We start from the raw sequence: 54,895 nt of genomic DNA on the forward strand, positions 1-54,895 counted from the left end.
GGTCGAGGGACTGTGCCTCCTCCTCGACCAGTTTCAGGCCGACCTCCACGCGGCCCTCGACCGACCGGAGTGCCCTGGTGAACGCCGGGCGGGCGCTCCGGAGGACGTTGCTGACGGCGGGGTCGCTCTCGAACACCATCCCGAAGCGCATCGGGACGACGGCGTGTCCGTCCCCGACCGTCATGACCGCCCGCAACACCTCGTCGTGGCGGCGGGAGTTCTCGTCGGAATCGTCCGGCTCGAGCGTGTCGATCTCGCTCACGACCGCCGCGAGCGGGCCCTGCTGTAGCAGCTCCACGGGGCCGCCGCCGTCGACGGCGTCGACGCCGTCCAGCGTCTCGGTGAGTGTGGCTTCGTCGTCACCGAACTCGCCGGCATCGACGACGCCGTAGGTGTAGCGTTTGCTCATCGTCGGTGACCCCACGTTCGCTGGAGACGTCCCTAACGCCAGTGCTGGCGCCCGCAAGTGACTCAAGTACCCGAGGGCGTGGCCACGGGGCCATAGCCGGCGCGACCGCCGCGCCTGCAAGCACTATCGCCATCTATGCCGTGGGCGAAGCCAAGAGTACAATGGCACGACCAGACTCTTCCAGTCTCGCCGAGGTACTCGACCGCATCCTTGACAAGGGCATCGTCGTCGACGTCTGGGCCCGCATCTCGGTCGTCGGTATCGAGATACTGACAGTCGAGGCCAGGGTCGTCGCGGCCTCGGTCGACACGTTCCTCCACTACGCCGAGAGCATCTCCAAGGTCGAACAGGCGACACAGTCCGGTGACCTCGAGGACATGCAGGACATCGACATCGAGAAGCCGACCCGCCCGAACGAGTACGAGAACGCACCCACCCCGAACTGAGGTCTCCAGATGCCACAACTGGACGACCCAGAGCGCTGTCGGGCCTACACGCGAGACGACGAACGGTGCGAACGAACAGCCGGCGACGGTGATTACTGTTACCAGCACGACTCGGACGACCCGACGGTCGGGACGGACGGGCCGACTGGCGAGCAGCGACCCGACGCGTCGACCGCCGGAGAGGGCCCACTCGGGGGCGCCGATTCGGTGGTCGACGTCAGGCGGGCCGTCGTCGCCACCGCGGAGGGACTCGTCGGCAACGAGTGCGACAGCGTCATCGAGGTGATGAACACCGGCGACGGCTGGCTGGCGACCATCGAGGTCGTCGAACGCCACGCCGTCCCGGACACGCAGGATATCCTCGGGCGGTACGAGATCACGCTCGACGACACGAGGAGCGTGACGGGGTACGAGCGCATCGGGCGCTACCGTCGGAGCGACACCGACCCCTTCGAGTGACCGAGAACCCCTGACCCGCCTCGGGCCGGCGACCGTCAGTCGTCGGCCTCCGCGTCTTCTTCCGTCTCCGAGTCGCTGACCGACCGGCCCCCGGCCGCCCCGTCCTCGGTGGCGGACGCGACCGGGAGCGTCATCCGGACGTGCGCCCCGTCGTCGTTCCAGATGTCGAGTTCGCCGCCGGACCTGGCGACGAGCCAGTGCACGAACCAGAGGCCGAGGCCGTTCGAGTGCTCCAGTGGCGTCTCCTCCATCGACTCCAGCACCGCGACCTCGGCCTCGGGGATGCCCGGGCCGTCGTCGCTGACCGTGACGGCGACGTGGGCGTCGTCGACCTGTTCGATCGCGACCCGGACCGTCGGCGACCCGGACTCCGAGTGGGTGACCGCGTTGTCCAGCACCTGGTCGAGTGCGAGTCGGAACCGGACGTGGGTCGACACCGGCGGGACCGCCTCGCCGTCGACGACGACCGTCGCGGACGGGTGCTGTTCCCGGGCGGCCGCGGCGGCCTTCTCGACCAGTTCGTCGACCTCGACCGTGACCCGCCCGGACCGCTCGAAGGCCTGCTCGATGTCGCGCGCCTGCTTGCTCACCTCGTCGAGGTGGTCGATGGCGTGACGGATGGTCTCGACGTCGTCCGGGCGGACCTCGTCACGCTCCTCGATGAGGTCGAGCACGCCCCCGATGATGGTGAGGTTCGTCCGCAGGTCGTGGCGCAGCACGCGGTTCAGGACGCTCACGCGCTCTGCCTGGTTCTGGAGGGCGCGCTGGCGCTCCTTCTGGGCCGTGATGTCCGTGAACGAGATGACGACCTCCGACCCCGCCGAGATGTCGACCGGGGCGGCGTTGACCAGCAGCCACTGGCGCTCGCCCGACGGCCGCGTCACGATGCGGACCTCGTTGAACACCGGCTCGCCGGTCCGCCTGACCGAGGGGAACAGGAGGTCCTCCTGTGCGATGGGTTCGCCGTCCTCGTCGGTCACCAGCCACGACTGCGTCTCGTACGCCTCCGTGATGCTGCCGTCCGGGTCGATGCCGAGCATCTCGCGGCTCCGGCGGTTCTCCCGTATCACGTACCCGTCCGGGCCGACGACGATGATGCCGACCGGACTCGTCGCCAGGATGCGGTCGAGGCGGTTGCGCTCGGCCTCGAGGTCGTCCTGTGCGAGGCGGCGCTGGAGGACGACCCCGAGGTGCGTCGAGATGGACCGGAGCAGTTTGAGGAACCGTTCGTCGCGGTCGGTCCGCCTGTCCGTCATGAACACGAGGACGGCGACCGGGCGCTCGTCCTCGCCGAGGATGGGGATGCCGACCGCGGACGCCAGCTCGCCGGCCGCGGCCAGTCTCGACCGCAGGAAGGGTCGCTCCCCCTCGGTGGAGAGGTCGACCAGCCATTCCGGCTCGCGAGCGGTCCAGACCCGCCCGGGGAGTCCCTCACCGCGTTCGAACTCGACGGTCTCGCTTCGCTCCCCGAACGCGGTGGCCGCCTCGGTCGCCCCGTACCACGAATCGGCCAGCGAGAGGGTGTCGTCGGTCGCGACCCACGCCTCCCCGTACACCATGTCCGTCGTCTCGACGACGCGCTCTATCGTCTGCTCGAGGGCGTTCTCGAAGGTGGTGGCCTGCGCCGCCGCCTGAATCGTCTCCAGCAGGAGTTCGCGCTCGCGGGTCGCGAGCACCTGCTCGGTGATATCGATGCCCTCCGCGACGATAGAGAGGACCGTCCCGTCGTCGTCGACGACCGGCCGGAGCGAGCAATCGAGGTAGATGAGTTCGTCGTCGCTGCCCCGGTTGGTCGCCTTGAAGCGAACGAACTCGCCGGCCGCGGCACGCTCGACCGCCCGCGTGACCCGCTCCTGTTCCGGCTCGGAGTGCTGCCACCACGGCAGCGTCGAGAACCGTCTCCCGGTGACCTCGCGCCGGGCCACGTCCACGAACTCGAGGGCCCGTTCGTTCACGTCGATGAGTTCGCCTTCCGGGGAGAGCAGGCCCATGAACGCCACGGGGTCGTCGAACACCGCCTCGAACCGACGGTGGTTCCGCCGCAACTGCTCCAGCCGGCGTTCCCGCCCACGGACGTCCCGGCCGATGCCGCAGATACCCGCGAACTCGCCCTCGACGACCAGTGGGGCGCCCGTGAACTCGTAGGGGACCTCGCGGCCGTCGGCGCGTTCCAGGGTCGCTCTGATGGTCACGGTCCGTCCGTCACGGACCCGGTCGAGCCCGTCCTCGATGCGAACCGCGTCGCTCTCGGTCACGAGGTCCGTGACGTGTCTCCCGGCGAGTTCGGCGTCGTCGTAGCCGGTCACCCGGTTCGCCTGCTCGTTCCAGTAGGACAGGGTCCCGTCCTCCTCGAGCACGTAGAACAGGTCCGAGACGGCGTCGAGGGCCGTGCGGGTGAACGTCTGCTCCTCCCGGAGTCTGGCCTCGTACCGGCGTGCCCGCGCCAGCAGGCGGAGCCGGTTCACCAGCAGCGCCAGCGGCCCGTCGGCCGGGAAGAACTCGACGGTGCTGTCGTCCTCGACGCGCTCGACGACCTCGCCGGTCAGCCCCTCGACGACGACCAGCAGGTTCGGGCCCGTATGGGAGCGGGCGAACGCCGTCAGTTCGTCGGGGGCCCGCTCGAAGTCGGCCCAGTCGACGACGAGGCAGTCGAACTCCGTGCCCCCTGCGAGTTCGTCGAGAGCCTCGTCGAGCGATGCCGCCCGCGTCAGCCGCACGTCCCACTCGTGGTCGGCGGCAGCGAGTGCCTCGCCCAGCCCGGAATCAGTGACCGTCAGTACGGACGCAGGAACAGCGTCGGGGTCGCCGGGGGAACGGGGTATCATGGGGCGACGGTCTGTTGGCCCCGACTTCCCCCTCGACCTACTTACCCGTTTCCGTCAGATATCAGCCAGCGGATGTGCCTTGGCGTCGTCGAGGCGTTCGAACTGCTCCTCGGTGAGGTCGATGCGGGCCGCGCCGAGGTTCTCCTCCAGCTGGTCGACCGTCCGGGCGCCGATGAGCGGGACCGACACCTGGTCGTGGTGCATGAGCCACGAGAGCGCGACCTGCGCGGGCGAGGCGTCGACCTCGTCGGCGACGGCCCGGACCTCGTCGAGCACCTGGAAGTTCTCCTCCGTGAGGTAGCCCTCGCGGAAACGGTCCTCGGCGGCGACCTTGGAGTCCTCGGGGTTCTGGTCGTCGCGGGTGTACTTCCCGGTCAGGAAGCCCTGCCCGAGCGGGCTCCACGGACAGATGCCGAGGTCGTAGTCCGCGCACATGTCGAGGTAGTTCGCCTCTATCTCGCGGTCGACGAGGTTGTACCGCGGCTGGGTCACGGTGAACGGCTCGTAGCCGCGGCGCTCGGCCAGCTCGTTCGCCTTCGCGACCTTCCAGGCGTTCGGGTACATCGTCGACGCGCCGAGGTAGTTGACCTTGCCCGCGTCGACGAACTCGTTCAGGGTTCGCATGAACTCCTCGGCGGGCGTGTCGTCGTCCCACCGGTGGATGTACAGCAGGTCGATGTAGTCGGTGCCGAGCCGGTCGAGCATGAGGTCGATCTGGCGTCGGAGGTGCTTTCGCGAGAGGCCGCGACCGTTCGGGTCCTCCTCGCGTGTCGGCCAGAATATCTTCGAGGCGATGACGTAGTCCTCGCGGTCGTGGTCGGCGAGCCAGTTGCCGATCCACGTCTCGGACTTGCCGCCGCCGTAGACGTCGGCGGTGTCGATGAACCGCCCGCCGTGTTCGGCGTAGGCGTCCAGCAGGTCGTAGGCGCGGTCCTCGCCGATCTCGATGCCCTCTTCGGTCTCGCGGCCGAACCGCCAGGTCCCGAACGCGAGTTCGCTCACCATCGTCCCGGTGCGACCGAGGGGAACGTAGTCGAGTTCCATGTCCGGTCGTTCCGCGCCCGAGTATTTAAAGACAGAACTCTCGGCAGGGGATTCCGTTTCGTCGGGTGGCTGCCCGGTAAGTGTCTGGGAGCTGGAATCACAAGGAAGATAACACCGCGTCCAGTACGGTCGACCGACCGCGACGGTCCCCGACCCCCTCCCCGAACGCACCACCATGCTAGCCCTCCACATCTCCCACTCGACCAGCCTGTAGCATCATGTCGGACAGAACCAGCCTCTCCGTCGACACCCCCGACTCGTTCCGCGGCGCCGTACTCCTGCTCCTCGTCGGCCTCGCCGTGACCGGCTTCGGCGCGTACGACTACGTCCAGCAGGGGCAGGCCCTCGAGAACGCCGTCACCGTCGAGGCCGAGGTAACCGAGGTCGACGTCGAGACGAGCAGCGGCGGCAAGAGCGCCGGCGTCGACTACGTCCCCGCCGCGACGTTCACCTACACCTACGAGGGAACGAACTACACGAGCGACGAGGTCTTCCCCTCCGAGTCGACCCCGAACTACGACACGGAATCGGCAGCACGGGACGTCCTCGACGGGTACGAGACCGGCGACACGGTCACCGCCTACGTCCCGCCGGGCGACCCCGGTGACGCCTTCCTGAAGGACCAGAAGTCGAACAGCCCGCTCCTGTTCACCGGCATCGGCCTGTTCTTCGTCCTCATCGGCGGCTGGTCGACCGTGCAGAACTACGGCCCCTGACGGGGCAACGCGCTCGACCCGTCAGTGCGTGACGCCGCGGACCATCGTCAGCACGTTCTCCGCCTCCTGTTGCAACTGGGCGGGGTAGCCCCCGAAGAGGACGACGATGTCCTTCTCGTGGGGGACCGTCCCGAGGTCGAGGGTGACGTCGAACTGGGTGCTGGCGAGTTCGGCGACGCCGGCGAAGGTCGCGAGTTCGTGGGCGCCGCCGAGCACGTCGACCTGCTGTGTCCCGAGCTGTTCCTCGACGCGGAGCGACCCGTAGGTGTCCTGTGCGCGCTTGGCCAGCTCCTCCTTCTTCACCTCCGCGATGGGGTTGAGCGTCCGCCCCAGCACCTCGAACTTCGGCGTCGAGAGCGTCGCGAACACCGCACCCGGCTGCTCGCCCACGCCCGGGATGTCGACCATCCGCTGGTAGGTGCTGATGTAGTTCGTCAGGGTGACCGTCTTCTCGGTGTCCCGGATCTCGAACGTCTGCGAGATGGTGTTCGCCGTCGTCTCGAGGTGCCGGTAACTCGTCTCGTCGAGGGCCGCCTGTCCGACCTCGGCCGCCGAGGCCTCGAAGGACTGGTCGCCGCCGAGGAGTGTGTCCAGACAGCCACTCGTCGCCGCCAGCCCACCCGTGGTCGCGGCGAGAAAGCCGCGTCGTGAGAATCGCATGGCTACTATCAGCCAGACGAGTACAAAGCGTTTCTGACCGCGAGCCTGCTCAGACCGTCGCCGTCTCGTCGCCCGCGATGGCCCGCGAGAGTAGCGGGCGCATCATGCTGACGAGGGGCGCGTCGTCGCTGTCGGTCCAGACCGCCCGGTGGGTCCGGACGCCCGGCAGGTCGGTCGGCGCGTCCGAACTCACGAGCAGCGCGTGCCCGTCGACCATCAGCACGCTGCTCATCGCGCCGGGGCGGATGGGGTGGGACTCCCACCACGTCCACGTCTCGACCACGCGCGCCTCCGGTGCCGACGATGCGACCGCGTCACGGATCGCCTCCGCGGGCGAGCCGACCGTCACCGAGACGCCGCGGTCGGCGGCCGCCGCGAGTTCGTCGCGGAGCGCGTCGGTGAGCAGGTCCTCGACGGCCACCGCGAGCATGACCTCCGAGTCGGCGTCGGCCACGAGCCGCGCCATGCGCTCGCCGACCTCGGCGTCGCCCTCCGTCACCCATATCTCGCCGCCCTTCTCCTCGCGGGCGTCGGTCCCGAGCTGGGGGAGGATCTCGCCGAGCCGGTCCAGTTTCTCGTCGACCTGTCGCTCGATGGTGTCGACCGCCTCGTCCGGGCCGGTGCCGCGGTAGCGCCGGGGCTTGGACTGCTGGGCGTCGGCGAGGCCGCGCTCTTGCAGCGAGTCCATGCAGTCGTAGACGCGGGCCTGCGGGACCCCGGCCACCTCGCTCACCTCCTTGGCTGTGCCCTGCCCGATGCGACAGAGGGCGGTGAAACACTTCGCCTCGTACTCGGTGAGTTCGAAGGCCTTGAGCAGGTCGACGGCTTCGGTCGCGAGTTCCTCGGGTGTATCGGTCTGGCTGGTGGTCATGGCTCGGTGGGTTGGATAGCCGGGGCTTGGGAAGGGACTTCTATAATCGTTTCTCCGCGGGGACTCGCGGCGTACTCGGGTGTGAACGACGCGTCGCGTCGCTCGTCGGGGTACGGAAACGTGCAGGGGGAGACGCGTGACGGGTGCATGGAAGTGGGGTTGGGGTGGATGACAGGGGGTCGGGGGCGTGACACGCGTCTCGGGGGCTTCGGGATGGGTGGTCGTCCGGGAGCCGCGTCCTCAGGCGGTCGCCTGGGACGGGCTCTCCTCGTTGGCGCGCAGCAGCTCCTTGTAGCGGTTGCGGATGGTCACCTCGCTGACCTCCGCGGCCTCGCCGACCTCCTTCTGGGTCAGTTTCTCGTTGGCCAGCAGGGAGGCGGCGTAGATGGCCGCGGCGGCGAGGCCGACCGGCGACTTGCCGCTGTGGACGCTCTGGCGCTTGCCGGACTCGATGAGCTCGTGGGCGAGGGTCTTGACCTCGTGGGAGACCTCGAGTTCGGAGCAGAACCGGGGCAGGTACTCCGCCGGGTCCGCGGGCTCGACCGCGAGGCCGAGTTCGCGCCCGATGTAGCGGTACGCCCGGGCGAACTCCCGGCGGTCGACGCGGCTCACGGGGGCGAACTCGTCGAGGCTCCGCGGGACGTTGCTCTGCCGGGCGGCCGCGTACAGTGACGCGGTCGCCATCGCCTCGATGGACCGGCCGGGGAGCAGGTCCTCCTCGAGGGCGCGGCGGTAGATGACCGAGGCGGTCTCCTGGACGTTGTCGGGCAGGTCCAGCGCGCTGGCCATCCGGGTGATCTCGCCGAGGGCCTGCTTGAGGTTGCGGTCGCGGGCACTGGTGGCGCGGAAGCGCTCGTCCCAGGTGCGCAGGCGCTGCATCTTCTGGCGCTTGCGCGCGGAGAGCTGGCTCCCGTAGGCGTCCTTGTTCTGCCAGTCGATGACCGAGGAGAGCCCCTTGTCGTGGAGCAGTCCGGTCGTCGGCGCGCCGACGCGGGACTTCTTGTCCTTCTCGGCCTTGTCGAACGCGCGCCACTCCGGGCCGCGGTCGACGTTGTCCTCGGCGAGGACGAGGCCGCACTCGTTACAGACAGTCTCGCCGTGTTCCTCGTCGGTGATGCTGTCGGCACCACATTCGGGACAGGTCGCCTCCTCGCGTTCGTCGGCGGTGGACTCGTCCGTCTCTGTTCGGGTGCCGCCCGACTGGTAGGTGGTCGGGCGACCGTCGGCCGTCTTGACCGTCTGGTTTGCTCCGTTCATTGTGATCCTCCGAGCGGGGGTCGCTCGGCCTTTCGCATCTACACCTATGGCGTTGACTATCTTAATAGTTTCCCCTACTGTACTACGATAGTAGAAAACAGTGTATCGCTAGCCAGCGGCGCTCTGGACGCCGAAATCGCCCCTCGACGACTCGAGGAGCTGTAGGATTCTTCGAGTACCACCAGCCCAGTCGCGGACCGGACTTCGATGGTGTCGCCCGCGTTGTTCCAGATGGCGCGGTCGCTGCCCCAGTACAGCGTCGAGTCGGTGTCGGTGCCCTGCCCGCTCCGGAGCGTCAGCTCCTCGCCGGGCGCCAGCGTCACGCCCTCGGGAACCACGTACCGGTGGTCGGCCGCGTCCGAGACGGTGAACCCGGAGAGGTCGACGGTCGAATCGCCGACGTTCTGGAAGACGACGTACTCGCCGTTCGGGTTCTCGTTGTCGTTCCCCGGCGCGTCGGCCTGGATGGCGACGACCGCGAGCTCGACCGAGGTGCTCGCTCCACTGCCGCCGCCGAAGCCCCAGACCCCGACGCCCTGTTCGCTGGCCTCGGTCTGCAGCTCGTAGAAGTGCTCTTTCTTCGAGAAGGACGAGTCGTACACACGCGCGAGGCCACGGCGCAGCAGCTCCTCGTTGAGCATCGTCTCCTCGCCGTCCGGTCCGTCGTAGTAGACGTACGCGAGCAGGCGGCCGTAGTAGCCCCGCACGTCGGACTCGGGGTCGACGACGACCCGGACCGTCTCGCCCGCGAGGCGGTCCTTCACGAAGGTACTCGCGTTCTCGCCCCAGTTACGGAGCCAGTCACGGCCCGCGAGGCTGTCGGGGATGCCCGGGTACTCCTCGGGCTCGACGCCCTTGTGGACTTCCGGCGTGTCGACGCCGAGCAACCGGACCGTGTCCTCGGTCCCGTTCTGGTACCGGATCTCCAGGGTGTCGCCGTCGACGACCCGCGTCACGGTCGCGGTGGTGCCCTCCTGCTCGCCCGGGGGTGCGTCGCGGGCCGGCTCACCCGGCCAGGAGCCGAGACAGCCGGCGCTCACGAGCACCAGCGCGAGCACGACTGCGAGGCGGGCCTGTCGCATCTACAAATAGAGACGGGTCCAGGGCCTTTCCGCCTTGACCGGAACAGGTTAGGTATGCCCGAATATGAAAGGTCGACCGCGAGGGCGACGCCGGTCAGTCGTCGTCGGCGCCCATCCGGGCCGCGACCACGGCGTCGCGCTGGTCCTCGGTCGTCACCTCGCGCTCGCCGAAGAGCTTCACGACCACGTCGTAGGCGAACACGAGGGTCCCGACGATGAGGAGCGTGTCCCCGGGCAGGCGCGCCCAGAACAGCAACTGGACCAGCTCGCCGTTGTAGAACGCCAGGCTCCGGGCCGCGTCGTAGTTCGCGGTGAAGGCGGCCTCCAGCTGGAGGAAGCCGACGGGCAGCACCGAGACGAACACCATCAGCGCGAGCCCGACGTTCCACGTCCAGAAGGCGACCCTGAGCCGGCTTGCGTCCCAGTCCTTCGTCGCGATTCGGAGCATGTAGGTCGCCATCCCGAGCGCGAGGAAGCCGAACGCGCCGAACATGGCGGCGTGGGCGTGCCCGACCGTCAGGTAGGTCCCGTGTTCGTAGTAGTTCACGAGCGGGAGGTTGATGAAGAACCCGAGGACGCCGGCGCCCACGAAGTTCCACACCCCGCTGGCGATGATGAACATGAACGGGAGTCGGTACGGGAAGTCCTCGCCGCTGGCCGAGAGCGCCTGGTACTCGTTGAGCGCCTCGTAGAGGATGAACACCAGCGGGATGAGTTCGAGCGTCGAGAAGACGCTCCCGATGGGCACCCAGACGTCGGGCATCCCGATCCACCAGTAGTGGTGCGAGACGCCGATGACGCCGGTGCCCATCACGAGCAGGGCCTCCAGCATGACCGCCTTCTCGGCAGACTGTTTCTTCAGCAGGTTCATCGAGACGAGGGTGAGGCCGACGATGGCGACGATGAAGAACTCGAAGGCACCCTCGACCCACATGTGGACGACCCACCACCGCCAGAACTCCGTGACGGCGATGTTGGTCTGCGGGGTGAACATGAAGCCGGCGACGAACAGCAGGCCGATGGAGCCGCCGGCGTACAGTATCATGTGCGCGAGGCCGTACTTCGGCTCGCGGTCGAGCAGCGGCCGGAACCCGCGGGCGACGAGGACCGCCCACGCGCCGAAGCCGAGCAGCAGGCCGAACTGCCAGACCTTCCCGACCTCCAGGTACTCCAGGCCCTCGTTCCCGAGGAGCCACCAGAGGTCGCCCTGGAAGAACTCGTTCGCGCCGAGGTAGATACCCGTCAGGCCGCCGACGACCACGACCACGAGCGCGCCGAGCAGGCCGTAGACGTATCTGGACTGGTTCTTCGGCTCGTACCCCGTCAGCAGGGGCGCGAGGAACAGCCCGGCACCGAGCCACAGCGTCGCGATCCACAGCACGCCGAGGTCGATGTGCCAGGTCTTCGCCAGCGCGAACGGCAGCAACTCGATGACGGGGATGCCGAAGACCGACTCGATGCCGAAGAACGCGTGGCGCTCGACGTAGTAGTGCGCCAGCAGACCGCCGAGGAGGACCTGCCCGACGAACAGTAACGCGGCGACAGGGACGAACTTCAGCGCCGCCGACTGGCTGGGCAGCAGGTCGGCCTCGTCGGGGGCTGGCACGTCGATGCCCGCGGTCGAGGGCTCGGGCAGGTCGACCGACTTGTACAGCCAGACGCCGGCACCCGCCCCCGCGACGAGCAACACCATCGCGATGACGCTCCAGGTCATGGCGGCCGCGCCGGGGTCGTTCCCCGCGGCGGGCTGGTACGGCCAGTCGTTCGTGTAGGAGTGGTCGCTGGCCGGCCGGTCGGTGTGACTCATCCAGGCCGTCCACATCGCGAAGTCGGCGAACCGGCGCGCCTCCTCCTCGGAGGCGACCATGCCCTCGGGCACGCCGCGCTCGGCGCTGCCCTCGTGATATCGCTCGACGTAGACCTCACGCACCTGCTGGTGCGCGTACACCTCCGCGGCGGAGTAGTGGATGGTCTCGTCGACCGAGCCATCGTCGAGGTCGGTCTTCACCACGTCGCCGATGGCCGCCTGCTCGGCCGACGAGAGGTCGGCGTACGCCTCGCCGTGGCGCTCGCGGGCGTAGTACTCCCGCATGTACTGCACCTTCAGGTCCAGCGCGTCGGCGGTGTAGTCCACGCCGTAGTACGCGCCGTTCCCGAGGATCGACCCGTGATTCATCATCCCGTCCGACTGGAACACCGTCTTCCCGGTGCGGACCTGTTCGTCCGTCACGACCTGCTCGCCGTCCGGACCGACGACCTCCTTCGGGATGGGCGGCGCCTTCTCGGTGGAGTACCACGCGCCCACGCCCATCACGGCGAGGTTCACCACGAAGACGATGACCAGCAACTTCGCGAGCGTCTGTCGTCGTACCTTCATCTCGGTCGATGGTTCGACCGGGGCCCATAATGCGGTGCAGGCCAGGTATCGTGGCCTGAGAAGGAGACCGAACGTGTTCGCCCGCCGGTCGACGTCCGTCTCCTGCTCAGTCCCCTGACGTGCGCTGGGACTCCGGCAGCTCCTCGACGAACTCCTTGATGATGGTCTCCTCGGCGCGATGCAGGGTCTCGCTACAGGTCGACTTCGCGAGGTCCATCGCCTCCGCGAGGTCGGTCAGGGTACACTCCCGCGGCGTGTCGTAGTACCCGCGCTCGACCGCCTCGACGATGAGGGTCCGCTGGCGCGGCGTGAGCGCCGGGTCCGGTTCGACCTCCTGGCGCAACTCCTCGACCTCGTAGGGGATGCCGAACTCCTCCAGTTTGTCGGCCAGCTCGGAGAGGTGTGACTGCGGGGCGTTGATCTCCCACTTCGCCTGCCCGTCCTGGATGTCGAACGGCATCTCCAGCGGGATGCCGGAGCTCTTGATGGGCTGGAGCAGGAGCGGGGTCGTCGTCTCGAACTGTATCACGGCCGTCTCGCCGTGGTGCTGGAGGAGGTCCAGGTCGATGACCATGTCCGCGGTCCGGATGTCGCCGACGAGGTCCGGGAGCTGGCTGCTGGTGACCTCCGCGAGAGCGACCCCGTGGTCGCCCTTCGGGAGCGCGGCGAGGATGCGAAGACGGGCGTCTGGATACGCCCGGGACACCCGGCCGACCCACACGTGTTCCGGTACGGTGATGGTGAGAGTTGCGCGTGCCATCGTTCTCACCCGAACGTATTCGGGCCGGGCAGGAAACAGTGGCGACGAACATGTTCGGCTCCACGACGAAACCGGGACGAACACGTTCGGGAGAACCGTTTCGGGGTCCCGCGGGCACCGTCTATCCATGGCAGGAACGACGATCGACGTCCGCGAGTACGCCCCGAAGGACCGCCACGAGAAGATCTTCGACGCCTTCGACGACCTGGATTCGGGCGAGGCACTGACACTGGTCAACGACCACGACCCGCAGCCTCTGTACTACCAGTTGCAGGCCGAGCGCGACGACTTCGACGCCGACGGCTACGAACTCGACCAGGTGGCAGAGGACGAGTTCATCGCGACGCTACCGAAGCAGTAGACCAGCTGCCAACCCGGCGCAGCCCCCGACGTTTCTTCTGGCCGACCCCGACGACGGAGCGCCCAGTGGTCGCTGTCGGGGCGGCGTGGTCGGCGCGGTTCGAAGTGGGATGACGTGGGGTGTGAGAAGCGGGCAGTCGCGCGCGGTGAGGATGTGGGTGAGGAGTGGTGAGGAGAACCGATGGGTCCCATCGCCTCCTCGGCACGGAATCGTGGTCGTGGTGGTGTCGTGCGCCTGTCTCAGATATCACCCCCGCCAGATGAGCGTCACGATGCGCCCCGCGACCTCCTCGGTCTCGTACTGGAACCCCTGCTCGTTGAGCTTGGGGTAGAGGTGCTTGGGCGCCCGGTCGTTGAACTGGACGAGCACCCGGCCGTCGAGGTCGGCGAGACGTTCCATCGTCTTCGTGAGCGGCTGTGGCGGCGGCAGGTCCGCGACGTCCAACCGATCGATCTCCGCGTCGGTCGGCGCCTTGCTTCGCTCGATGAACTCGGGCAACGTCGGTGGGTCTGTCTTCGCCGCCATACCTGTCGATACCGGGCGTTCCCACAGGTCGTTTGCCCCGAAGATGTTCGCAGTCACTGCCGGGCGAACATGTTCGCGATGAGGGTTTCGGACCGGGGGGACCGAGTTCCGTGTATGTCCCAGCATTCGCACGACGGTGTGGATCCGGTGACCGACCGGATGCACGACAGCTCGTGGTCGGCGAACCTCGAGAAACCGGTCCACGCCGAGGACCGCGACCGCCTGGTGTCCCACGCGGTCGAGGCGGTCGAACACACGGCCGCCGGGGCCCACGTGAACCTCGTCACTCACGGCGACCACGGCCACCCGAAGACCTACCTCTACGAGGTACTGGCCGACCACTTCGGCGACGAGGTCCGGTTCGAGTACGTCGAACAGTGCGGCTGTGGCGGGCACGTGACCCGCGTCCACGTCGAGTGACCATGCACCCGGGCGCAATCGACACCGACGAGCGACCGTTCGTGCTCGTGTGGGAGGTCACGCAGGCGTGCGAACTCGCCTGCGAGCACTGCCGCGCCGACGCGAAGCCGCAGCGACACCCTGACGAGTTGACCACCGCCGAGGGGAAGACGCTCCTCGACGACGCGAGTCGGTTCGGCGACGGCCAGCTGGTCGTCCTCTCCGGCGGCGACCCACTGGCCCGCGACGACCTCGTCGACCTCGTGCGGTACGGGAGCGAGCAGGGACTCCGGATGACCCTGACCCCCAGCGGGACCTCCTCGCTCACGCCCGAGAAGATACAGGCTCTCGCCGACGCCGGCCTGAAGCGCATGGCACTGAGCATCGACGGTGGCTCTGCCGCGGCCCACGACGCCTTCCGCGGCGAGCAGGGGAGCTTCGCGGAGACGGTCGAGGCGGCGAGAGCCGCCCGCGAGGCGGGCCTCCCCCTCCAGGTGAACACGACGGTCTGTGCCGACACGGTCGACGAACTGCCGGCCATCCGGGACCTCGTGGCCGACCTCGGGGCGGTCCTCTGGTCCGTCTTCTTCCTCGTCCCGGTCGGCCGCGGCGCGCTCCTGGACCCGGTTTCGCCCGACCGTGCGGAGGCCGTGATGCGCTGGCTCCACGAGGTGAGCGAGACGGCCGACTTCGGCGTCAAGACCACCGAGGCGCCGCACTACCGGCGCGTCGCCATCCAGCAGTCCGCGGGCGAGGACGACGGGACCGCCCGCCCCAGCGCCGACGCCATCGGTCGCCGGGCGGGTATCAAGGCCGGTGACGGCTTCGCCTTCGTCAGCCACGTCGGCGAGGTCTACCCCTCGGGCTTCCTCCCGCAGAGCGCCGGCAACGTCCGCGAGGACGACCTCGTGGACGTCTACCGGAACGCGGACCTCTTCCGCCGACTGCGCGACCCCGACGAACTCGGCGGCAAGTGCGGGGCCTGCCCCTTCCGCGGCGTCTGTGGCGGGAGCCGGTCCCGGGCCGCCGCGGTCACCGGCGACCCCCTCGCGGCCGACCCGCTCTGTTCCTACGTCCCGGAGGAGTACGACGGACCACTGCCGGACCGGCACCCGGACGCGGAGGCCGCACACCCTGCCGACTGACGCGGCTGCCGGTCGGCGCTCGCCACACCGCCACGAGGCGAACATGTTCGCCCCGACTGATTCCTGTCTGGCGTGTGTACCTCCATCCGAGATGAACTTCCCCTCGCCCTTCTCCACCGACGACGCGGCCGAGGAGCCGTTCGACCCGCCGGAGTCGTTCGTCCCCGAGAACCTGCCCGAACCGGGACCGTTCCTGCGAGAGCACCACGTCCTGACCGGTGAGGACCACGTCGCGTTCCACACCCTGACCCGCGAGAGCTTCGAGGAACGGGGCGTGTACGACGTGACCTTCGGCTACAACCTCACCAGGCTCAACCGCGACACCCGCCACCCCGACGCCGGGTTCCGGTACGCCGAGGACGCCGACGAGCCGGGCGTCCTCCGCGCCGAGTTCACCCCGACGACCGAGTTCTGCCCGCAGGGGAAGACCCTCGTGACGGCGGCCTTCCGCGCCTGGAACGGCCTCCCGGACCGTCACGACTACGACCTCGTCCGGGTCCGCATCGCGCCCTCACACCAGGCGAGTACGGCCACGAACGAGGTGCTCGCGGGACTCGAAGACGCCTACCGCGAGACCGGCGAGATACCCGACCCGGACGAACTCGACGCCGCGGTCGACGGGCTCGATTCCGGCGCCGGCGGCCCCGGCCCGACGGCCCCGTACTGACGCCCATGACGGCCGCGACCGTCTCCCGCTGGGCTCGCCGGTTCGTCTTCGCCGGCGCGGTGTTCCTGCTCGCCTGGGCGCTCGCCGCGCTCGCCGGCGTCCCGAGACGCGTCGAGGTCGCGCTCCTCCTGTTCGGCTTCGTCTTCCACACCGTCTTCGGCAAGGGCTACTCGCTCGTCCCGGCCTACTTCGACCGCGAACTCGCCCTGTCACGGGCACCGATGGTCCAGTTCCCCCTGACCGTGCTCGGAACGGTCCTGCTCGCGGTCGCTGGCGAGACGGGGACGCCCGCGTGGACTGGACAGGCCGGCGCAGTCCTCTGGTTCCTCGGCGTCCTCGTCTTCGTGGGAGCGCTCCTCTGGACGATCCGCGGCGACCTCTCGGGCGCGGCGACCGGGACCGGCGACGTGAACGCCCACCGGCGCGCCCTCGACCGGGTCGCCAACGCGTTCGTCCCGGTCGCGCTCGCGTACCTCCTGCTCGGCTCCTACGGGCTCCTCGCGGGTCAGACCGGGCTCCCGGTCCTGTTCGACGGGTCTCCCGCCCGAGCGACCCACCTGCTCGCCGCCGGCACCGGCGCGATGTTCGTGTTCGCGGTCGGGTTCCGGCTGCTACCGCGTTTCTTCGTCGCGAAGCCACCCACCGCCGCGCCCCTGCTGGTCCTCCCGCCGGCGGTCGGTGGCCCGGCGCTCATCGCGACCTACCTCCCGGCCGGGCCGTGGTTCCAGCTCGGCGCACTCCTCGAATCGACCGCCATCGTCGCCTTCGCCATCGTCCTCGTCGTCCTCTACCGGCAGTCGGAGCGCCGACGCGTCGGGTTCCTCGGCGTCCTCGCGGGGGCCGCCTGTGGCTGCCTCGGCGTGGGCCTCGGGCTGCAGTTCGCCTACGGCGGGCTCGACCCCGGCCTCGGGCTCGCCCACGCCCGGCTGAACCTCGCGGGCTTCCTCGGCCTGACCATCGTCGGCGTCAGCTACCAGTTCTACCCGCCCGCGGTCGGGTCCTTCCCGGGTGCCGGCGACCGGACCGCCCTCGCCGTCATCGCCAGCCTGCTGGTCGGGCTCGTCTTCGGGGCTGCCGGGCTCTCGTTCGATATCTCGCGCCTGGCAACCCTCGGGGAACTCCTCGCCCTCGTCGGGGCGGGACTCCACGCGTGGCTCCTCGGTGGCCTCTTCCGGCAACGAGCGAACCGGTGAGCGGGCTGGCGCCCGGTCTGGCCCGGCTCAGTCCGCCGCGAAGAACAGCAGGGCGACCGTGTCCGAGAGCGCGCGCGGCTGGATGTCGCGCTCCCCGTCGAACCGGATCAGTTCCCCGGCGCCCAGGTGGTTCGGCTCGCCGTCGAGCCGGAGGTCGAGTTCGCCCGAGAGGACGTGCAGGACGATGGTCTCCTCGGGATGGCTGTGCTCGGGCATCTCCTCCCCGGCCTCGAGCGCGAGTCGGACGACGCGCGGCCCGGGCGCACCGAACACCTCGGCGTGGGGCGTCTCTTCGAACTCGTCGAGGTCGGCGATGTCTGTCATGTCGTTCGTCATGTTGGGTCAGTCGGAACTACAGTCTCGTGCATTCTATCTCAGGTCAGTTTATGTTCGATTCACGTTCTCGGCGGTCACGTCTCACCTACGGCCCCCGGCTCTCCCGCCCGGTCGCTATCTGGTCGCACGACGAGGAGCAGGTTCGCGCCGGCGAGTGCGAACCCGGCGAGCATGGTCACGATACCGGCGGTCCCGAGTAGCGGCGGGAGGACCACGAGGTCGGCCGCGGTCACGAGGCTCGCGCCGGCGACGACCAGCCAGAGGTCGGCCCGGGCGACCCGGTGGTCGAAGAGGTCCTCGACCATCGGGACCGGCTCGTGGCCGAGGCGGTCGCTGTAGCGCTCCAGCCACACCAGGAACGGGACGACGTGGTAGAGCGTCCCGACCACGACGACGGCCACGACGCCGAACAGCAGGACCGGCCCGCCGCCGGGCCCACCGTACCGGGCTGCCGGTGCGATGGGGTCCGCGAGCCACGACGGCACCGTCAGGGCTGCCCAGACCGCGAGGGCGACCGCGACCACCGCGTACCGGGCGAGCGTCGGGGTGACCGCGACGGTCCGCCGGCGCATCGTCCGCCAGAGGACCGCGGTGAAGGCGACCACGCCGACGAGGGTCAGCACCGCACCGACCCGTGCGACGAGGCCCGACTCGAGCAACCGGCCGAGTGCGAGCACTGCGACACCCGGTGGATACGTCGCGGTCTCGACGCGCTGGAGCCGGCGGTCCCACGCATCGACCTGGGTCCCGGTGAACATCGAGGCGAGCTGGTAGAGCGCGCCGAAGACGGTGGTCAGGACGACCCCGAAGACGGCGAGGGTCGCGTGGGCCGACACGAGCCCGGTTCTGCTCCCGAGGGGCGCGAACAGGCCGGGGTCGAGGAACCCGAGGCCGAGCAGGAGGCCGACCCCGGGGACCACGGACAGGAACCCGAGCGCGACCGCGAAGTGCGTCTCCGTCACGTCCCAGTCCCCGGGTGCGGGCAGCGTCCACCAGAGGTTGCACACGAACAGCCAGATACCGACGCTGGCGAGGATGCCACCCGCGGGTACCAGCCAGAACGTCCCCGTCCAGAACCCGGCGACGATACCGGCGACGCCGCCGGCCACGAGGGGCAACTGGAGCTGTGCGATGCGGGTCGAGGCGAGCCGCCTGCCGGACCAGACCGGCACGAACTGCGTCATCGCGCCGAGGATGGTCAGGCAGACCCAGCCGACGAGGACCGCGTGGACCACCGCCGGCGGCACGTCGACGCCCAGACCCGGGAACTGGACCGTCCGGACCACCCACATCACCATCCCGGCCGCGAGGAAGACCAGCGCGAGCAGGAAGTGCCGGAGCGGGATGGTCGTGGGTGGCCCCTGTCCGGTGTCGAGGTCGGTCGCGACTGGTCGCATACGTGAAGCGACGCCCGCCAGCATCCTCGCTCTATTTCCGAACGTGTTCGCCTGCGGGCAGGGGCGCGTCGACCCGGTTCGGCTCGCCCCCGTCGGTCCCGCGAGTCCCCGCCTCGCCGGCCGCCAGCGCCGCGAGCTCTCCCCGCGTGTTGACGTTCGTGGTCGACCGCGCCATGGAAACCCGAGCCGTCACGCCGGCCGGGCCGACACGCTCGACCGACAGCCGGTCCAGCAGGAGCCGCAGCCGGTCGTCTGCCGGCCGGTCCTCGAACACGTCCCCGAGCGCGGCCCGGTCGTAGGCCGCGTGCAGCAACTGCGGGTAGCCCTCGTCGTCCATCGGGACGACCGCCTCGGCGGCCGAATCGGCCAGTCGTCGCGCCTGCCAGGTTACGGCCGCCGGCGCGAGCAGGGGCATGTCGCAGCCACAGACGAACAGGTGGTCCGTCTCGACCGCGTCGACCGACCCTGCGAGCCCGGCCAGTGGGCCAGCGCACCAGTCCGCGTCAGGGGCGAACCGAACCGGGACCGACACCGCGGCGTCGACAAGTTCTCGCTGCTCATCACTGCGCGCCGCCACCACCGGTGCCCGGCCCGTGACGCGCCACAGCCGCCGGGTGACCCGGTCGACGAGGGGCCGCCCCGCGAGCCTCGCGGTGGCCTTCGGCGTCGGACCGAACCGGGTGCTGTCCCCGCCGGCGAGGACGACACCGGTGAGGTTCGTTCTCTGTCCCTCTCCGCCGTCCCACTCGCCCGTCATGGCCGGACCGTCCGGAGCACCCAGTCGTTCGGCGTGGCTCGCTCGACCGTGAAGGGGTCGAACGCCGAGGGCTTCGCTTCGGCCAGCGTGGAGAGGAACGCCCGGATGGGCGAGGGGTCGCGGTCGCTGACGACGACGAACTCCTCACCGGCATCGAGGCCGGTGAACCGCTCCCGGACCCGGTCCTTGCGCTCCTGTGGGGCCAGCCCGCGGATGTCGACCGCCGAGTCCGACACCGCGACCTCCCACGCCGTCTCGGCTGCCTCGGCGACCGCCTCGCCGAGTGGTTCGACCACGTCGGGAACGCCCCCGGGTTCCGGCGTCTCCTGCAGGTCGGTCGAGAACGGCAGTTCCGCCAGCGTCGTCGCCTGCAGGTCGTCCATCGGCGACCCGTCGGGGAACAGGTCGTGGGTGTCGCCGCAGGACGGGCAGGTGAACCCGCCCATGTTCACGACGGTCCCGAGCACCGGCACGTCGTTGTCGCGGAACAGCTCGACGCTCCGCGCCGTGTCCTCGACCGCGGCCGGGAAGGGCGTCGTCACGACGACCACGCCGTCGACGTGCACTTCCTGCAGCGTGGTGAGGACCACGTCGCCGGTACCCGGTGGGAGGTCGAGAATCAGCGTGTCGGTGTTCGACCACGCGGTGTCCTCGAACAGTTCGGTCACCGCGTCGTGGGCCATCGCGCCGCGCCAGCCCAGGGGTGCGCCCTGCTCCATCAGCCCGATGCTCATGGCTTCGAGGTCGCCCGCGCCGGGTACCTCGATAGGGAGTGGCTGGCCGTCCTCGTCGGAGTGGATGGGGCCGCCGATATCGAGCAGCGTCGGGACGTTCGGTCCGTGGATGTCCGCGTCGAAGATACCGACCTCCTGGTCACCGGCCAGCGCGCAGGCGAGCATCGTCGAGACGGTCGACTTCCCGACACCGCCCTTCGCGCTGGCGACCGCGATGACCCTGTCGAAGGCGGCCGTCCCGCTGTCCCGGTCCGCCGCGGTGTCCGGCGTCGACTTCACCGGCTCGACGTGGGCCGACTCCACGCCCGGGACCGACCGGACCGCCTGCAACATCGCGCCGACGACCTGCTGCTGGCCGGCCGGGTCGAAGTCCGCGAGGTCGGCCTCGATGGTCACACCACCGTCTTCCAGCACGATGTTCTCGACCAGGCCGGCCTCGAAGACGTGGACCTCCACCTCGGGGTCGCGCACCTGCCGGAGTGCGGCCTCGACGCGCTCTTGCAGGGCCGCCTCGTCTCCCTCGCTTCGCTTCGCCTCGTCGTCGGTCTCGTGGTCTGTCTCGTGCATGGTCACAGGTCGGGCCGGCGGTTCAGGCGGTCCTCGCCGGGCAGGGTGGTGTCGACCTCGTCCAGCGTCCCGCTGAACTGCCGCCGGAACGCGCCGGGGTCGGCGTCGTGGGCGCGGGCCGCGGTCCGGCGGACGATGTCGCTGTCGTCGTCGTCCGCCAGCTCCCTGAGTCGCTCTCTGGCCACGTCGTCGTCCACGCCCGCGAGCAGGTGTGCGGCCCACTCGCGGACGCGCTCGCTCGGGTCGTCGGTCTGGGCGAGCAGCAGGTCCTTCGCGCCCTCGCCGCGGAGCTTGAACAGCGAGATGGCCGCGTTCCGGCGGACCGCGTGGTGGGGGTCCTCCAGTGCGGCCTCGATAGCGTCCTCGTGGCTCGCGCGGTCGAGGCGGTCCAGCGAGACGAGTGCCTCGGCGCGAACCCACGGTTCGGGGTCCGAGAGGAGCTTCCGGGCGGTCTGCTCGGCGATCTCGCCGCCGAGCTTGCCCAGCGCCTCGACCGCGAACTGGCGGACCTCGGGCTCGTCGTCGGTCGCGGCGGCGGCCGCCAGCCCCTCGATGGCCGCGTCGCTGGCGTCGCGTTCGGCCAGCGCGAGGGCGGCGCGGCGACGCTCGATGGGGCCGTCGCCGGCGAGACTGGCGAGCAGGTCGCGCTCGGCCGCGTCCTCGACCGGCTCGGTGTCGCTCGCGGACAGTTCGGCCGGGTCGGCCTCCCCGATGGTCACGTCCTCACGGGAGACCTCGATGTCCTCCAGCCCGACCGGCTCCTCGCCGAAGCCGGGGCTGTTCTCCGGGTGGAGCTGTGGGTCCGGCGGCCCGTCTGTCGCCTCCTCCTCGTCTCTCATGCTGGCTCACCCCGGCTCTCCGTCACGGGTCCAGACTCGGAGACAAGCAACGCGAGCGCGACCACTGCCCCGACAGCCCGGGGAATCGTCGCCGGCACGCCAACGACCAGCAGCAGTATCGCGCCCAGTGCGACCGGCCAGGCGCCGGTCCGGGTCGCGGCGACCGTCGCGGCGACGCCGCCGCCGGCCGCCAGCGCGACCAGCAGCACCGACCCGCCGACGACGTTGCTCCCGACGAGCAACGCGGCGCCAGCGATGTAGGGCGCACTCGTCGCGGCCTGGTACACCGCGACCGCGGCCAGTGCGCCGGCGCCGAGGCCGGGCCAGTCGAGGTGGCGGGCCCGGAACGCCGGCGCGAGTGCGATACCGAGCAGGCCCACGGTCGTCCCGGTGGTCCGCAGGTCTGTCGCCACCCCCGAGGAGGCGGCGAGCGACAGACCGAGTCCGAGGAGTACCACGGCGCTCGCCACGAGTTCGAGCGGGTCGGCCCGGCGGTCCAGATTACGGATTCGGGCCGCGACGGCGAGCGAGCCACCACCGACCACTGCCCCCGCGGCGGGAAGCCACGCCGCGGTCGAGAGCGCCGCGAGGACGCCGAACACGCCGACGAACAGGAGGCCGACGCGTTCTGCCGGGGAGGCGAAGTCCGCACTCGCGCCGAGGACCAGCGCGGCCGCGGCCGGCCCGAGGAGCGCGGCCACGGAGACCGGGGCGAGCAGCTCCGCGCCCACGACGGGGTTCCGGAGTGGCGCGTTCACCGCCAGCCGGAGCAGGAACACCGCGGCCGCCGGGACGACCGCGAGCAATCCCGCGGCGGTCCGCGGTGCGACCGGGAGGCCGTCGGCGACAGTCGTCACGACCCCCCGGGTCCGCGTGCCCCAGTGGTCGAGCGCCGAGTTGCTCACGGGTCGTCACCTCCCGGTTCTGGCGGGTTGTGCGTCTCCTCGCAGCGCTCGGCGAGGGCCTGCTGGTCGGCCCGCGAGAGGGCGTCACAGAACGCGGCGAGGGCGCCGTAGAGCTCCGTCCCGTCCTGCCCTGCCATCGCGTCGGCGACGCCCGAGACCGCGACCCGGAGGTGTCTGTCGAGGAAGTCCAGACGCGCCCGGGCGAGGTCGCGCCGGTCCGCCTCGGCCGCGACCGCCTCCTGCCGGGCGAGGTAGCCCGCGAACTCCAGCATGTAGGGCAGGAAGTCGTGGTTGTCGCGGGTCTCCTGGTCGACCTCGACGCCGAAGTAGTCGTACGCCCGGGCGAGGTCTAAGTTCACGTCGTTCCAGGAGACCTCCGACCGGTAGCGCGACTCGTACAGCGACACCGGCGGGCCCTGGGCGTCGAGCGACCCGTCGGTCCGGTCCTCGTACTCGGCGTAGCCCACGGTGAACAGGTCGTTGTAGCGGGCGCACAGGGTGTCGTGATCGTCGTCGGTCCCGAGGGCGGGCGCGTCGAGGTCCAGTCCCGAGGCGGCGACCAGTTCGGCCGCGCTCTCGGTGACCGCGCCGGTGGCGAGTCGCTCGTGGACGGACTCGTCCGGCTCCCGGAACAGGGTCGCACAGAGCCCGTAGAGGGCGCCGCGGGCGGCGGCGTTCCGGTCGAGTGCGTCACTGAACCGCATCTGGTCGGTCGCCTCGGCGGGGGGTTGGTCGGCCGGTGCGTCTTCGCTCGGTACGTCGTCGTCGTCTCGCGTGTCTGATGTCTCCTGCATGGTCTCACCTCAGGTTCGGCGCATCGCGGTCACGGTCGCCACCGCCACGCCGACGATGGCGACGCCCGCGATACTCCACAGCAGCGTCTCGTAGGGCGGTCCCTGCGGGCCGGGCCCGAGCGCGAAGTGGTACCACTCGCTGACGGACTTCCGGCCGGAGCGTTCCATCTGCGACCCGTTCCAGACCGCGAACGCCACGTCCATGTCGCGGTCGGCCGGAACGGCGGTGCGGTTCTGCCCGGTCGCCTGCAGGTCGCGGGCCATGACGACGGTCCAGCGCCCGTCGTCGTAGCTGGTCGTGACGTTCACCGCGCTCTGGCCGAACTCGGTGGTCGTCCCGGCACCGCCGGCCAGCAGTTCCTCGGAGCCGGCGGTCGGGCTCCAGTACCAGACGTTGACCGGGTTCCGGGTGCTGCCCATCGCGATGGGCGGCCGGGCGCTGTGGTTCACCGGCAGCTGGACCGCTAGCGCGTCGGCGAAGGTCCGGGGACTGCTGGCGTTCCGGTCCGCGGTCCCGTCGTGCCACGACAGCCGGACGTAGAACCGCTCTTCGGTCCGGATGGACTGGACCTTCACCTCCTCGACCGACGTCTTCTCGGCGTTCGGGAGGCCACTCGGCGCGCTGGTCATCGGCACGTCGACCGGGGGTGCCCGGTCCCAGGCCGCCGCGTCCGGGCTCGCCGGGTTCGCCTCCCCGGTCGGCTCGTGGACGGGGATCTGGTGGGCCGGCCGGGCGCTCGCCAGCATCGGCACCAGCAGGGCCGACGCGACCACGAGCGCGGTCAGCGCCAGCGTCACCGCGATGGTCCGGGCCGTCTCGGTGTCGGTGCCCCTGTCGTCAGTCATCGTCGAACACCTCCATGCGGTACTTCTCGGCCGGGTTCTCGTCGGTCAACAGCGAGAGCAGTTCGCTCTCGCCGCCGCGGTCCACCTTGTCGCGCTCGCGCTCGATGGTGTCGAGGGCGTCGTGGACGCGCTCGCCGAACAGCTCCTCGAGGTAGGTGCGCGGGATGCGGTCGACGTCGACCGTCTCGCCGTCCTCGGAGTGCTGCGGCGGCGCGAACGGTGGGATGTAGTAGACGTTCGGGTCGGTCTGGTACTCGGGGTGCAGGGGCAGGGCGACCTCGTACTCGTTCACCAACTTGTGGATGGGGCCCTCCTCGTCGTCGAGGAAGCCGACGAGCCGGAGCTGTGGCGGGCACTCCTCGGCGCAGGCCGGCTTGAACGTCTCGCCGTTCGGCCCGTCACCTTCCAGGCGCGGGTAACAGAAGATGCACTTCTCGGAGGTCTTCTTGACCGCGTTGTAGTACACCTTCTTGTACGGACAGCCCTCGACGCAGTACCGGTAGCCCCGGCAGCGTTCCTGGTCGACCAGCACGATGCCGTCCTCCTCGCGCTTGTACAGCGCCTTGCGCGGGCAGGCCTCCACGCAGGAGGGGTGCGTGCAGTGGTTGCAGATGCGCGGGAGGTAGAAGTAGTACGAGTTGGGGTACTCGCCGGCGCCCTGGTCCTCGTCCCAGTTCGGGCCCCACTCTGGGTCGCCCTGGGGACGCAGGGGCTCGTCGCTCCCGTCGTACATGATGGCCTCGTGGTTGAACTCCCAGTGGTGGCCGTAGTCCTCCTGCTCGGGGATCTCGCCGGGGTTGCGCTCGTTGTGCTCGGACGACTTCCAGCCGCCGCCCTTCTCCTCCCAGTTCTTCGGATACCCCTTGCCGGGGCGGGTCTCGACGTTGTTCCAGTACATGTAGTCGCGCCCGCCGCCCTCGGTCCAGAGGGACTTGCACGCGACCGTGCAGGTCTGACAGCCGATGCACTTGTTCAGGTCCATCACCATCGCGACCTGGTGGTCGACGCCCTCGGCGAGGTCGACGCCGTCGTCGGGCTGGCTGCTCATCCGCCGTCACCTCCCTTCTTCCGCACGTCGACACGGACGTCCGAGTTCACCCCGGTCGGGCCCCAGTAGTTCGGGAAGAAGTACAGGTGCTCGCCCGAGTCCTCGGGGTACTGCACCAGCTGGGTCGGTTTCATGTACATCGGCACGAGCGAGTTGAAGTTCTGCCTGTCCGGGAACTGGAAGCGCTCCCACGCGAAGTACATCCGGGCGGTGCCGCGCTGGCTGCTCGGGTACACCTTCGCCTGGACCTCGACCTCGGCGAGGTCGTTGTGGACGACGACCGTGTCCCCGTCCTCGATGCCGCGTTCCTCCATGTCGTCGGGGTGCAGGTAGACCAGCGGCTCGCCGCGCTGGAGCCGCAGCATCTTCTCGGAGTCGCGCCACGTCGAGTGGATGGACCACCGGCCGTGAGGCGTGTTGTACCGCAGTGGGTACTCGTCACGGTCCTGCTCGGCGACCGGGCCCTTGTGCGTGGGTAACTCCTCGCCCAGTTCGAGGAACCAGTCGTGGTCGATGTAGTACTGCTGGCGCCCGGTGAACGTCGGCCACGGTTCCTTGTCCTGCACGAAGCGCTTCCAGGGCGTGTAGGCCTCGCCCTCCTCGATGTCGGAGGTCCAGTGGTCGCCGGCGGCCTTGAGGCGCTGGGGCTGCTCGACCGTGTCCGCGAAGGTTATCTGCTCGTCGCTGTCCGAGGGATTCGACTCCTCGGAGTGTTCGAGGACGAACTCGCAGGCGGCGCGGTCCTCGGCGAGTGCGCCGTCCTCGTCGGCGAGCCAGTCGCGCACGAAGTCGTCGTAGACCGTGGTGAGGTCTATCTCGCGGTCGAACTTGCGGTCCGACACCGGGTCGAGACCGCGGTCGCGGGCGACCTCCTGTATCTTCTCGGCGAGGTCGCGGAAGATCTGCCAGTCCGTCTTCGACTCGCCCAGCGGTTCGACCGCGGGCGTGAAGGGATGCACGTAGGTGTGCATGTCCGTCATCGAGAGGTCGTGCTTCTCGTAGTGGCTCGCCGTCGGGAGGACGATGTCCGCGTTCATCGCGGTCGAGTCCATCCGGAAGTTGATGTCGACGACGAGGTCGAGCTTCGGCCAGAGCTGTTCCTCGACGGCGACGTTCCCCTTGGACTGGTTGAAGTAGTTGCCCCGCCAGACGAACATGGTCGTCGGGTCCGGCCGCGAGCCGTCGTCGCGTTCCTCGGGGTAGAGTGGCATCCAGCCCCTGTCGATGGACTCCTGTATCTTCGCGGCGGTCTCCTCGTCCGTGTTGTCCATGATGCCGGCGTGGTAGTACGTCCACAGGGTCGTCGGGACGCCCCGGACCTTGCCGGTCGGGAACGAGAGCTTCTTCCAGCCCTTGAACGTCCAGATCTTCTCCTGGCCGACGTAGTGGTCCAGCCCGGTTCCCTGCCGGCCGAGGTTGCCCGTGAGGGTCACGAGCAACTGGAGCGCCCGGTTCCCGAGGTCGTTGTGGTACCAGTCGTTGACGCCCTTCCCGTGGATGATCTTCGCGCGCTCGGCCTCGGCGAACTCCCGGGCGATGCGCTGGTGGGTCTCCTCGCCGACGCCCGTCTCGTTGTGGACGTACTGCGGGTCGTACTTCGACAACTCGTCCTGCAGGTTCAGCCAGACGGTCCGGACCGAGAGGTCGCCCTCGTCGCCGGTCCCCGCCACCGTCGTCTCGGCAGACAGGTCGGGGTCGAAGTCGAGGGCGATGCTCGCGGACTTGTCGTACTCGCCGTCGCGGTCACCGAGGGAGGCCGGGGCGACCCGGAGGTCGCCGTTCGAGTCCTGCATGACGAAGGTCTTCTCGGGGTCCTCGACGTCCTCGCCGAGCCCCGGCACCTCGCTGGCGCGAAGGAACTTGCCCGTGTCCTCGCGGACCAGCAGGGGCATGTCGGTCTGCTCCTTCAGGTGGGCCTCGTCGTACAGCCCCTCCTCGACGATGGTCCGGGCCATCCCCATCGCGAGGGCGGTGTCGGTCCCGCCCTCCGGACTGATCCACTCGTCGGTGTGGATGGCGGTCTGGGAGTAGTCCGTGAAGACGCCGACGCGTTTCGTCCCGTTGTAGCCGGCGTCGAGGAAGTACTTCGCGTCGGGGATGCGCGTGACGTTGATGTTCGAGCCCCACGCGATGATGTAGTCGGCGTTGTACCAGTCCGCGCTCTCGGCGTTGTCGGTCTGGACGCCCCAGGTCAGGGGCTGGCCCGGCGGCAGGTCCGAGTACCAGTCGTAGAAACTGTGGGAGACGCCGCCGAGCAGGTTGATGAGCCGGCTGCCGGAGGCGAACGAGATGGGGCTCATCGCCGGGATGGGCGTGAACCCAGAGATGCAGTCGTACCGGCCGGCCTGCACCTCGTCGACGACGTGGTTCGCGATCTCGGTCAGTGCCTCGTCCCAGGTGAGGCGCTTCCACTTGCCCTCGCCGCGCTCACCGACGCGCTTGAGGGGGTGTTTGATGCGCTGGTCGGCGTTGACGTAGTCGGTGTAGCAGGCGCCCTTCTGGCAGCCGCGGGGGTTCGGGTCCGGGAGGTCCTCGTCGAAGCGCGGGTAGTCGCCGGCCTGCTCCTCGCGCCAGACCTGCCCGTTCTTGACGTAGACGTTCCAGGAGCACGAACCCGTGCAGTTCACGCTGTGGGTCGACCGGGACACCGAGTCCCAGTCCCACTCGTCGCGGTAGAGGTCCTCCCACTCGCGGTAGGGGTAGTTCCCGATGGGGTCGTCGACGACCTGCAACCCCTCCATCTGGAAGAGGTCGTCCGCGGCGCCGATGCCGGTCAGTCCTGCGGCCGTCGCGGCGCCGAGTCCCTTGAGGAACCCGCGCCGTGACGGCGTCACGTCGCTGTCGTCTCGGTCCGTGGTCTCGCGATTCGGCTCTTGCTTACTCATGTTTCGTGACGAAGACGGTGGTCAGTGCAAGCGCGGCACCAGCCACGCCGAACGCGATACCTGCGGGGTCGCTCCCGCCGATGTCAAGCCCGATGGCCACCAGCGCCAGCCCGCCGAGCTTGGTCGCCCGGTCGAGCCGCCGATAGGTCCGGGCGGAGAGGGTGACCTCAGTCATCGGCTGCCACCTCCTGTTGGCCTTCCTCGGCGGTCTCGAGGTCCGCCGAGAGCACCCGGTAGACGACGCCACCGGCCACGATGGGACCGAACACCAGCGCCGCGATGAGGAACGGGTTCACGACGCTGGTCGTCGTCCCCAGCACCGAGGCGAGGATGTTGTTCATCCCCGCGATGGAGGCGACCATGATGAACACGATGGCGGCCACCCCGACCGCGGTCTGCCAGGGCCGGGAGAGTGGGTCCGACGTGAAGTGCGTCGGGTCGCGCTGGTAGTCGATGAACGGCCAGGCGAACATCCCGAGGAAGACGAGACTCGGGAGGAGCACGCCGCCGATGAACTCGGTGCTGACGTGGATGCCGACGACGGGGATGGTGAAGCTCATCCACGTCGGCAGCAGCTTCAGGAAGCCGTACAGCCACATGAAGAACCAGTCGGGCATGATGAGTTCGGGCGTGCCCGCCGGGTCGTTCGGGCCGTACTCGGCGATGTTGTGGACCGGCAGGAAGCCGGCCAGCACCGAGAGCGTGGCCAGCGTCAGGAAGAACACCACGGCGCTGACGGCGGCCTGGTTCGGGAACGCCGGGAGGCCGATGATGACGTCGCCGTCGTCCTTATCGACGGTCTCGCGTGGCGAGGCCACGTCCTCGTCGCGGGGTGCCTCGGTGTGCTTCTGCCTGACGAGGATTGCCATGTGTGCCGCCAGCCCGATGCCGATGAGCACCGGTATCACGAGGACGTGGAGGAAGTACAGTCTGGGGATGGTCGCACTGGAGGGGAACTGCCCGCCGAAGAAGACCTTCGCGGCGATGCCCCCGACGACCGGTATCGAACTCGCCACGTTGTACCCGATGCCGGTCGCCGTGCTCGCGAACTCGTCGAAGGGGAGCGCGTACCCGGTGTAGGCCGCGCCCATCGAGAGCACGGCGAGGCCGGAGCCGACGACCCAGTTGAGTTCGCGGGGATTGCGGTACGCCCCGGTGAAGAACACCCTGAGCATGTGCAACCCGATGGAGGCCACGAACAGGTGGGCCGCCCAGTGGTGCATCCGCCGGATGAACATCCCGTAGGGGATGTCGTAGGTGATCTGGAGGACGCTGACGAACGCCTCCGGGAGCTCCTGCCCCTGGAACTTCTCGACGCTGCCCTCGTAGGTCACCTCGCTCGTGCTGGGCTCGAAGAACATCCCGAGGAACATCCCGGTGAGCGCGAGCACGATGAAGCAGAACAGGGCGACCTCGCCGAGCAGGAACGAGTCCTCGGCGGGGAACGCCTTCCCGAGCGCGTCCCGGCCGCTGTCGAGTTCGAAGCGGCGGTCGGCCCAGTCGTAGGCGCGACCGGGAGCGTCGCTCGCGGTCCGCCGGAGCGAGTCGAGTCGGGACATCACTCACCTCCGGCCCCGACGGGGCCCTCGAAGTCGCCGGTCGCCATCAGGTAGCCGTCGCTCGACACCGTGATGGGGAGCTGTGGGAGCGCCCGTGGCGGCGGCCCGCCGACGACCGACGCGCCGCTCTTGGGGTCGAACTTCCCGAAGTGGCACGGACAGACGAGCGTGTCTCCCTCCTCCTTCGATACCATACAGCCGGCGTGGGTGCAGACCTTCGAGTACGCCGCGTAGCCCCCGGTGGTGAACTCCAGTTTGGTCTCGCCGCCGTAGGCCGATTCGGGGTACCGGACGAGGAGCGTCGGCGCGTCCTCGATGCCGGGGCGGGGTTCCGGGAACACGGTCATCTTCTCGCCCTCGCCCAGTGCCTTCTCGGTGATTCGTTCGCCCTCGCTGTCGACGAGGTAGACGCCGTCGGAGTAGACCGGCCCGGTGTAGTCGCGCTCGAACACCTGCGTCAGCCCGGCCAGTGGCGCGGCCAGCGTGCCCACGGCCGTCAGGCCGCCGACGGTCGCCATCACCTTCGCGAAGTCGCGGCGCTGGAGTTCGGCCCGGGCGTCGGAGTAGATGGTCGGCGCCGCGTGGGACGGGTCGCCGTCGCCACAGTCCGAACAGCAGCCGTCGCAGTCCTCGCTCATGAGTGACCCCTCCGTTCGGCGACCTCGACGTGTGGCATGAAGAACGCGTAGTAGCTCACCGTGAGCAGGGCGAGCGAGGTGAACATCCCCGCGGCGTAGACCCCGAAGTACTGGGTCCGCGCGAGGGTGAGGTACTCGCCGGTGAACAGCGCCGCGAATACGATGGCGAGGATGGTCAACCCGCCCATGGCGACGATGCCCTCGACCGCGTCGGAGGCGTCGTGGTACTCGACGACCCAGCGCTCCTCCGTGTCGAACCACGGCAGGCCGACCTGGCCACCGTCGGCGACGGCGGCATCGGCCGAGTCGTCCGGCCTGACCGCCTCGTTCATGAACCGGTGGACCGCGGTGAGCACGCCGACGAGTCCGAACAGCGCCACCCAGACGATGACGCCGACCTGGCTGGGCGAGAGCTTGTTCGGCGTGTCGACGATCTCCTGGAGCGGCCGCATCTCGGAGACGCTCTGGTCGATCTCGATCTCCTCGCTCGGCGGCTCACCGTGGAGTGCGACGTACCACATCGGCAACAGCACCAGCGCGATGATGACCGCGATGACGATGGTCCCGCGTCTCATGGTTTCACCGCCGACTCACCTCGAAACGCAGTTCCAGTCGGGCGATTCGACCGCCACCTGCCAGTCGTGGAAGCCATGTGGGGGGCTTCCGGTTCCACCCCGGTAACTCGCGGACCACAGAGTGGGGGGAGTTTATATGTGAACATATGACGAACATGTTCGGGGAAAAGGGTTACACGCTGGGCATCGAATCGACAGCAGGAATGGCGAGTGGCATCCGTGCAGAACTGTCCATCTGCGAACCCTCTGTATGCAGGGTCGCGACGGTCTCTTCGGAGTATGCGCCGGTCGAAACCGTCACCCGCAGTGGCGTCCCGGGCGACGGCGAGGTCGTCGGCGAGTTCTCCATCTCGGAGCGACTGGAGGACGAGGGCGACCTCGAGGAGGTGTACAGCACCGGGTCGGACCACGTCTACCGGTTCTCTCGCGACTGCGAACACGGCTGCGTCTGCGAGCACGTCGAGAGCTACGGCTACCCCGTCCGCGACCTGCGGGCCGAGGACGGCGTCATCCACCTCACCTTCTACGTCTGCGACGTGGAGTCGCTCCGGGAGGTGGTCACCAGCCTCCGGTCGGACTTCGACGGGGTGTCGGTCCGGCGGCTCACGCGCTCGGAACCCTGCGAGGACGCCGAGGACCTCGTCTTCGTGGACCGGCAGTCGCTGACCGACCGCCAGCGCGAGGTCCTCGAGACGGCCCACGAGCACGGCTACTTCGCACACCCCCGCGAGTCCAACGCGACCGAGGTCGCCGCACACCTCGACATCACGCGCTCGACGTTCGCGGAACACCTCGCCGCCGCACAGAAGAAGTTACTCGACGATATCCTCACCGTGTGAGTGGCCTGCGGGCCGGGACTCGACTGCGCCTCAGCGCGCCTCGACCACCGCCTCCGCTTCGATACCAGACGACCGCAGGTACGAGAGCACCGCCACCGTCACGGTCAGCACGACCGTCGCGAGCGCGGCGATGCCGATACCGAGGTTCACGGTCATCAGGGCGAAGCTACCGAGGACCAGCGTGAGTCCGAGCCACACCGAGAGGACGGCCAGGAGCCAGTCGAGCCGGCGAAGGAGTCGGTCGTCCACCATGGCTGTAGTACGCGGTCCTCCAAGATACCCTTGCTGTGAGGGGTCAGACACCGTCCGACAAAAACCGCCACCACTCGATGGGTATCGTCTCTTTATGCTCTCTCTCCATCGGGGAGGCAGGGTCGTACCGTGTCCCGACACTTCCAGTTCGACTGCCCGAACTGCGAGGCGCGCACCGTGGTGGACGCCGAGGTCCGGGACCTCGTGCTCGTTGACGGCTGCATCGTCTGTGGCGAACCCATCGACGAGGCCGCCTTCGCGCCGGAACCCTGAGGGCGCCGGGACGACGGCAGGGGGTCAGCTCGACTCGCCGTTTCGGTCGCTCAGGTGCAGTTCCTCCACGAGCCGTTTCGTGACGATGGACTCGACGATGCCGACGAGGCCGCCGTCGTCGGCGTAGTCCGCGAACAGCCCCAGCGGAATCTGGCCGCCGGCCATCTGGCGGTGCCCGCCCGCACTCCCCACGTCGCCGAAGGCATCCTTGAGCGCGTCGCCGATGTGGATGCGCGAGTCGGTCGAGCGCGCGCTGATCTCGACCACGTCGTCGATGAGCGCGAAGATGACGGTGGTGTCGACACCCTCCATGTCCGAGAGGTAGTCTGCCGCCTGCGGGAGCGCGTCGCGTTCCGAGGTCCGACCGGCGTGGGAGATGAGCACCGAGCCGCGGATGACCCGGTTGTCGATGGCGTCGCTGATGGCGTCGATTGTCGCCTCGCTGATGGAGGGGTGTGCGAGTTTCCGCAGCAGGTCCATGTCTATCTTCGGCTGGAGGCGCTCGGCGGCGTCGAACTCCGCCCCCGAGACGCCCCGGAGGAACTCCAGGGTCTCGCGGCGGAGCGCGAACATCAGTGCGGTGGCGAGTCTGGTGTCTATCTCGAGGGCGAGTTCGTCGAGGTACTCGACGAAGATGGTCGCGGTCGCGCCGTAGTCCTCGCGGCGGTCGACGAAGTCCGCGACGACGTCTTCTGCGGGGTGGTGGTCGACGACCACGTCGACGCCGAAATCCGCCGGGACGTGGTTGTTCTGCCCGGGGACGGAGTGGTCGACGAACGCGATGATGTCGCCGGCTTCCAGGGCGTCCTCGCTGTACTCCTCGATGTCGACGTCGAGGAGGTTCACGAACGCGCGGTTCTGCTGGTGGGAGATCTCGCCGGCGTACAGGACCGTCACCTGCTCGACGCCGGCGTCCCTGGCGATCTCACCGAGTGCCATCGCCGACGCGAGGCTGTCGGGGTCGGGGTTGTCGTGACAGACGATGACGAGCGATTCGGCTTCGGCCAACATCTCGTGGAGGTCTCGACCGCGGCCCATACCTGCCCGTATGCACCCCCCGACCAAGGGTCTGTGGTCGACCGGACGGGTTTTTGTCGGTTCGGCACGCATCTCTGCGTAGTCGCCGTGTCCGCCCCGTCCTCGCTCTACAACGCCATCGTCACCCTCGTCCTCGCGCCCGGCATCGTCAGTCACGAGTTCGCGCACGTGCAGGCGTGTCGGCTGTTCGGCGTCCGCGTCACCGCCTCGCGGTACCTCAACCCCTTCGCCGAGGACGCCTACGTCGACCACGAGCGCGTCGACTCGTTCGTCGCGGACCTCGGCATCGCGGTCGCGCCACTGCTGGTGAACACGATCCTCGGGGCGGCCGCCTTCGTCGCGTTCGGGCTCCTCGTCGGCTCCAGCCTCGCGTACCTGTTCGGCTGGCTCGGGGCCGTCTTCGCGCTGACCGCGGTCCCCAGTCCGAGCGACACGTCCTCGCTCTTTAGAACGGCGGGGAACCTGCCGCGCGGGGCCCGCGAGGTCGCGTATCTGGTCGCGGCCCCGGTGCGAGCCCTGACCGCCATCCCCTTCGCGAGTGGTATCTACGGGTACGTCCTCGCGGTGGCGCTGTTCTCGCTGGCTGCCGGCCCGGTCTGACGGGAGAACGACAGACGAATGTGTCCGCGCCCGTGAGGAAACCCAACATGAGCTACCGATACCGGGCGGTCTTCGTCGACCTCGACGACACGCTCTACGCCTACGAGCCGTGCAACGAGGCCGGCAAGGAGGCCGCACTCGAGACGGCCCGCGACCTCGGGTACGACTTCGAGCGCGACGAGTTCCGGCGGTACTACCAGGACGCCAGGAGCGAGGTGAAGCGCGAACTCGCCGGCACGGCGTCGGCCCACGAGCGCTTCCTCTACTTCAAGCGCCTCATCGAGATATACACCGGGACCCACAAGTCCCGCCACGCGCTCGAACTCGGCGAGGCGTACTGGGACAACTACATCGAGGAGATGGAGCTGTTCGACGGTGTGACGGAGACGCTGGAACGCTTCCACGACGCCGGCGTCAAGGTGGCCATCGTGAGCAACCTCACGACCCGCATCCAGCTGAAGAAGCTCGAACACCTCGGGCTCGAATCCGAGATCGACCTCGTCGTCACCTCCGAGGAGACCGGCTCCGAGAAGCCCGCCTCGGTGATGTTCACGCTTCCGCTGGCCCAGCTCGACCTGCGCCCGAGCGAGGCCGTCATGGTGGGCGACAGCGTCGAGGCCGACGTCGAGGGCGGGAACGCGCTCGGCCTGACGACGGTCCTGTTCGAGGCCGGGTCGCAGGCCGACGACGAGCTCCGGGGCCGCCGCCAGCCCGATTTCCGAACTGATAACTTCGCGGACCTCGCAGAGTTGGTGTTATGACACTCGAAGCGGAACGAGACGCCGTCGTCCAGTGGGCGCCCGACCTCGCCGACCTCACGCCGGGGCGGACCGGCAACCTGAGCGTGCGTGCCGAGGACGCCTTCGCCGTCACGCCGACGGGCGTGCCCTACGACAGTTTCGACGCGGAGGACGTGCCCGTCGTCGATTTCGAGGGCGAGCAACTCGCCGGGAACATGAAGCCCTCCAGCGAGGTGCCCATGCACCGGTACCTCTACCGCGACATCGACGCGGGCGCCATCGTCCACACCCACTCGACGTGGGCGACGACGATGTCGGTCCTGCACGAGCCCCTGCCGGCCATCCACTACATGATCGTCGCGGTCGGTCACGAGGTCCCCGTCGCGGAGTACGCGCCCTACGGCTCGCAGGAACTCGCCGAGAACTGCGTCGAAGCCATGGAGGAGGCCGACTCGCAGGCGTGTTTCATCGAGAACCACGGCCTCGTCGTCACGGCCGAGGACCTCCCGACCGCCGTCGAGAACACCGGTCACATCGAGAACCTCTGTCAGGTCTACCTGCAGGCCCGGAACGTGGGCGAGCCGACCGAGCTCTCGACCGCGGACCTCGAGACCGTCGAGGAGAAGTTCGAGTCCTACGGGCAGTAGGCTGGCTTACATATACATGCAGAGTTATTATCACACTAACAGTTGAACTGACAGATGGTGACTTCGGGGGTCGTCACCAGAGACAGCGGTCGACCAGGGGGGAATCCGACCGCCCCGGAGCACCCACATCCACCAGTCTTTTACGGACCCACCGACAGCCGTCGTCGGGTCCGTCTTCTCCAGTCCGATAGCCGAGTGGCACCCCTCGACTCCTCGTATTATGTCACTGGACGGTGAGTATCAGGACGATGTTGCTGGAACTGGGCCTGTTCGTCGGCGGACTCGCGTTGCTGGTCGCGGGAGCCGACCGCACGGTCAGGGCGGCGGGTGAACTCGCGCTCTACTACGGCGTCTCGACGTTCTTCGTCGGGGTCACGGTCATCTCTGTCGGCACCTCCATCCCGGAGATGACGACCAGCATCTACGCCGCGCTGTACGGCGCGGGCGACCTCGTCGTCGGGAACATCGTCGGGTCCGAGACGGCCCAGATAACGCTCGCCATCGGCATCGTCGCCCTCATCGCGCCCATCGAGGCCGAGCGTCGGAACGTCGCCATCTACGGGGGTGCGATGACCCTCTCGATGATCATCATGCTCCTCACCCTGGAGGACGGGCTGCTCATCCGGTCTGAGGGGTTCCTGATGATGCTCGCCTACGTGTTCTTCATCCACGACCTCTACTCGAACGAGGGCGGCGAGGAGATCACCGAGGAGGTCATCGAGGAACGCGCCTCGCCCCGGGAGACGGTGCCCGCCATCCTCGTCGGCCTGCTCATGGTCGTGGTCGGTGGCCACCTCATGGTGACGAACGGCATCGAACTCGCCGCGCTCCTCGGCGTCCCGACCTACCTGCTCGGGCTACTGACGGGCCTCGGGACCACCCTGCCGGAGATAACCGTCGCCGGACTGGCGGCGAAACGGGGCGAGGGCGGCATCTCGGTCGGGTCGCTGCTCGGGAGCAACATCACGGACCCGGTGTTCTCGCTGGGCGTGGGGGCGCTGTTCGCGGACGTGGTCGTGAACGACCTCGGGGCGGTCCAGCTCTCCGGCGCGTACATGCTCGGTGTCTCGCTGCTCGTGCTGGCGCTGTTCTACTGGCGCCGGGGCATCTCGCGGCGGTTCGGCGTGGTCTGTGTCCTGCTGTACCTCCCGTCGTTCTTCCTGGTCTGACCCGTCACCGCCGGGCCACGCCCCGGTCAGAACCGCAGGTCGGCGACGACCGGCCAGTGGTCGGAGGGGTAGGGGGCGCTGCTGACGACCGTCTCGAACCGGTCGACCGCGAACTCGTCGCTCGCGAAGACGTAGTCGATGCGGTCGTCGGCGTGGCCGTCGAACCGGTGGAAGGTCCCGTGGGGTCCGGCGACGGTCTCGGCGGCCTCCCGGGCGGGCCGGAGTCCGGCGTCGGTCAACGCCGTGACGGGCCGTGACTGCGGCGTGGCGTTGAAGTCACCCACGACGAGTTCGGGGACCTCGCCGGTCAGGAAGCGCTCGTGGAGGAGCCGGCTGCTCTGGTACCGGGCCTCTGCGCCCTCGTGGTCGAGGTGGGTCGCGAGGAACCGGAGGGGCTGCCCGTCGACCTCGGCGTCGAGCCAGGTGGCGACGCGGGGGTAGGCGGCGTCCCAGCCCACGCTCACCTCGCCGGGCGTCGGCGAGAGCCAGAACGCACCGGTGTCGATGGGGTCGACCAGGTCGCGCCGGTACGCGACCGGGACGTGTTCGCCCTCGTCGGCACCCTGGCGGCCGACGCCGAACCAGTCGTACCCGGGGAGGTGCTCGCGGAGGTACGCGAACTGGTGGGGGGTCGCCTCCTGGACGCCCAGGATATCGGCGTCGATGTCGCCCAGCAGGTCGACGACCCGTTCGCGCCGGTTGGGCCACGCGTCCGGCCCGTCGTACTCCGTATCGTACCGGCAGTTGAAGCTCGCCACGCGCAGGTCCGTCATTCTCTGATGGGGGGAAGGGCGCTCGTGCGCAAGGGTCTTCCGCCTCGTGACGGCCTCAGAACTGGAGGTGCGAGGACGACCCCGGCATGTCGTCGTCGGCGTCGATGCCGCCCTCGTGGAGGAACTCGCAGGCGTCGTCGGTCAGGTAGACGACGCCCCGGTTGACGCTGATGTCGACGGGGACGAGCGAGAGTCCTTCCGCCTTCCCGTTGTCGCAGTCGCCCGAGCAGGCGTCGAACATCGAGCCGTGCTTCGGGCAGATGATCTCGCCCTCGCGCATGGCGACGCCCATCCCGCGGTCGAGGCGCTGGTCGGTCTCGTGCTGGCAGAAGTTCTTCCAGGCCTCGACGCAGTCGGGCTGTTTGACGAGTATGACCTCCTCCTTCGAGCCGTGGGACTCGCGGACGGTGAAGAGGTACGAACCGTTCTCCGGTATCTCGTCGACGCTGGTCAGTCGCGTGGGGGCCATGTCGCCTGCCTCGACCGGGTGCGTCTTAACGTTGTTCGCTCTCGTCGACGCCGACACCGGGGAATCAGGGACGGCGGTATCTCGTCCGACGCCCACTGTTCCGACATGACGCTCGAAGGCAAACGCGCCATCGTCACCGGCGGGACCTCGGGTATCGGCCGCGCCACCGCGAAGCGGTTCTGCGACGAGGGTGCCGAGGTTATCATCGCCAGCAGGAGCGCCGATACGGGCCAACATGTCGCCGAGGAACTCGGCTGCACGTTCGTCCAGGCCGACGTGCGCGAGTACGACGAGGTGGTCGCACTGGTCGAGCACGCGGTCGAGACCATGGGCGGCCTCGACGTGCTGGTGAACAACGCCGGCATCGGGAGCGTCACCTCGGTCGAGGAGATGGAACTCGAGGAGTGGGACGCCGTCGTCGCCACCGACCTGACGGGCGTGATGCACGGGACCAGGGCGGCACTCTCGCACCTGAAAGAGTCCGGTGGCTGTATCGTCAACGTCGCCTCCATCTACGGGCTGGTCGGCGGGCGTGGTGCGGCCTCGTACTCGGCCGCGAAGGGCGGTGTCGTCAACTTCACCCAGCAGGTCGCCATCGACTACGCCCGCGAGGGCGTCCGGGTGAACAGCGTCTGTCCGGGGTTCGTCGATACCCCGATGACCGACGACCTGCTCGAATCCGAGCGCTTCCAGGAGTTCCTTGAGGCGAACACGCCGATGGGGCGGCCCGCCGACCCGGCGGAGATCGCGCCAGTCATCGCCTTCCTCGCCTCTGACGACGCGTCGTACGTGACCGGCGCGAACGTCCCGGTCGACGGGGGCTGGACCGCCCACTGAGGCGGGGTGCTCAATCCCGTTCGGTGACGACCCTGTCGCCGGCCCAGAGGTAGCGCCAGTCCGCGTCCTCGCGGGCTGTCTCGTACACGTCCCGGCCCTCGCGGCGGTCGTCGTCGCGGGAGACGACCGTCTCGACGAACCGGGGCACCAGCCCGGCGGCGAACCAGAAGTTCTGGCTGTCCATGAGCTGGAAGTGCAGGTGGGGTTCGGAGGAGAACCCGGAGTTGCCACACTCGCCGACGACCTGCCCGCGAGTGACCTCCTCGCCGGGTTCGACGGCGACGCTCCCCTGTTTGAGGTGTGCGAGCATGCTGTACTCGCCGTCGGCGTGCTCGATGACGACGTGGTTGCCCGCGATGTTCCAGGTGCGCCACTCCAGCCAGCCCGAGCCTGGTCGCGGGAAGTCACGCAGCGAATCCTCGGTCTTCACGACGGTCCCGTCGGCGGGGGCGAGGAGGGGTTCGCCGAAGGCGTGGTAGTCCGTCAGGGCGGTCCCGTCGCCCTCGTGGGTCTCGCCGTCCTCGCCCGCCACGACGAAGTCGTAGGCGTAGCGCTGGGAGACGATGCCCCACGAGTGCGAGGTCGGTTTGGTGACGCCGCCGTTGGCGGTCGTCCACTCACCCTCCAGTGGCAGGGAGAGGTCGGTCTCGGGGACGTGTCGCTCCCGGTTCGGGAGGCGGCCGCGGTACCTGACGTAGGCGAACAGGGTACCGCCGATCTGGAGGGCCTGGGTGTAGAGTCCCCACGGGGTTATCGCCCAGACCAGCTGCGTGAGGAGGTACTTCGCCCGGGCGACGTTCGACATCTCGTACTCGTAGCCGTCGTGTTCGGTCGGGATTGTGGCGAGCAGCATCGGCAGGAGCCCACCGGTGAGGAAGAACACCCATGCGTGTGGTGCCAGTGCGGGGACCCGGTTCGCGAGGAACCCGAGCAGGAAGAACCCGGCCATGACGACGAACATGTTGCGGGCGGCGAGCCACGACAGCACTCGTCGTGCCAGCTGTCGGAGGGACTCGGTCGGGCCGGCGTCGCCCGGCGGCTCGGCGCTCGCGGTTGTCTTCTCTGTCATTGATTCACGCTTCGAACTGTTGGTAAGTAGTGGTTTTGCGAAACCCATCTCACAAGTCGTGCTAGCATACCACATGATTCTGACGCGTCGGTACGCTCATTTCCCCGACGGCTGTCTGGGCGAGTATGTCGGACGACCACGAGCAGGCCGGCGGGCCACGGGAGGCGTTCGAACTCCTCGGGCACGACCTCCGCCTCGAGATACTGCTCGCGTTCCTGGACCGCTGGCGGGCGGCCCACACCGAGCCACAGCGCTACTCGGACCTGATGCGCGCCGTCGACCTGCAGGACAGCGGGAAGTTCAACTACCACCTCGGGCGCCTCCGCGGGAGCTACCTGCGACAGACCGAGGACGGCTACGTGCCGACCGCCAGCGCGACGGCCCTCCACCGCGCCGTGCTCGCCAACCGGCCGACCGAGGCCGCGCCACGGTCGACCATCGACTCCGAAGTCGCCTGTCCCGAGTGTGGGGGCGAGACCACCGCCACCTACGAGGGTGACTTCTTCTCGCTCCGGTGTCCCTCCTGCGACGACCTCGTCGACGGGTTCACCTACCCCTTCCCGAAGAACGGCCTCGACGGGCGGAGCGACGAGGCGGTGTTGCAGGCGGTGTACGACCGCGCCCGGACCCAGGTCGGGCTGGCGCGTCGGGGGCAGTGTCCCGACTGTGCGGGGACGACGACCGTCACCATCGGGCCCGATGCCCTCGACGACCCCGACGCCTATCCGGTCGGAATCTCCTGCGAGACGTGCACGTGGATCGTCGAGTCCGGGTTCTACCTGCCACTGCTCTCGGACGCAGGCGTCGCGGCAGGACTGGTCGACGTCGGCCTCCCGGTCGAGGAGGCGTTCCACTGGGAGTTCCCCGACCCGGAAGCGTGCGTCGTCGACGACGACCCCATGACGGTCGAACTCCGAGTCGAAGCCGAAGACGGGACGGCGACCGTCGTGGTCGACGGGGACCTCGACGTCCAGTCAGTGGACGTCACCGAGGAAAGCGGGTAGGCGCCTCAGACCGGCTGGTCGGGCGCGTGGACCGTCACGACGGGCACCGAGGCCAGCCTGACGACGCGTTCGGTGACGCTCCCGAGCAGGTAGCGGTCCAGTCCCGTCCGGCCGTGGGTCCCCATCACGATGCAGTCCACGTCGTTCTCCTCGGCGTACTCGACGATGGCGCGGTAGGGCGACCCGTGGACGACGCTCGACTTCGTCACGGTGCCACCACTGGACTCGATGTGTGCCCCGAGGCGTTCGATGGCCTGCTCGCCGGCGTTCTCGAGTTCGTCGGTGATGTAGGCCGATTCGACGCCGCCGGGGGCGGCGGTCGTATCGACGGCGTTGATGACGTGGATATCGGCGTCCATCGCGCTGGCGAACGTGGCCGCGTGCTCCGCGGCGGCCATGGCGCTCTCGCTCCCGTCGGTCGGCACGAGCAGTCGCTCGAAGGCGGCCTCGGCCGGCATGGCGGTCTCCTCGTGGACCGTGACGACAGGGACGGACGCGGTGCGGATGGTCCGTTCCGTGACGCTCCCGAGGACGTACCGGTCGAAGCCGGTGCGCCCGTGGGTCCCCATCACGATGCAGTCCACGTCGTTGTCGTCGACGTACCGGGCCAGCACCTCGTGAATCTGGTCCGGTTCGTCGAGGATGGCGGTGGTCGGCTCGATGCCTGCCTCCGTCACGACCGCCCGGGTCTCCTCGACGTGCTCCGCGGCCGCCGCCGTGGCCTCGGCCTCCGAGGGGGCGAACAGGCGCTCTCGTTGCTCCGGTACGTGCACCACGTCGACGGCCGCCCCGAACCGCCGTGCCAGCGCGGCCGCACACTCGGCCGCGGTCAGTGCAGCCTCGCTCCCGTCCGTCGGCACCAGTATCCTCTCGTACATGTGACCTCTATTTCACTAGACGGGTTCGGACAGTGTCAAACCTGTCGTTGAATCCCGTGACACGGGAGGGAAGTATCCGGTACGTCTGACACGTGTCACTTGAATGGGTGTGTTAATCATGCACACGGTTCTTGTCCCACTGCCTCTGTGATACAATCGCAGTTCACACGACCATGACAGTGAACGACACGCCCGATAACGACCTCGCATCGCTCTTCGTGGAACTGACTGGCGAGACCACCGTGGTCGAGCCCCAGACCGACGACTCTCACGGCGTCCTCGACGCCGACGAGGGTGCCGCCGTCACCGAGGCCATGCGGAACAACGGACTGGACGACGCACTGGCAGAGCCGGACGTCGATTGAGACCGATGCCATGACCTGCTGACGCGGCTCGACGGGTCGCCTGTGGGGGGCACGGGCCGGTGCCGGGACGGCATCCCCGCCACCGCGCCCACCCGTCGCGCCCGAATCCTGTCACACTGCGGCGGCGACCGCCGCCCGCCGCGCCACGTGGGCTGGTTGTCCCACGTCCGTTCTGCATCACGCCTTCTCGGTATCGTGCTCACGCGCATCTCGGCAGCCGAACGTGTTCGATTCCCGGACGGTCTCCGACCCGACCCAATCGCCGGACTAGCAACACCCTTTTTCAATCTTCGACGCGAAGTAACATCCATGCAACAAGCGTGGATTCAGCTGCGGTGTCCGGCGTGTGAGGAAGGGTGGGAAGCGAACCCGGCTGACCTCCCCGAGCCGAAGCAGGAGTACACGTGCAAGCACTGCGACGATACCCGCAAGATGGCGGAGTTCACGCAGACCCAGACGGACCTGCGCATCCTGAAGGAGTTCCACGGGGTCTGATTCTCGGTCGTCGGCCGCTGGCCGGCGGTCTCGGCACTCAATCGTCGGCCATCGGCTGGTCCGGCCGGTACTCCCGGCTGATGGCCTTCCACTTGCCCGTCGAGAACCGGTAGTAGTTGATGGCGGCGGGCACGAACGTCTCGGCCGCGAACGACAGGTACAGCCCGAACAGCCCCAGCGCCGTCGTCGCGCCGAGGTAGGCGACCGGGATGGTGAACCCGAACATCCCGAGCACCTGGCTGTAGAACGGCCAGCGCGTGTCGCCACTGGCGTCGAGCGGCCCCGCGGTCGCGGACTTGACGCCCTGGCCGACCACCGCGAAGCAGGCGGCGTAGACCAGCGCCACCGCGATGGGGACCGCCGGGTCGTTCGGGTTGTCGACGAACAGCCGGACGATGGGTTCCGCGAAGACGCCGACGAGCAGACCGGCGACGGCGTAGGTCGCAACCGAGAACACGATGACGCCCCTTGCGTAGGACTCCGCCTCGGCCTCGTCGCCGGCACCGAGTTCCTGCCCGACGAGGCTGCTCGACGCCAGCGCGAAGCCCCAGCCGGGCGTGTTCATGATGCCCCAGATGCGCCGGCTGATGACGTAGGCCGCGAGGACGGTCGACCCGAACATGCCGACGATGGCGAGCATCGGGAACTTCGCGACCGTCCAGACCATGTTGCGGCCGATGACCGGCACGCCGATCTTGACGAGCTGGCGGAGGTTCTCGAGGTCGGCGTACCGGCCGATGGGCGATACCTGGACCGGGAGCGCCCCGACGCCCGGCAGGCGACCTGACAGCAGTGCGACGACGAAGGTGGTCGTCACGAGGACGTTCGCGAGGACGGTCCCGAGGGCGGCCCCCGTCACGCCCATGCCGAGTTCGAAGATGAAGACGGCGTTGAGCGCGACGTTCGCCACGGCCCCACCGGAGCGAAGCAGCATCGGGGTCCAGGCGTCGTCGACGCCGATGTAGATGCGGCTCCCGATGAGGTTGAGCGCGGCGAAGGGGACGCCGAAGGAGAGTACCCGGAGGTACTGGGCCCCGAGGTCGACGACCTGCGGGTCGCTGGAGAGCACGTCGATAAGCTGGGTCGGGAAGAAGTGGAAGACAGTCATGACCGGGATGGTCACCACCACCACGAGGAGGACGCTCGACCGGATGGCCTGTGCGAGCTCGTCGTGGGCGTCCGCGCCGTATCGCTGGGAGACGAGCGCGATGGTACCCGCGGCGAAGCCGCCGCCGAGCGAGAAGGCGATGCCCCAGAACGGCGACGCCAGCCCGACGCCGGAGATGGCCAGCGGCCCGATGGCGATGCCGACCATCGCCACGTCGACCGCGTTCTTCGACATCCGGGCGATGCCGGTGACGATGCGCGGCCAGGAGAGTTCCGTGGTCCGCTTCACGTGGTCGCGCCGGAGCAGGCCGAGCCGGGCGAGTCCGAACCCTATCCAGAGGAGCAACAGGCGAATCGGGTTCGGAAGTCTGCGCATACCGGGACTATTTCGAACCGAAACAAATGTGTTGCGCCTCCGGACCTTCGTGTGGGGAGATGCCCAGTACCACGCGGACGACTGACAGGCCGAACGATTTTTTGTCGCCTGCACGAAGAGGCAAACGAATGTCCGACGGGAGGGACCCCGCAGTTTCGGCCGGCGCGCCCGACCGCGAGTCGGTCGCACCGCCGCCGTCGTTCGTCGCACAGGCGAACGTGACGGACCCCGACATCTACCGGGAGTTCGACGAGGAGTGGCCGGAGTGCTGGCGACGTGCGGCCGACAGGCTGACCTGGACCAGCCAGTACGATTCCGTGCTCTCGACAGCGGATGGCATCGACTGGTTCCCGGGCGGGGAACTCAACGCCTCGTACAACTGCGTCGACCGCCACGTCGAGGCCGGGCGGAAGAACCACGCCGCCATCAAGTGGGAGGGCAAACTCGGCGAGACCCGTACCTACACCTACCAGGACCTCTACCGGGAGGTGAACGCCTTCGCGGCCGCCCTCCGAGAGATGGGCGTCGAGGAGGACGACGTGGTGACGCTCTACATGCCGGTCCTCCCCGAACTCGTGGTCGCGATGCTGGCGTGTGCCCGCATCGGCGCGGTCCACTCGGTCGTCTTCGCGGGCTTCTCCGCGGACGCGCTCGCGACGCGCATGGAGAACGCGGGGTCGGCGTTGCTCATCACCTGTGACGGCTACTATCGCCGGGGCACCGCGGTCGACCTCAAGAGCAAGGCGGACAACGCCTGCCTCTCTGTCTCGCAGGACGTCGACCAGGTCGTCGTGGACCGACTCGAGGGGCCCAGCTACCCCGGCGACCACCGCAGCTACGAGGACTGCATCGACGCCCACGACGGGGAGGTCGTCGAGCCGGTCGCCCGCGAGTCCGGCGACCTGCTGTTCTACATCTACACCTCCGGGACGACCGGCGAACCGACCGAGGTCCGCCACACGACCGGCGGCTACCTCTCGCACGTCGCCTGGACGAGCCACGCCGTCTTCGACCTCGAGCCGAGCGACACCCACTGGTGTACCGCCGACGTGGGCTGGATCACCGGGCACTCCTACGTGGTGTACGGCCCCCTCGCCATCGGCGCGACGACCGTCCTCTTCGAGGGGACGCCCGACCCGCCCGGCAAGGACCGCTTCTGGGAGGTCATCGAGCGCAACGCGGTCGACGTGTTCTACACCGCCCCCACGTCCATCCGGGCGTTCATGAAGTGGGGCGAGGAGGTCCCCGCGAGACACGACCTCTCCAGCCTGCGCCTGCTCGGGTCGGTCGGGGAGAGCATCGACGCGACCGCCTGGGAGTGGTACCACGAGCACATCGGGGGCGGCGAGTGCCCCATCGTGGACACGTGGTGGCAGACCGAGACCGGCGGCGTGATGCTGTCGACGCTGCCCGGCGTCGACGAGATGCGACCCGGGTCGGTCGGTCGCCCCCTCCCCGGCATCGACGCCGAGGTCGTCGACGAGTTCGGCGAGGAAGCCCCGACAGGGGAATCGGGCCAGCTCGTCGTGACGAAGCCTTGGCCCGGCATGCCCGTGGCCCTCCGTGAGGGGACCGACTGGGCCCGGACCGCCCGCGGCGACCCCGACGACGAGCACTGGGCGTACTCGACGGGAGACGGCGCGGTCGCGGACGAGGACGGCTACGTCACCCTGCTCGGCCGGCTGGACGACGTGGTGAACGTCTCCGGCCGCCGACTGGGCACCACCGAGATAGAGTCGGCCATCATCGGCGTCGAGGGCATCGCCGAGGCCGCCGTCGTCGGCGGCGAGGACGACCTGAAGGGGACGACCATCCACGCCTACGTCAGCCCGGCCGCGAACGTCGCCGGGACCGACGACCTGCGCCAGCAGGTCCGGGCGGCCGTCGAGGACGCCATCGGCCCGGTCGCGGTGCCCGAGGAGATCACGTTCACCTCCGCGCTCCCGAAGACCCGGTCCGGCAAGATACTCCGCCGGTACCTCGAGGCCATCGCCAACGGCGAACAGCCCGAGGACACGAGTTCGCTCCGCAATCCCGAGGTCGTCGGCGAACTCGAGTCGCTCGTCGACGAGTGATTTCGGGTCTTCAGAAACAGACGAAACTCGAATCGCGTCTGAACGTCCCGAAGCCTCCCGAGAGGCCATCCACTGGCTCCACCCGGCCAACACAGGCCGAATATTTATTCGCAATCGCCGAGAAACACGAAACGACTGATGTCACCCGGCCAGCACGACGAGTGCCTGACCCCTCGGGAGTTCGACGCTCTCAGGCGCGCCACCGAGACCTACCGCGAGGACCTGGTGGTGTCGCTGGCGGGACTCGTCGGGCTGCGGCCGGCCGAGCTGGCCCGCCTGCGCCCGGGTGACCTGACGGAACACGTCTGGAACGGACAGACCCACCACCTGCTCACGGTCCGGGAGACGCCCGGCGACGAGGGCGACGGCCAGCAGGAGACCCGCCGCGCGTACGTCCCGGACCGCGTCGCCCACGACCTCCGGAAGTTCGCGAACGCAGAGGGCGTCGCCGAGGACGACCCGCTGTTCGACGTGAGCGCCCGGCGCCTCCAGATGCTCGTCTCGCAGGCGGCAGACCGGACCGACGACGACCGCCTCGCCGCGGTCTCCTCGCGGGACCTGCGCCAGCACTTCGCGCACCGGTCGCTCGTCTACGACGGCGTCCCGGCCCGGGTCGTGCAGGCGGTCGGCGGCTGGAACAGCCTGGAGAGCCTCGACCAGTTCCTCACCGACCCCGACGAATCGGACATCGTGGCGGCCTTCGCCGGGGAGTCGGGGACCAGTAGGACGTCGCAGGCGGCCGGAAGACACGACGCATGGAACCACCCCGAACCAGCCCGCCAGCGCCAGCAGTCCGGGTCCGCCGAGCTGGTCGACTGCGTCGACGCGCTCGGGCAGGCGCTGGCCGACGCGGCGACCCGAGACGAGGTCGAGACCGCGGCCTGTGGGGCGCTCGCGGACCACTTCGCGGGCGTCTGGCTCTGCGACGAGGAGGGGACGGTGCGCGCGCACGCCGGGACCGGTCTCGGCGACGAGTCGGACACGGCGGTCGGGGAGGCCATCGTCGAGGCCGACGCCATCCGGAGCCTCACCGACGACGCCCAGGAGGCGGTGGTCGTCCCCGCACCTGCGGGGGCGCTGCCGACCGGTGCCGGCCACTCCCTCTGTATCGTCGCCGTTCGCGCCGGCGAGACGGTCCACGGCCTCCTCTGCGCGGCGACCCGGGCCACCGACGATTCGACCAGACGGGTGCTGGTCGACGCCGGTCGGCGGGTCGGCCGGACCCTCACCGGCGTCGAGCGAAAGCGCCTCCTGCTGGCGGACACCGGCGTCGAGTTGACCTTCCGGTGTGCGGACCGGCGCTCGTTCCTCGTCGACACCGCGGTCGCGCTCGACTGCACCCTCGAACTGGAGGGCGTGGTCCCGGGGAACGACGGCTCCCTCTTGCACTTCGTCACGGTCGACGGCGCGAGCGTCGGCGACGTGCTGGAGCACGCCGACGGGACCGGCGCGGTCGCCGGGAGCCGTCTCGTCCGGGACTACGGCGAGCACGCCCTGCTGGAGTTCGTCGTCGACGGGCCGGCCATCGCGCCGACGCTGGTCGAACGCGGCGGGACGGTCCGCAGCCTCAGCGTGCAGGACGGGAACGCCCGCGTGACCAGCGTCTTCTCGGACCGGACCGACGTCCGGGCCGTCGTCGATGCCGTGACCGACGCCTTCGCCGATTCGCGGCTGCTGGCCAAGCGCGAGGTCGAACAGCCGGTTCCGACGACCGCGGAGGTCGAACAGGTCGTCGACGAGGACCTCACGGAGAAGCAACGGACCGTCCTCCGGGCGGCGTTCCTCGCCGGCTACTTCGAGTGGCCGCGCGGGAGCACCGCCGAGGAGCTGGCCGCCTCGATGGACATCTCCTCGCCGACCCTGCACAACCACCTCCGGAAGGCCCAGCAGAAGCTACTGACCGCGGTGTTCGAGGACACCGACCGTCCCGTCGACCGGGGCTAACTGTCTAGTGTCGCGCCGGCGCCAGCCGGCGTCTCTATTTCCGATAGTAACGGCGCGGAACAGAGAAACTGTTCGAGCGGGGCTGAAACGGCTGTTCTGGTCGAGATTCCATAATTAGTTCCCGCTTTTTTAGTGCGGACTGTGTATCGTTGTGCTGTACCATGACAGGGGACGACACCGACGTCGAACTGGAGGCACGGCTCGAGGAGCAGGAACGGTTCGAACCGTCCACCTCGTTCGTCGAGCAGGCGAACGTCTCGGACGCGGACATCTACGAGACGTTCGAGGAGAACTGGCCGCAGTGCTGGGAGGGCGCGGCCTCGCTGCTCGACTGGGACGAGGAGTACGACACCGTACTCGACGACTCGAACCCGCCGTTCTTCGAGTGGTTCACCGGCGGCTCGCTCAACGCCTCGGCGAACTGTCTCGACCGACACCTCGACGAGCGAGGCGACGAGACCGCCATCCAGTGGGTCGGGGAGCCGACCGACGAGGCCGACCGGAGCTACACGTACCGAGAGCTCCATCGCGAGGTGAACGAGTTCGCGGCGGCCCTGCGCGAGCTGGGCGTCGGCGAGGACGACGTGGTGACGATGTACATGCCGATGATCCCAGAGTTGCCCATCGCCATGCTGGCGTGTGCCCGCATCGGTGCGCCCCACTCGGTCGTCTTCGCGGGCTTCTCCGCTGAGGCGCTCGCGACCCGCATGAACGCGGCGGACTCGGAGTACCTCGTCACGTGTGACGGCTACTACCGCCGCGGCGACGCCCTCGAACACAAGGAGAAGGCCGACGAGGGCCTCGCGGGCGTGGAACACGAGGTCTCGGACGTGGTCGTGGCCGACCGACTCGGCGACGCCTACGACCACCCGATGGGCGACGACCACCACGACTACGACGACCTCGTCGCCCAGCACGAGGGCGCCGAGGTCGACCCGGTCGAGCGCGACGCCGAGGACATGCTGTTCCTCATGTACACGTCCGGGACGACCGGGAAACCGAAGGGCGTCAAGCACACCACGGGCGGCTACCTCTCGTGGGCGGCGTGGACCTCCCAGGCCGTCCTCGACATCAAGCCCGAGGACACGTACTTCTGCTCGGCCGACATCGGCTGGATCACCGGCCACAGCTACATCGTCTACGGTCCCCTCGCGCTCGGGACGACGACGATGATGTACGAGGGGACGCCGGACTACCCCGAGCAGGACCGGCTCTGGGAGATCATCGAGGAGTACGAGGCGACCCAGCTCTACACCGCGCCGACCGCCATCCGGGCGTTCATGAAGTGGGGGTCGGAGTACCCCGACCGACACGACCTCTCCAGCCTGCGCCTGCTGGGCACCGTCGGTGAGCCCATCAACCCGCGGGCGTGGAAGTGGTACTACAAGCACATCGGGAACGAGGAGTGCCCCGTCGTGGACACGTGGTGGCAGACCGAGACGGGCGGCATGATGGTCACCACGCTCCCCGGCGTCAAGGACATGAAGCCCGGCTCCGCCGGCCCGCCGCTCCCGGGCGTCGACGTCCGCATCGTCGACGGTGCGGGCGACGAGGTCGAACCCGGCCGCGCCGGCTACCTCACCGTCCAGAAGCCGTGGCCGGGCATGCTCCGGACCCTGTACCAGAACGACGAGCGCTACATCCAGGAGTACTGGGCCGAGTACTCGGACACCGACAGCGACGACCCCGAGGACTGGGTGTACTTCCCGGAGGACGGCGCGAAGATCGACGAGGACGGCTACATCACCGTCCTCGGCCGCGTCGACGACGTCATCAACGTCTCCGGCCACCGGCTGGGCACGATGGAGGTCGAATCTGCCATCGTCGGCGTCGAGGGCGTCGCCGAGGCCGCCGTCGTCGGCGGGAAGCACGAGATCAAGGGCGAGGCGGTCTACGCCTACGTCATCACCGAGGACGGCTACGAGGAGGGCGAGGACCTCCGCCAGCGCATCGTTCAGGGGGTCGAGGACGCAATCGGCCCCATCGCCCGGCCCGAGGCGGTCATCTTCACGCCGGAGCTGCCGAAGACCCGGTCCGGGAAGATCATGCGGCGACTGCTCGAGGACATCGCCAACGGCGACGAACTCGGCAACACCTCGACGCTCCGGAACCCCGAGATCGTCGAGGAGATCGCGGCGAAGGTCGCGGACGACTGAGCCGCTGACGACCGCCGGCCCCCACGCCGGCACCGGATAACTCGCACACCATCGGTTCTCGCAGCGACCGACCCAGCGACAGCCACATCCACATCACGACACGCATGTCAGAGACGAACACGCAAACCGCGCAACGCCCCGACCAGGGCGACGACGCGGCCGCACGCGAACAGGACATCGACTATCTGGAGGCGGAGATAAACATCTTCAAGCCCGCGACGCCGTTCATGCGCGACCACCTGAAGGTCGTCTGGGCGACGTTCCTCGCCTGGGTGCTGTTCATCTTCGGGCCGGTGACGGCCACCGCCATCGCGCCCGACCTGATGACCGAGACCATCGTCCTCGGCTTCCAGCTCCACTTCTTCCTGACGGCCATCGGCGCGCCGGCCGGGGCACTGCTCCTGTCGGTCGTCTACGCCCGCCAGCGCGACGCGCTGGACGACAAGTTCGGCATCGACCACTCGGCAGACCAGTCCGAGTCAGAATCACAGGCGGTCGCCGCCGACGGGGGTGACGAACAGTGATGCCCGACGTCGTCCTCCAGATCGGCGAGACCGGCCTCGACGCCGGCTTCAAGGCCATCCCCGCGGCCATCACCGCCGGGATGCTCCTGCTGTTCCTGAGCATCGGCTACGTGTTCCGCGTTGCCGACACCGACGGCCTCTGGGTCGCCGGACGTTCCATCGGGAACATCGAGAACGGCATGGCAATCGGCGCGAACTGGATGTCCGCCGCATCCTACCTCGGGGTGGCTGGCCTCGTCGGCTTGGCGGGCTACTACGGCCTCGCGTACCTGGTCGGCTGGACGGCGGGCTTCTTCATCCTGCTCATCTTCATGGCCGCCCAGTTCCGCCGGTTCGGCAAGTACACCGCCCCGGACTTCATCGGTGACCGCTTCTACTCCGACGGCGCCCGCGCCATCGCGGCGTTCACCACCATCCTCATCGGGTTCGTCTACGCGGTCGGCCAGGGCCGCGGCATGGGCCTGATGTCCATCTACCTGTTCGGGACCGACTACACGACCGGCGTCGTCTTGCTCATGGGCATCACCATCGTGTACGTCGCGCTCTCGGGGATGCTCGGCGCGACCAAGAACATGGCCGTGCAGTACGTCATCCTCATCCTCGCGTTCCTCGCCGGCCTCTACGCGGTCGGCTGGTCGCAGGGCTACTCGACGGTCCTGCCCTACATCGAGTTCGGCAACGAGGCGACCTACGTCGCCACGCAGCTCTCCGCGGAGTTCTCCGCACCCTTCGCGAACGCCTCCTACTTCGTCTGGGTGGCGACCGCGTTCACCCTCATCGTCGGGACCTGTGGCTTACCACACGTCCTCGTGCGGTTCTACACCGTCGAGAACGAACGGACCGCCCGCTGGTCCTGTGTCTGGGGCCTGTTCTTCATCTGCCTGCTCTACTGGGGCACCGCCGCCTACGCGGCCTTCGGCGGCATCCTCGCCCAGGAGTCCGGCGTCAGCCCGAACGACGCCCTGTTCACGGGCACGCAGTCCGACGTGCTGGTCGTGCTGACGGCCCAGCTGGCGAACCTGCCGCAGTGGCTCGTCGGCCTCGTCGCCGCCGGGGCGGTCGCCGCCGCACTGGCGACGACCGCGGGGCTGTTCATCGCCGCCTCCTCGGCCGCCGCACACGACATCTACACGAACATCATCAACGAGGACGCCACCCAGCGCCAGCAGCTGCTCGTCGGCCGCGCGACCATCGTCACGCTCGGCGTGCTGGTCACGGTCGTCGCGCTCAACCCGCCGGCGCTCATCGGCGAACTCGTCTCCATGGCGTTCGCGATCGCCGGCTCGGTGCTGTTCCCGGTCTTCTTCCTCGGCCTGTGGTGGGAGAAGACCAACCGGAAGGGCGCCATCGCCGGTATGCTGACCGGGCTCGGGTTCTCCCTGCTCGGCATCGTGAACGAGGTCCTGCCGGGCTACGTCGGCTTCATCGACGGCGAGGTGCTCTCCCAGACCCTCGCGACCGTCATCCCGGCGACCTCCTCCGCGCTCGTCGCGGTCCCGGTCGTCTTCGCCGTCATCGTCGGCGTCTCGTGGGCGACGGAGGAACCCCCGGAGGACATCAAGAAACTGGTCCGCCAGTGTCACAGCCCCGAACCCATGCAGCGCATGGAGTCGGCGGAACAGGTCGTGAGTGACGGCTCGAACACCCCTGCAGACGACTGACCATGACCGAGAGAATACTCATCCCGACGGACGGTAGCGCGACGGCGGAGGTCGCCGTCGAGAAGGCACTCGAACTGGCCGAACTGTACGACGCGACGGTGTACGCCCTCTACGTGGTGGACACCATCGCGATGGACCTGAGCCTCGGTACCGAACAGGTCGACCGCATCCGGGCGGGCAAGTTCGGCGAGATGACCGAGGTCGAGGACCAGGCCCGCAGCGCCACCAGCCGGGTGGCCGAGGCGGCCCGCGACCGCGGCCTCGACGTCGAGGAGCACTTCCGCGCCGGCCGGCCCCACTCGGTCATCGCCGACTTCGCGGAGGACCTCGACGTGGACCTCATCGTGATGGGGAGCCACGGTCGCTCCGGCGTCCGGCGCGCCCTGCTCGGCAGCGTCACCGAGCGCGTCCTGCGCTCGACCCACCGACCCGTGCTCGTGGTCGACGAGCGCGAGCACGAGGGCGAAGTCGATGACTGAGCAGCGCCAGGCCGGCCAGCCCGGTCAGTCCGGGCGCTCGCTCGCCGACCTCGCTGAGGCGGCCCGGGACCACGTCCGCGAACACGACGCGGGGATGGCGGTCGACCTCGCGTTCGCGCTTGCCTGGGTGACGCTGGTGACCCTGCTGTTCGAGGTCCTTTCGGGCCCGTCGTGGGCCTACCAGCTGACCATGGCCGCCGGCGTCGTCGCCTACTACGGCTTCTTCGCGTCGCTGTCGGTGGCGAAGGCCCGGCAGTAGTCCCACTGTTCTCTACGTTTCTCGTCATCGGACGAATCCTCCTGGTCGGAGCACCGGCCGGGCTAGCTCTCGGGCCTGCTGGTGAATACCGGCACGGCCCGGGCCACGAACCGGTCGACCAGCTCGCTGTGGCGCATGAGGACCGTCCCGAGGATGCTCGTCACGAGGACGTAGCCGACGGTGAACGCCGGAATCGTCTCCGTGAGGACGACGGTCGTCCCGGCGGTCGCGAGGAACGCGGCGATGACCAGCGAGAACTCGCCCCGGGGTGTCAGGGCACAGCCGACCCTGATGGCCCGGGACCGGTCGAGGCCGTAGGCGCGTCCGGCGAGGTAGCCACTGACGAGTTGCCCGAGGACCGTGACGACGACGGCGATGGCGACGAACCCGCCCGTCTCGAACAACGCGGCCGGGTTCGTCTGGAGCCCGATGACGAAGAAGAACGTCGCGGCGAAGAGGTCCCGGATGGGCGCGGCGAGCCGTTCGACGCGCTGGCTGTGTCGCGTCCGGCCGAAGGCCGTCCCGACGACGAACGCCGCGACGGCCTCGCTGACCCCGACCATCAGCCCCGCCCCCGCGACGACGGCCCCGACCCCGAGGACGCCCAGGAGGAACACCTCGGAGGACTCCGTCCCGAAGGCGCGTTCGAGCACGCTGGCACCCAGGTAGGCGGCGACGAGCAGGACGACGAGGAACGCGACCGACCGGGAGATGGAGAGGGCGATGGCCCCGACGTCGGCCCCGCCGAGGAGGAACACGGACAGCACGGCGAACCCGAGTGCCGTGAGCACGTCCTCGATGACGATGACGCCGAGGATCGCCTGGCTCTCGGGGTCGACCACCCAGCCGAGGTCGATGAGCGACTTCGCGATGACGACCGTCGAGGAGTTGAACACGACGAGCGCGAGAAAGCCCGCCTCCAGCAGCGAGAACCCCATCGCGAGCCCGAGGAGGAGCCCGAGCGGGAGGCTGATACCGACGTCGACGACGCCGGCGCGCAGGAACCGCCGCCGGTTCGAGGCGAGCTGGTCGAGGCTCAGCTCCAGTCCGACGAAGAACAGGAGCAGGACGACGCCCAGTTCCGCGAGCAGTCGAACGGGTGCGGGGCCGTCGAGCAGGGTCAGCGAGACGCCGCCGACGCTGGGCGCGTACGGCCCGACGAGTATCCCCAGCAGGATGTACGCGGGGATGACGGACTGCCGGAGCCGCAGTGCGGCCGCCGCTCCGATTGCGAGGAGACAGAAGAGGAGCCCGGCAGTGAAGAGGAGGTTCGGTTCGACCACGGTAACATATCGGGCTCTCGGACAGATGAACCTAGCTCCCGGCGAGCAGTCTGGCGAACTCGTCGTGTGACTCGTCCGACCCGACGGTGACGAGCACGTCCCCGGCCCGGATGTCGGTGTCCGAGGCCGGGTTCGAGAGGGTGGCCTCGCCGCGCTGGATGGCGAGGATGGTAACCCCCGTCAGGCTCCGGACCCCGGTATCCCGGATGGTCTGCCCCGCGACCGGTGAAGCCTCGCTCACGCTGACCCAGCGGATCCTGGCGTTCTCCAGCGCCTCGTCGAGGTCGTCGTCCTCGTGGAGGTACGTCCCGTCGAATATCTCGGCGAGCTTGCGCGCCTGTGACTCGGTGGTCTCGAACAGCTCCTCGCTGTCGGCCGCGTCGTCCTCCCGCCAGAACGTCTGCCTGCGCCCGTCGGTGTGCAACACGACGACGAACTCGCCGCCCGCAGGGAACGAGATGGTGTACCGCTTGCCGACGCCGGGCAGGTGCGTCTCGAATACCTTCA

At 68.9% G+C, this 54,895-nt stretch carries 58 protein-coding genes (2 of these 58 only partly in view); 25 read left to right on the forward strand and 33 right to left on the reverse strand.

Features of this window, described 5'->3' with window-relative positions; genetic code table 11:
- Positions 1-409, reverse strand: the 5' portion of a protein-coding gene (locus NOV86_RS20950; protein WP_267643773.1) for a GvpL/GvpF family gas vesicle protein. 245 nt of this gene lie to the left of the window's left edge; only the first 409 of its 654 coding nucleotides appear in the window; its start codon is at positions 407-409; its stop codon lies beyond the left edge, outside the window.
- Between the two features lie 161 nt (positions 410-570).
- On the opposite strand from NOV86_RS20950, the gene gvpA reads away from it, so the two are divergent.
- Both gvpA and gvpO read left to right on the forward strand, forming a co-directional pair.
- A complete protein-coding gene (gvpA, locus tag NOV86_RS20955; RefSeq protein WP_267643774.1) occupies positions 571-855 on the forward strand; it encodes a gas vesicle protein GvpA in 285 nt (94 codons plus the stop codon).
- A 9-nt stretch (positions 856-864) separates the two neighbouring features.
- Positions 865-1,314 (forward strand): gas vesicle protein GvpO, halophile-type, encoded by a 450-nt coding sequence (gene gvpO, locus NOV86_RS20960; protein WP_267643775.1) that lies wholly within the window; start codon positions 865-867, stop codon positions 1,312-1,314.
- A 35-nt stretch (positions 1,315-1,349) separates the two neighbouring features.
- On the opposite strand, the gene NOV86_RS20965 is transcribed toward gvpO, so the two are convergent.
- Together NOV86_RS20965 and NOV86_RS20970 are read right to left on the reverse strand one after the other, a co-directional pair.
- Positions 1,350-4,139, reverse strand: coding sequence for a PAS domain-containing sensor histidine kinase (locus tag NOV86_RS20965; protein WP_267643776.1), 2,790 nt, complete (start codon positions 4,137-4,139; stop codon positions 1,350-1,352).
- Positions 4,140-4,193: 54 nt separating this feature from the next.
- Complete coding sequence (locus NOV86_RS20970) at positions 4,194-5,183, reverse strand: aldo/keto reductase (protein WP_267643777.1); 990 nt, start codon at positions 5,181-5,183, stop codon at positions 4,194-4,196.
- A 218-nt stretch (positions 5,184-5,401) separates the two neighbouring features.
- Between NOV86_RS20970 and NOV86_RS20975 the strand changes: the two genes are divergently transcribed.
- The gene (locus NOV86_RS20975) at positions 5,402-5,899 is read left to right on the forward strand and encodes a DUF3592 domain-containing protein (RefSeq protein WP_267643778.1); all 498 of its coding nucleotides are present in this window, start codon (positions 5,402-5,404) and stop codon (positions 5,897-5,899) included.
- A gap of 21 nt (positions 5,900-5,920) precedes the next feature.
- Here the strand turns inward: NOV86_RS20975 and NOV86_RS20980 are convergent, their stop codons facing one another.
- The 6 genes from NOV86_RS20980 to NOV86_RS21005 all read right to left on the reverse strand — a co-directional run bounded on the left by NOV86_RS20980 (position 5,921) and on the right by NOV86_RS21005 (position 12,906).
- Positions 5,921-6,559: a DUF6517 family protein gene (locus tag NOV86_RS20980; RefSeq protein ID WP_267643779.1), complete on the reverse strand. Its 639-nt coding sequence runs from the start codon at positions 6,557-6,559 to the stop codon at positions 5,921-5,923.
- A 49-nt stretch (positions 6,560-6,608) separates the two neighbouring features.
- Positions 6,609-7,430: a TrmB family transcriptional regulator gene (locus NOV86_RS20985; RefSeq protein WP_267643780.1), complete on the reverse strand. Its 822-nt coding sequence runs from the start codon at positions 7,428-7,430 to the stop codon at positions 6,609-6,611.
- Between the two features lie 240 nt (positions 7,431-7,670).
- Positions 7,671-8,687, reverse strand: a complete 1,017-nt coding sequence (locus tag NOV86_RS20990; RefSeq protein ID WP_267643781.1) for a transcription initiation factor IIB — start codon at positions 8,685-8,687, stop codon at positions 7,671-7,673.
- A 74-nt stretch (positions 8,688-8,761) separates the two neighbouring features.
- Positions 8,762-9,769: a thermonuclease family protein gene (locus NOV86_RS20995; protein WP_267643782.1), complete on the reverse strand. Its 1,008-nt coding sequence runs from the start codon at positions 9,767-9,769 to the stop codon at positions 8,762-8,764.
- A gap of 94 nt (positions 9,770-9,863) precedes the next feature.
- On the reverse strand, positions 9,864-12,146 hold the full coding sequence (locus NOV86_RS21000) for a nitric-oxide reductase large subunit (RefSeq protein WP_267643783.1): 2,283 nt from the start codon (positions 12,144-12,146) through the stop codon (positions 9,864-9,866).
- 106 nt (positions 12,147-12,252) lie between these two features.
- Positions 12,253-12,906 carry a helix-turn-helix domain-containing protein gene (locus NOV86_RS21005; RefSeq protein WP_267643784.1) on the reverse strand — a complete coding sequence of 218 codons (654 nt, stop codon included), beginning with the start codon at positions 12,904-12,906 and terminating at the stop codon, positions 12,253-12,255.
- 127 nt (positions 12,907-13,033) lie between these two features.
- On the opposite strand from NOV86_RS21005, the gene NOV86_RS21010 reads away from it, so the two are divergent.
- Positions 13,034-13,267 carry a DUF2249 domain-containing protein gene (locus NOV86_RS21010; RefSeq protein WP_267643785.1) on the forward strand — a complete coding sequence of 78 codons (234 nt, stop codon included), beginning with the start codon at positions 13,034-13,036 and terminating at the stop codon, positions 13,265-13,267.
- A 246-nt stretch (positions 13,268-13,513) separates the two neighbouring features.
- Here NOV86_RS21010 and NOV86_RS21015 read toward each other — a convergent pair whose 3' ends face one another.
- Positions 13,514-13,792, reverse strand: coding sequence for a DUF2249 domain-containing protein (locus NOV86_RS21015; RefSeq protein ID WP_267643786.1), 279 nt, complete (start codon positions 13,790-13,792; stop codon positions 13,514-13,516).
- Positions 13,793-13,906: 114 nt separating this feature from the next.
- Here NOV86_RS21015 and NOV86_RS21020 point away from each other — a divergent pair, with 114 nt between their 5' ends.
- The 4 genes from NOV86_RS21020 (at position 13,907) to NOV86_RS21035 (ending at position 17,196) form a co-directional block, all read left to right on the forward strand.
- Positions 13,907-14,212 (forward strand): CGCGG family putative rSAM-modified RiPP protein, encoded by a 306-nt coding sequence (locus tag NOV86_RS21020; protein WP_267643787.1) that lies wholly within the window; start codon positions 13,907-13,909, stop codon positions 14,210-14,212.
- Positions 14,213-14,214: 2 nt separating this feature from the next.
- Positions 14,215-15,336 (forward strand): TIGR04053 family radical SAM/SPASM domain-containing protein, encoded by a 1,122-nt coding sequence (locus NOV86_RS21025; RefSeq protein WP_267643788.1) that lies wholly within the window; start codon positions 14,215-14,217, stop codon positions 15,334-15,336.
- A 91-nt stretch (positions 15,337-15,427) separates the two neighbouring features.
- Entirely contained in the window at positions 15,428-16,003 is a 576-nt protein-coding gene (locus NOV86_RS21030) for a DUF7998 family protein (protein ID WP_267643789.1), read from the forward strand.
- 5 nt (positions 16,004-16,008) lie between these two features.
- Entirely contained in the window at positions 16,009-17,196 is a 1,188-nt protein-coding gene (locus NOV86_RS21035) for a hypothetical protein (protein WP_267643790.1), read from the forward strand.
- 27 nt (positions 17,197-17,223) lie between these two features.
- Here NOV86_RS21035 and NOV86_RS21040 read toward each other — a convergent pair whose 3' ends face one another.
- The 14 genes from NOV86_RS21040 to NOV86_RS21105 form a co-directional block, all read right to left on the reverse strand.
- On the reverse strand, positions 17,224-17,520 hold the full coding sequence (locus NOV86_RS21040; protein WP_267643791.1) for a cupin domain-containing protein: 297 nt from the start codon (positions 17,518-17,520) through the stop codon (positions 17,224-17,226).
- An 86-nt stretch (positions 17,521-17,606) separates the two neighbouring features.
- A complete protein-coding gene (locus tag NOV86_RS21045) occupies positions 17,607-18,929 on the reverse strand; it encodes a hypothetical protein (RefSeq protein WP_267643792.1) in 1,323 nt (440 codons plus the stop codon).
- A gap of 31 nt (positions 18,930-18,960) precedes the next feature.
- Positions 18,961-19,686, reverse strand: a complete 726-nt coding sequence (mobA, locus tag NOV86_RS21050; protein ID WP_267643793.1) for a molybdenum cofactor guanylyltransferase — start codon at positions 19,684-19,686, stop codon at positions 18,961-18,963.
- Complete coding sequence (locus tag NOV86_RS21055) at positions 19,683-20,987, reverse strand: P-loop NTPase (protein ID WP_267643794.1); 1,305 nt, start codon at positions 20,985-20,987, stop codon at positions 19,683-19,685. The genes mobA and NOV86_RS21055 overlap by 4 nt, the downstream gene beginning before the upstream one ends.
- 2 nt (positions 20,988-20,989) lie before the next feature.
- Positions 20,990-21,826 (reverse strand): HEAT repeat domain-containing protein, encoded by an 837-nt coding sequence (locus NOV86_RS21060; protein ID WP_267643795.1) that lies wholly within the window; start codon positions 21,824-21,826, stop codon positions 20,990-20,992.
- Positions 21,823-22,731: a DUF8068 family protein gene (locus tag NOV86_RS21065; RefSeq protein ID WP_267643796.1), complete on the reverse strand. Its 909-nt coding sequence runs from the start codon at positions 22,729-22,731 to the stop codon at positions 21,823-21,825. Before NOV86_RS21065 ends, NOV86_RS21060 begins: the two co-directional genes overlap by 4 nt.
- Positions 22,728-23,525 carry a molecular chaperone TorD family protein gene (locus NOV86_RS21070; protein WP_267643797.1) on the reverse strand — a complete coding sequence of 266 codons (798 nt, stop codon included), beginning with the start codon at positions 23,523-23,525 and terminating at the stop codon, positions 22,728-22,730. The genes NOV86_RS21065 and NOV86_RS21070 overlap by 4 nt, the downstream gene beginning before the upstream one ends.
- A 9-nt stretch (positions 23,526-23,534) precedes the next feature.
- The gene (locus NOV86_RS21075) at positions 23,535-24,371 is read right to left on the reverse strand and encodes an ethylbenzene dehydrogenase-related protein (protein ID WP_267643798.1); all 837 of its coding nucleotides are present in this window, start codon (positions 24,369-24,371) and stop codon (positions 23,535-23,537) included.
- Positions 24,364-25,419: a nitrate reductase subunit beta gene (gene narH / locus NOV86_RS21080; RefSeq protein ID WP_267643799.1), complete on the reverse strand. Its 1,056-nt coding sequence runs from the start codon at positions 25,417-25,419 to the stop codon at positions 24,364-24,366. The genes NOV86_RS21075 and narH overlap by 8 nt, the downstream gene beginning before the upstream one ends.
- Positions 25,416-28,304 (reverse strand): nitrate reductase subunit alpha, encoded by a 2,889-nt coding sequence (gene narG / locus NOV86_RS21085; protein ID WP_267643800.1) that lies wholly within the window; start codon positions 28,302-28,304, stop codon positions 25,416-25,418. The genes narH and narG overlap by 4 nt, the downstream gene beginning before the upstream one ends.
- On the reverse strand, positions 28,297-28,479 hold the full coding sequence (locus NOV86_RS21090) for a DUF8120 family protein (protein ID WP_267643801.1): 183 nt from the start codon (positions 28,477-28,479) through the stop codon (positions 28,297-28,299). Before NOV86_RS21090 ends, narG begins: the two co-directional genes overlap by 8 nt.
- A complete protein-coding gene (locus NOV86_RS21095) occupies positions 28,472-29,863 on the reverse strand; it encodes a cytochrome b (RefSeq protein ID WP_267643802.1) in 1,392 nt (463 codons plus the stop codon). The genes NOV86_RS21090 and NOV86_RS21095 overlap by 8 nt, the downstream gene beginning before the upstream one ends.
- Positions 29,863-30,501 (reverse strand): QcrA and Rieske domain-containing protein, encoded by a 639-nt coding sequence (locus NOV86_RS21100; protein WP_267643803.1) that lies wholly within the window; start codon positions 30,499-30,501, stop codon positions 29,863-29,865. The genes NOV86_RS21095 and NOV86_RS21100 overlap by 1 nt, the downstream gene beginning before the upstream one ends.
- Positions 30,498-31,076: a hypothetical protein gene (locus tag NOV86_RS21105; protein ID WP_267643804.1), complete on the reverse strand. Its 579-nt coding sequence runs from the start codon at positions 31,074-31,076 to the stop codon at positions 30,498-30,500. Before NOV86_RS21105 ends, NOV86_RS21100 begins: the two co-directional genes overlap by 4 nt.
- A 203-nt stretch (positions 31,077-31,279) precedes the next feature.
- Here NOV86_RS21105 and NOV86_RS21110 point away from each other — a divergent pair, with 203 nt between their 5' ends.
- Positions 31,280-31,915, forward strand: a complete 636-nt coding sequence (locus tag NOV86_RS21110) for a helix-turn-helix domain-containing protein (RefSeq protein WP_267643805.1) — start codon at positions 31,280-31,282, stop codon at positions 31,913-31,915.
- Between the two features lie 30 nt (positions 31,916-31,945).
- On the opposite strand, the gene NOV86_RS21115 is transcribed toward NOV86_RS21110, so the two are convergent.
- Positions 31,946-32,167 carry a hypothetical protein gene (locus tag NOV86_RS21115; protein ID WP_267643806.1) on the reverse strand — a complete coding sequence of 74 codons (222 nt, stop codon included), beginning with the start codon at positions 32,165-32,167 and terminating at the stop codon, positions 31,946-31,948.
- A 129-nt stretch (positions 32,168-32,296) separates the two neighbouring features.
- Between NOV86_RS21115 and NOV86_RS21120 the strand changes: the two genes are divergently transcribed.
- Positions 32,297-32,440, forward strand: a complete 144-nt coding sequence (locus tag NOV86_RS21120) for a DUF7560 family zinc ribbon protein (RefSeq protein WP_267643807.1) — start codon at positions 32,297-32,299, stop codon at positions 32,438-32,440.
- A gap of 24 nt (positions 32,441-32,464) precedes the next feature.
- Here NOV86_RS21120 and NOV86_RS21125 read toward each other — a convergent pair whose 3' ends face one another.
- Positions 32,465-33,478 (reverse strand): DHH family phosphoesterase, encoded by a 1,014-nt coding sequence (locus NOV86_RS21125; RefSeq protein WP_267643808.1) that lies wholly within the window; start codon positions 33,476-33,478, stop codon positions 32,465-32,467.
- 87 nt (positions 33,479-33,565) lie between these two features.
- On the opposite strand from NOV86_RS21125, the gene NOV86_RS21130 reads away from it, so the two are divergent.
- The 4 genes from NOV86_RS21130 (at position 33,566) to NOV86_RS21145 (ending at position 36,634) form a co-directional block, all read left to right on the forward strand.
- Positions 33,566-34,078: a metalloprotease family protein gene (locus NOV86_RS21130; protein ID WP_267643809.1), complete on the forward strand. Its 513-nt coding sequence runs from the start codon at positions 33,566-33,568 to the stop codon at positions 34,076-34,078.
- 47 nt (positions 34,079-34,125) lie between these two features.
- The gene (locus NOV86_RS21135) at positions 34,126-34,839 is read left to right on the forward strand and encodes a ribulose-1,5-bisphosphate 5-phosphatase (protein ID WP_267643810.1); all 714 of its coding nucleotides are present in this window, start codon (positions 34,126-34,128) and stop codon (positions 34,837-34,839) included.
- Positions 34,836-35,465 carry a ribulose-1-phosphate aldolase gene (locus tag NOV86_RS21140; protein WP_267643811.1) on the forward strand — a complete coding sequence of 210 codons (630 nt, stop codon included), beginning with the start codon at positions 34,836-34,838 and terminating at the stop codon, positions 35,463-35,465. The genes NOV86_RS21135 and NOV86_RS21140 overlap by 4 nt, the downstream gene beginning before the upstream one ends.
- A gap of 248 nt (positions 35,466-35,713) precedes the next feature.
- The gene (locus tag NOV86_RS21145; RefSeq protein WP_267643812.1) at positions 35,714-36,634 is read left to right on the forward strand and encodes a sodium:calcium antiporter; all 921 of its coding nucleotides are present in this window, start codon (positions 35,714-35,716) and stop codon (positions 36,632-36,634) included.
- A 26-nt stretch (positions 36,635-36,660) separates the two neighbouring features.
- Here the strand turns inward: NOV86_RS21145 and NOV86_RS21150 are convergent, their stop codons facing one another.
- Positions 36,661-37,407, reverse strand: coding sequence for an endonuclease/exonuclease/phosphatase family protein (locus NOV86_RS21150; protein WP_267643813.1), 747 nt, complete (start codon positions 37,405-37,407; stop codon positions 36,661-36,663).
- A 55-nt stretch (positions 37,408-37,462) separates the two neighbouring features.
- Positions 37,463-37,876, reverse strand: a complete 414-nt coding sequence (locus NOV86_RS21155; protein ID WP_267643814.1) for a Rieske (2Fe-2S) protein — start codon at positions 37,874-37,876, stop codon at positions 37,463-37,465.
- Between the two features lie 105 nt (positions 37,877-37,981).
- Between NOV86_RS21155 and budC the strand changes: the two genes are divergently transcribed.
- A complete protein-coding gene (gene budC, locus NOV86_RS21160) occupies positions 37,982-38,713 on the forward strand; it encodes a meso-2,3-butanediol dehydrogenase (RefSeq protein ID WP_267643815.1) in 732 nt (243 codons plus the stop codon).
- 10 nt (positions 38,714-38,723) lie between these two features.
- Here the strand turns inward: budC and NOV86_RS21165 are convergent, their stop codons facing one another.
- Complete coding sequence (locus NOV86_RS21165; RefSeq protein WP_267643816.1) at positions 38,724-39,782, reverse strand: M23 family metallopeptidase; 1,059 nt, start codon at positions 39,780-39,782, stop codon at positions 38,724-38,726.
- Positions 39,783-39,907: 125 nt separating this feature from the next.
- On the opposite strand from NOV86_RS21165, the gene NOV86_RS21170 reads away from it, so the two are divergent.
- Positions 39,908-40,786, forward strand: coding sequence for a DUF7351 domain-containing protein (locus NOV86_RS21170; protein ID WP_267643817.1), 879 nt, complete (start codon positions 39,908-39,910; stop codon positions 40,784-40,786).
- 5 nt (positions 40,787-40,791) lie between these two features.
- Here NOV86_RS21170 and NOV86_RS21175 read toward each other — a convergent pair whose 3' ends face one another.
- Positions 40,792-41,664, reverse strand: a complete 873-nt coding sequence (locus tag NOV86_RS21175; protein ID WP_267643818.1) for a universal stress protein — start codon at positions 41,662-41,664, stop codon at positions 40,792-40,794.
- A 173-nt stretch (positions 41,665-41,837) separates the two neighbouring features.
- Between NOV86_RS21175 and NOV86_RS21180 the strand changes: the two genes are divergently transcribed.
- Together NOV86_RS21180 and NOV86_RS21185 are read left to right on the forward strand one after the other, a co-directional pair.
- On the forward strand, positions 41,838-42,029 hold the full coding sequence (locus tag NOV86_RS21180) for a hypothetical protein (RefSeq protein ID WP_267643819.1): 192 nt from the start codon (positions 41,838-41,840) through the stop codon (positions 42,027-42,029).
- Positions 42,030-42,338: 309 nt separating this feature from the next.
- Positions 42,339-42,524, forward strand: coding sequence for a DUF7836 family putative zinc-binding protein (locus NOV86_RS21185; protein ID WP_267643820.1), 186 nt, complete (start codon positions 42,339-42,341; stop codon positions 42,522-42,524).
- A 37-nt stretch (positions 42,525-42,561) separates the two neighbouring features.
- Here NOV86_RS21185 and NOV86_RS21190 read toward each other — a convergent pair whose 3' ends face one another.
- A complete protein-coding gene (locus NOV86_RS21190; protein WP_267643821.1) occupies positions 42,562-44,007 on the reverse strand; it encodes an MATE family efflux transporter in 1,446 nt (481 codons plus the stop codon).
- 128 nt (positions 44,008-44,135) lie between these two features.
- On the opposite strand from NOV86_RS21190, the gene acs (NOV86_RS21195) reads away from it, so the two are divergent.
- The 7 genes from acs (NOV86_RS21195) to NOV86_RS21225 all read left to right on the forward strand — a co-directional run bounded on the left by acs (NOV86_RS21195) (position 44,136) and on the right by NOV86_RS21225 (position 53,105).
- Positions 44,136-46,082 carry an acetate--CoA ligase gene (gene acs / locus NOV86_RS21195; RefSeq protein ID WP_267643822.1) on the forward strand — a complete coding sequence of 649 codons (1,947 nt, stop codon included), beginning with the start codon at positions 44,136-44,138 and terminating at the stop codon, positions 46,080-46,082.
- A gap of 138 nt (positions 46,083-46,220) precedes the next feature.
- Complete coding sequence (locus NOV86_RS21200) at positions 46,221-48,026, forward strand: bacterio-opsin activator domain-containing protein (protein ID WP_267643823.1); 1,806 nt, start codon at positions 46,221-46,223, stop codon at positions 48,024-48,026.
- A gap of 161 nt (positions 48,027-48,187) precedes the next feature.
- Positions 48,188-50,182, forward strand: coding sequence for an acetate--CoA ligase (acs, locus tag NOV86_RS21205; RefSeq protein WP_267643824.1), 1,995 nt, complete (start codon positions 48,188-48,190; stop codon positions 50,180-50,182).
- Between the two features lie 104 nt (positions 50,183-50,286).
- On the forward strand, positions 50,287-50,706 hold the full coding sequence (locus NOV86_RS21210) for a DUF4212 domain-containing protein (protein WP_267643825.1): 420 nt from the start codon (positions 50,287-50,289) through the stop codon (positions 50,704-50,706).
- Positions 50,706-52,367 (forward strand): sodium:solute symporter family transporter, encoded by a 1,662-nt coding sequence (locus NOV86_RS21215; RefSeq protein ID WP_267643826.1) that lies wholly within the window; start codon positions 50,706-50,708, stop codon positions 52,365-52,367. The genes NOV86_RS21210 and NOV86_RS21215 overlap by 1 nt, the downstream gene beginning before the upstream one ends.
- A 2-nt stretch (positions 52,368-52,369) precedes the next feature.
- On the forward strand, positions 52,370-52,846 hold the full coding sequence (locus tag NOV86_RS21220) for a universal stress protein (RefSeq protein ID WP_267643827.1): 477 nt from the start codon (positions 52,370-52,372) through the stop codon (positions 52,844-52,846).
- On the forward strand, positions 52,839-53,105 hold the full coding sequence (locus NOV86_RS21225) for a DUF8119 family protein (protein WP_267643828.1): 267 nt from the start codon (positions 52,839-52,841) through the stop codon (positions 53,103-53,105). The genes NOV86_RS21220 and NOV86_RS21225 overlap by 8 nt, the downstream gene beginning before the upstream one ends.
- Before the next feature lie 62 nt (positions 53,106-53,167).
- Here the strand turns inward: NOV86_RS21225 and NOV86_RS21230 are convergent, their stop codons facing one another.
- Entirely contained in the window at positions 53,168-54,388 is a 1,221-nt protein-coding gene (locus NOV86_RS21230; RefSeq protein ID WP_267643829.1) for a cation:proton antiporter, read from the reverse strand.
- 31 nt (positions 54,389-54,419) lie between these two features.
- Positions 54,420-54,895 carry the 3' portion of a cation:proton antiporter regulatory subunit gene (locus tag NOV86_RS21235; protein ID WP_267643830.1) on the reverse strand. Its footprint extends 1 nt past the window's final position, so only the last 476 of its 477 coding nucleotides appear in the window; the start codon is cut by the window's right edge — 2 of its three bases fall inside, at positions 54,894-54,895; its stop codon occupies positions 54,420-54,422.

It is taken from the genome of Haloarchaeobius amylolyticus (assembly GCF_026616195.1).
GTDB classification, from domain to species: Archaea; Halobacteriota; Halobacteria; order Halobacteriales; family Natrialbaceae; genus Haloarchaeobius; species Haloarchaeobius amylolyticus.

Coding starts and splice junctions, on each gene's coding strand:
- gvpA (WP_267643774.1), top strand. CDS start 571: ATGGCACGACCAGACTCTTCCAGTCTCGCCGAGGTACTCGACCGCATC.
- gvpO (WP_267643775.1), top strand. CDS start 865: ATGCCACAACTGGACGACCCAGAGCGCTGTCGGGCCTACACGCGAGAC.
- NOV86_RS20965 (WP_267643776.1), bottom strand. CDS start 4,139: ATGATACCCCGTTCCCCCGGCGACCCCGACGCTGTTCCTGCGTCCGTA.
- NOV86_RS20970 (WP_267643777.1), bottom strand. CDS start 5,183: ATGGAACTCGACTACGTTCCCCTCGGTCGCACCGGGACGATGGTGAGC.
- NOV86_RS20975 (WP_267643778.1), top strand. CDS start 5,402: ATGTCGGACAGAACCAGCCTCTCCGTCGACACCCCCGACTCGTTCCGC.
- NOV86_RS20980 (WP_267643779.1), bottom strand. CDS start 6,559: ATGCGATTCTCACGACGCGGCTTTCTCGCCGCGACCACGGGTGGGCTG.
- NOV86_RS20985 (WP_267643780.1), bottom strand. CDS start 7,430: ATGACCACCAGCCAGACCGATACACCCGAGGAACTCGCGACCGAAGCC.
- NOV86_RS20990 (WP_267643781.1), bottom strand. CDS start 8,687: ATGAACGGAGCAAACCAGACGGTCAAGACGGCCGACGGTCGCCCGACC.
- NOV86_RS20995 (WP_267643782.1), bottom strand. CDS start 9,769: ATGCGACAGGCCCGCCTCGCAGTCGTGCTCGCGCTGGTGCTCGTGAGC.
- NOV86_RS21000 (WP_267643783.1), bottom strand. CDS start 12,146: ATGAAGGTACGACGACAGACGCTCGCGAAGTTGCTGGTCATCGTCTTC.
- NOV86_RS21005 (WP_267643784.1), bottom strand. CDS start 12,906: ATGGCACGCGCAACTCTCACCATCACCGTACCGGAACACGTGTGGGTC.
- NOV86_RS21010 (WP_267643785.1), top strand. CDS start 13,034: ATGGCAGGAACGACGATCGACGTCCGCGAGTACGCCCCGAAGGACCGC.
- NOV86_RS21015 (WP_267643786.1), bottom strand. CDS start 13,792: ATGGCGGCGAAGACAGACCCACCGACGTTGCCCGAGTTCATCGAGCGA.
- NOV86_RS21020 (WP_267643787.1), top strand. CDS start 13,907: ATGTCCCAGCATTCGCACGACGGTGTGGATCCGGTGACCGACCGGATG.
- NOV86_RS21025 (WP_267643788.1), top strand. CDS start 14,215: ATGCACCCGGGCGCAATCGACACCGACGAGCGACCGTTCGTGCTCGTG.
- NOV86_RS21030 (WP_267643789.1), top strand. CDS start 15,428: ATGAACTTCCCCTCGCCCTTCTCCACCGACGACGCGGCCGAGGAGCCG.
- NOV86_RS21035 (WP_267643790.1), top strand. CDS start 16,009: ATGACGGCCGCGACCGTCTCCCGCTGGGCTCGCCGGTTCGTCTTCGCC.
- NOV86_RS21040 (WP_267643791.1), bottom strand. CDS start 17,520: ATGACAGACATCGCCGACCTCGACGAGTTCGAAGAGACGCCCCACGCC.
- NOV86_RS21045 (WP_267643792.1), bottom strand. CDS start 18,929: ATGCGACCAGTCGCGACCGACCTCGACACCGGACAGGGGCCACCCACG.
- mobA (WP_267643793.1), bottom strand. CDS start 19,686: ATGACGGGCGAGTGGGACGGCGGAGAGGGACAGAGAACGAACCTCACC.
- NOV86_RS21055 (WP_267643794.1), bottom strand. CDS start 20,987: ATGCACGAGACAGACCACGAGACCGACGACGAGGCGAAGCGAAGCGAG.
- NOV86_RS21060 (WP_267643795.1), bottom strand. CDS start 21,826: ATGAGAGACGAGGAGGAGGCGACAGACGGGCCGCCGGACCCACAGCTC.
- NOV86_RS21070 (WP_267643797.1), bottom strand. CDS start 23,525: ATGCAGGAGACATCAGACACGCGAGACGACGACGACGTACCGAGCGAA.
- NOV86_RS21075 (WP_267643798.1), bottom strand. CDS start 24,371: ATGACTGACGACAGGGGCACCGACACCGAGACGGCCCGGACCATCGCG.
- narH (WP_267643799.1), bottom strand. CDS start 25,419: ATGAGCAGCCAGCCCGACGACGGCGTCGACCTCGCCGAGGGCGTCGAC.
- narG (WP_267643800.1), bottom strand. CDS start 28,304: ATGAGTAAGCAAGAGCCGAATCGCGAGACCACGGACCGAGACGACAGC.
- NOV86_RS21090 (WP_267643801.1), bottom strand. CDS start 28,479: ATGACTGAGGTCACCCTCTCCGCCCGGACCTATCGGCGGCTCGACCGG.
- NOV86_RS21095 (WP_267643802.1), bottom strand. CDS start 29,863: ATGTCCCGACTCGACTCGCTCCGGCGGACCGCGAGCGACGCTCCCGGT.
- NOV86_RS21100 (WP_267643803.1), bottom strand. CDS start 30,501: ATGAGCGAGGACTGCGACGGCTGCTGTTCGGACTGTGGCGACGGCGAC.
- NOV86_RS21105 (WP_267643804.1), bottom strand. CDS start 31,076: ATGAGACGCGGGACCATCGTCATCGCGGTCATCATCGCGCTGGTGCTG.
- NOV86_RS21110 (WP_267643805.1), top strand. CDS start 31,280: ATGGCGAGTGGCATCCGTGCAGAACTGTCCATCTGCGAACCCTCTGTA.
- NOV86_RS21115 (WP_267643806.1), bottom strand. CDS start 32,167: ATGGTGGACGACCGACTCCTTCGCCGGCTCGACTGGCTCCTGGCCGTC.
- NOV86_RS21125 (WP_267643808.1), bottom strand. CDS start 33,478: ATGGGCCGCGGTCGAGACCTCCACGAGATGTTGGCCGAAGCCGAATCG.
- NOV86_RS21135 (WP_267643810.1), top strand. CDS start 34,126: ATGAGCTACCGATACCGGGCGGTCTTCGTCGACCTCGACGACACGCTC.
- NOV86_RS21140 (WP_267643811.1), top strand. CDS start 34,836: ATGACACTCGAAGCGGAACGAGACGCCGTCGTCCAGTGGGCGCCCGAC.
- NOV86_RS21145 (WP_267643812.1), top strand. CDS start 35,714: ATGTTGCTGGAACTGGGCCTGTTCGTCGGCGGACTCGCGTTGCTGGTC.
- NOV86_RS21150 (WP_267643813.1), bottom strand. CDS start 37,407: ATGACGGACCTGCGCGTGGCGAGCTTCAACTGCCGGTACGATACGGAG.
- NOV86_RS21155 (WP_267643814.1), bottom strand. CDS start 37,876: ATGGCCCCCACGCGACTGACCAGCGTCGACGAGATACCGGAGAACGGT.
- budC (WP_267643815.1), top strand. CDS start 37,982: ATGACGCTCGAAGGCAAACGCGCCATCGTCACCGGCGGGACCTCGGGT.
- NOV86_RS21165 (WP_267643816.1), bottom strand. CDS start 39,782: ATGACAGAGAAGACAACCGCGAGCGCCGAGCCGCCGGGCGACGCCGGC.
- NOV86_RS21170 (WP_267643817.1), top strand. CDS start 39,908: ATGTCGGACGACCACGAGCAGGCCGGCGGGCCACGGGAGGCGTTCGAA.
- NOV86_RS21175 (WP_267643818.1), bottom strand. CDS start 41,664: ATGTACGAGAGGATACTGGTGCCGACGGACGGGAGCGAGGCTGCACTG.
- NOV86_RS21180 (WP_267643819.1), top strand. CDS start 41,838: ATGACAGTGAACGACACGCCCGATAACGACCTCGCATCGCTCTTCGTG.
- NOV86_RS21185 (WP_267643820.1), top strand. CDS start 42,339: ATGCAACAAGCGTGGATTCAGCTGCGGTGTCCGGCGTGTGAGGAAGGG.
- NOV86_RS21190 (WP_267643821.1), bottom strand. CDS start 44,007: ATGCGCAGACTTCCGAACCCGATTCGCCTGTTGCTCCTCTGGATAGGG.
- acs (WP_267643822.1), top strand. CDS start 44,136: ATGTCCGACGGGAGGGACCCCGCAGTTTCGGCCGGCGCGCCCGACCGC.
- NOV86_RS21200 (WP_267643823.1), top strand. CDS start 46,221: ATGTCACCCGGCCAGCACGACGAGTGCCTGACCCCTCGGGAGTTCGAC.
- acs (WP_267643824.1), top strand. CDS start 48,188: ATGACAGGGGACGACACCGACGTCGAACTGGAGGCACGGCTCGAGGAG.
- NOV86_RS21210 (WP_267643825.1), top strand. CDS start 50,287: ATGTCAGAGACGAACACGCAAACCGCGCAACGCCCCGACCAGGGCGAC.
- NOV86_RS21215 (WP_267643826.1), top strand. CDS start 50,706: ATGCCCGACGTCGTCCTCCAGATCGGCGAGACCGGCCTCGACGCCGGC.
- NOV86_RS21220 (WP_267643827.1), top strand. CDS start 52,370: ATGACCGAGAGAATACTCATCCCGACGGACGGTAGCGCGACGGCGGAG.
- NOV86_RS21225 (WP_267643828.1), top strand. CDS start 52,839: ATGACTGAGCAGCGCCAGGCCGGCCAGCCCGGTCAGTCCGGGCGCTCG.